Origin of the sequence: Streptomyces sp. NPDC101151 (assembly GCF_044768335.1) — a bacterium.
GTDB lineage: Bacteria > Actinomycetota > Actinomycetes > Streptomycetales > Streptomycetaceae > Streptomyces.
Genome location: NZ_JBIWPP010000015.1, coordinates 170,064 through 213,743 on the forward strand (window position 1 = coordinate 170,064; position 43,680 = coordinate 213,743).

General features: G+C 71.5%; 28 protein-coding genes (1 of these 28 cut by a window edge). 17 read left to right on the forward strand and 11 right to left on the reverse strand.

Annotated elements, in window-relative coordinates:
* The 8 genes from ACIRU3_RS26280 to ACIRU3_RS26315 form a co-directional block, all read left to right on the forward strand.
* Positions 1–12,474 carry the 3' portion of an amino acid adenylation domain-containing protein gene (locus ACIRU3_RS26280; RefSeq protein ID WP_404060734.1) on the forward strand. Its footprint begins 9,054 nt before the window's first position, so the window shows 12,474 of its 21,528 coding nt (coding positions 9,055–21,528); its start codon lies off the left edge, out of view; it ends in the stop codon at positions 12,472–12,474.
* Positions 12,471–15,749, forward strand: a complete 3,279-nt coding sequence (gene fabD / locus ACIRU3_RS26285) for an ACP S-malonyltransferase (RefSeq protein WP_404060736.1) — start codon at positions 12,471–12,473, stop codon at positions 15,747–15,749. Before ACIRU3_RS26280 ends, fabD begins: the two co-directional genes overlap by 4 nt.
* Positions 15,750–15,769: 20 nt before the next feature.
* Entirely contained in the window at positions 15,770–17,005 is a 1,236-nt protein-coding gene (locus ACIRU3_RS26290; RefSeq protein ID WP_404060739.1) for a cytochrome P450, read from the forward strand.
* 197 nt (positions 17,006–17,202) lie between these two features.
* The gene (locus ACIRU3_RS26295) at positions 17,203–18,444 is read left to right on the forward strand and encodes a cytochrome P450, cyclodipeptide synthase-associated (RefSeq protein ID WP_404060741.1); all 1,242 of its coding nucleotides are present in this window, start codon (positions 17,203–17,205) and stop codon (positions 18,442–18,444) included.
* Positions 18,445–18,643: 199 nt separating this feature from the next.
* Positions 18,644–20,644, forward strand: a complete 2,001-nt coding sequence (locus ACIRU3_RS26300; RefSeq protein WP_404060744.1) for an ATP-binding protein — start codon at positions 18,644–18,646, stop codon at positions 20,642–20,644.
* A gap of 116 nt (positions 20,645–20,760) precedes the next feature.
* On the forward strand, positions 20,761–22,242 hold the full coding sequence (locus ACIRU3_RS26305; protein WP_404060746.1) for an MFS transporter: 1,482 nt from the start codon (positions 20,761–20,763) through the stop codon (positions 22,240–22,242).
* 81 nt (positions 22,243–22,323) lie between these two features.
* Entirely contained in the window at positions 22,324–22,764 is a 441-nt protein-coding gene (locus tag ACIRU3_RS26310) for an SRPBCC family protein (protein ID WP_404060749.1), read from the forward strand.
* Positions 22,765–22,798: 34 nt separating this feature from the next.
* The gene (locus ACIRU3_RS26315) at positions 22,799–24,163 is read left to right on the forward strand and encodes a carotenoid oxygenase family protein (protein WP_404060752.1); all 1,365 of its coding nucleotides are present in this window, start codon (positions 22,799–22,801) and stop codon (positions 24,161–24,163) included.
* 163 nt (positions 24,164–24,326) lie between these two features.
* Here ACIRU3_RS26315 and ACIRU3_RS26320 read toward each other — a convergent pair whose 3' ends face one another.
* Positions 24,327–25,622: a ThuA domain-containing protein gene (locus tag ACIRU3_RS26320; protein ID WP_404060755.1), complete on the reverse strand. Its 1,296-nt coding sequence runs from the start codon at positions 25,620–25,622 to the stop codon at positions 24,327–24,329.
* 298 nt (positions 25,623–25,920) lie between these two features.
* On the opposite strand from ACIRU3_RS26320, the gene ACIRU3_RS26325 reads away from it, so the two are divergent.
* Complete coding sequence (locus tag ACIRU3_RS26325; protein ID WP_404060758.1) at positions 25,921–26,307, forward strand: hypothetical protein; 387 nt, start codon at positions 25,921–25,923, stop codon at positions 26,305–26,307.
* A 109-nt stretch (positions 26,308–26,416) separates the two neighbouring features.
* Here the strand turns inward: ACIRU3_RS26325 and ACIRU3_RS26330 are convergent, their stop codons facing one another.
* Positions 26,417–27,175 carry a polysaccharide deacetylase family protein gene (locus ACIRU3_RS26330; RefSeq protein WP_404060761.1) on the reverse strand — a complete coding sequence of 253 codons (759 nt, stop codon included), beginning with the start codon at positions 27,173–27,175 and terminating at the stop codon, positions 26,417–26,419.
* Between the two features lie 279 nt (positions 27,176–27,454).
* On the opposite strand from ACIRU3_RS26330, the gene ACIRU3_RS26335 reads away from it, so the two are divergent.
* Together ACIRU3_RS26335 and ACIRU3_RS26340 are read left to right on the forward strand one after the other, a co-directional pair.
* Entirely contained in the window at positions 27,455–30,283 is a 2,829-nt protein-coding gene (locus tag ACIRU3_RS26335; RefSeq protein ID WP_404060763.1) for a M4 family metallopeptidase, read from the forward strand.
* Positions 30,284–30,415: 132 nt separating this feature from the next.
* Complete coding sequence (locus ACIRU3_RS26340; protein WP_404060765.1) at positions 30,416–31,642, forward strand: glucuronyl hydrolase; 1,227 nt, start codon at positions 30,416–30,418, stop codon at positions 31,640–31,642.
* A 22-nt stretch (positions 31,643–31,664) separates the two neighbouring features.
* Here ACIRU3_RS26340 and ACIRU3_RS26345 read toward each other — a convergent pair whose 3' ends face one another.
* Positions 31,665–31,853 (reverse strand): hypothetical protein, encoded by a 189-nt coding sequence (locus tag ACIRU3_RS26345; protein ID WP_404060768.1) that lies wholly within the window; start codon positions 31,851–31,853, stop codon positions 31,665–31,667.
* A 278-nt stretch (positions 31,854–32,131) separates the two neighbouring features.
* On the opposite strand from ACIRU3_RS26345, the gene ACIRU3_RS26350 reads away from it, so the two are divergent.
* Positions 32,132–32,308 (forward strand): hypothetical protein, encoded by a 177-nt coding sequence (locus ACIRU3_RS26350; protein WP_404060771.1) that lies wholly within the window; start codon positions 32,132–32,134, stop codon positions 32,306–32,308.
* 90 nt (positions 32,309–32,398) lie between these two features.
* On the opposite strand, the gene ACIRU3_RS26355 is transcribed toward ACIRU3_RS26350, so the two are convergent.
* The gene (locus tag ACIRU3_RS26355; protein WP_404060805.1) at positions 32,399–33,169 is read right to left on the reverse strand and encodes an isoprenyl transferase; all 771 of its coding nucleotides are present in this window, start codon (positions 33,167–33,169) and stop codon (positions 32,399–32,401) included.
* An 83-nt stretch (positions 33,170–33,252) separates the two neighbouring features.
* Between ACIRU3_RS26355 and ACIRU3_RS26360 the strand changes: the two genes are divergently transcribed.
* The gene (locus ACIRU3_RS26360; protein ID WP_404060774.1) at positions 33,253–34,221 is read left to right on the forward strand and encodes a TAXI family TRAP transporter solute-binding subunit; all 969 of its coding nucleotides are present in this window, start codon (positions 33,253–33,255) and stop codon (positions 34,219–34,221) included.
* 4 nt (positions 34,222–34,225) lie between these two features.
* On the opposite strand, the gene ACIRU3_RS26365 is transcribed toward ACIRU3_RS26360, so the two are convergent.
* From ACIRU3_RS26365 to ACIRU3_RS26385, 5 genes are all read right to left on the reverse strand, one after another.
* On the reverse strand, positions 34,226–35,593 hold the full coding sequence (locus ACIRU3_RS26365) for an ATP-binding protein (RefSeq protein ID WP_404060775.1): 1,368 nt from the start codon (positions 35,591–35,593) through the stop codon (positions 34,226–34,228).
* Entirely contained in the window at positions 35,590–36,294 is a 705-nt protein-coding gene (locus tag ACIRU3_RS26370) for a response regulator transcription factor (RefSeq protein WP_404060777.1), read from the reverse strand. Before ACIRU3_RS26370 ends, ACIRU3_RS26365 begins: the two co-directional genes overlap by 4 nt.
* A 70-nt stretch (positions 36,295–36,364) precedes the next feature.
* The gene (locus ACIRU3_RS26375) at positions 36,365–37,747 is read right to left on the reverse strand and encodes an MFS transporter (RefSeq protein ID WP_404060779.1); all 1,383 of its coding nucleotides are present in this window, start codon (positions 37,745–37,747) and stop codon (positions 36,365–36,367) included.
* Positions 37,748–37,911: 164 nt separating this feature from the next.
* Positions 37,912–38,688, reverse strand: a complete 777-nt coding sequence (locus tag ACIRU3_RS26380) for a class I SAM-dependent methyltransferase (RefSeq protein ID WP_404060780.1) — start codon at positions 38,686–38,688, stop codon at positions 37,912–37,914.
* A complete protein-coding gene (locus ACIRU3_RS26385) occupies positions 38,681–38,926 on the reverse strand; it encodes a hypothetical protein (RefSeq protein WP_404060781.1) in 246 nt (81 codons plus the stop codon). Before ACIRU3_RS26385 ends, ACIRU3_RS26380 begins: the two co-directional genes overlap by 8 nt.
* A 332-nt stretch (positions 38,927–39,258) precedes the next feature.
* Here ACIRU3_RS26385 and ACIRU3_RS26390 point away from each other — a divergent pair, with 332 nt between their 5' ends.
* Positions 39,259–39,672 carry a hypothetical protein gene (locus tag ACIRU3_RS26390; protein ID WP_404060783.1) on the forward strand — a complete coding sequence of 138 codons (414 nt, stop codon included), beginning with the start codon at positions 39,259–39,261 and terminating at the stop codon, positions 39,670–39,672.
* Positions 39,673–39,795: 123 nt separating this feature from the next.
* On the opposite strand, the gene ACIRU3_RS26395 is transcribed toward ACIRU3_RS26390, so the two are convergent.
* Positions 39,796–40,248, reverse strand: a complete 453-nt coding sequence (locus tag ACIRU3_RS26395; RefSeq protein ID WP_404060786.1) for a winged helix-turn-helix transcriptional regulator — start codon at positions 40,246–40,248, stop codon at positions 39,796–39,798.
* A gap of 92 nt (positions 40,249–40,340) precedes the next feature.
* Between ACIRU3_RS26395 and ACIRU3_RS26400 the strand changes: the two genes are divergently transcribed.
* Together ACIRU3_RS26400 and ACIRU3_RS26405 are read left to right on the forward strand one after the other, a co-directional pair.
* Positions 40,341–41,180: an SDR family oxidoreductase gene (locus tag ACIRU3_RS26400; protein ID WP_404060788.1), complete on the forward strand. Its 840-nt coding sequence runs from the start codon at positions 40,341–40,343 to the stop codon at positions 41,178–41,180.
* 695 nt (positions 41,181–41,875) lie between these two features.
* On the forward strand, positions 41,876–42,616 hold the full coding sequence (locus ACIRU3_RS26405; protein WP_404060790.1) for a Type 1 glutamine amidotransferase-like domain-containing protein: 741 nt from the start codon (positions 41,876–41,878) through the stop codon (positions 42,614–42,616).
* A 57-nt stretch (positions 42,617–42,673) separates the two neighbouring features.
* Here ACIRU3_RS26405 and ACIRU3_RS26410 read toward each other — a convergent pair whose 3' ends face one another.
* The gene (locus tag ACIRU3_RS26410) at positions 42,674–42,934 is read right to left on the reverse strand and encodes a hypothetical protein (protein WP_404060793.1); all 261 of its coding nucleotides are present in this window, start codon (positions 42,932–42,934) and stop codon (positions 42,674–42,676) included.
* 73 nt (positions 42,935–43,007) lie between these two features.
* Between ACIRU3_RS26410 and ACIRU3_RS26415 the strand changes: the two genes are divergently transcribed.
* Positions 43,008–43,403, forward strand: coding sequence for a ribosomal protein L7/L12 (locus ACIRU3_RS26415; RefSeq protein WP_404060795.1), 396 nt, complete (start codon positions 43,008–43,010; stop codon positions 43,401–43,403).
* Positions 43,404–43,680: the final 277 nt, after the last annotated feature.

Genomic DNA, 43,680 nt, shown 5'->3' on the forward strand with positions numbered 1-43,680 from the left:
GTGCTCGACCGGCACGAAGAACTGCGCGCGGTGGTGCGCACAGGGGAGCAGGGCCCCTACGTCGGCATCGCGGCGGAGCCGGAACTGCCCTTCCAGCAGGTGTTCCTGACCTCCCGGGCGGACGAGGACCTGCGCGAGCGGATGCGTACGGCCGCGCGGGAGCCGTTCGACCTGGCCGCGGGTCCGCCGGCACGCGCCACGCTGTACACGCTCGGGGACGGCAGGCAGGCGCTGCTGCTGACGGTGCACCACCTGGTGCTCGACGGGCTGTCCATACCCCTGTTGCTGCGGGAGGTGGACCGCGGCTACCGGGCCCTCGGCGAGGGCGCCCCGCTGCCGGCCACCAGGCCCGAGCGCACCTTCGCCGACTTCGGCGCCTGGCAGCGTGACCTGCTCGCCGGTCCGGAGGGGGAGCGGCTGCGCGCGTACTGGGTGGAACGGCTGCGGGACCGGCCGACGAACGTGGCCCTGCCGCTGGACCGGCCCCGGCCGCCCGTGCCCGGGTACCGGGGAGCGACCGTGTCCGGAGACCTCTCCGCCCGGCTGTCGGACCGGGCCCGCGCCCTGGCCGCCGGTGAACAGGCCTCCCTGTCCAGCGTCCTGCTGGCCGGGTTCTTCGTGCTGCTGCACCGCTACAGCGACCAGGACGACATCGCGGTCGGCACGCCGACCGCGGGTCGCCCGCCCTCCGGCTACGACGACGTGCTCGGCTCCTTCATGAACATGGTGGTACTGGCCGAACGGGTCGACGGGAACGAGCCGTTCCGGGCGCTGGTCCGGCGGCTGCACCGCACGGTGCTGCGCGCGCTGGAACACAGCGCGTACCCGCTGATCCGGCTGTCCGAGGAACTGCGCAGGGAGAACCCCGCCGCCGCCTCCACGCCGTTCGACGTGGCCTTCTACTTCCACAACTGGGCCCGCGACCTACGCGAGGACGGCGTGGTGCGGGGCCGGGTGCCGGGCGTGTACCAGGAGGGCGAGTTCGCCCTCGTCCTCGACGTGGTCGACGCGGCCGAGGGCTGCCGCTACACGCTGAAGTACGACCCCGACCTGTTCGACGCGGCGACGGTGGAGCGCTTCGGCGAGCACTTCGTCACGCTGCTGGAATCCGCACTCGGGGCCCCCGGCACCGCGGTCGGCGAACTGGAGCTGCTCACCCGGGAGGAGCGGGCGGCGCTCACCCCGAACACGGCTGCCGACCAGCCCGCGGACACCCTGACGTGGGAGCTGGTGCGGCGCCAGACCGAGGCACGCCCGCAGGCGGTCGCCGTGCGGTGCGGCACCACCGAACTGACCTACCGTGAGCTGCGTGAACAGGTCGAGACGCTGGCGACCCGGCTCGGCGCGGCCGGTGTCGGACGCGGCCGCACGGTGGGCGTGCTGCTGCCCCGGGACGCCGGCCTGCCCGTGGCCCTGCTGGCCGTGCAGGCCGCGGGCGGCGCCTACGTGCCGCTCGACCCGGCCTACCCGCACGAGCGGCTCGCCTACATGGCACAGGACGCCGGACTGCACCTGCTGCTCACTCACTCGTCGGTCGCGGCCGAGGCCGTCGGCCCGGTGCCGCGGCTGCTGGTGGACGGCGCCGAGGCCCCGCCCGCGCTGCCCTCGCCCGGCCCCGCCGGGCCGTCGGACCCCGCCTACGTCATGTACACCTCGGGCTCGACCGGACGTCCCAAGGGCGTACGGGTCCCGCACCGGGCGCTGACCAACCTCCTGTGGGCGATGGCGCGGGAACCCGGCTTCGGACCGCAGGACACACTGCTGGCCGTGACCACGGTCTGCTTCGACATCTCCGGACTGGAGCTGTATCTGCCGCTGATCTGCGGCGGAACGGTGGACGTGGTGCCGGCGGAGGTCGCCCGCGACGGGCTCAGGCTGCGCGAGGCGGTCGACGGGCGCGGCGCCACCGTGATGCAGGCGACGCCCGCGACCTGGAGCATGCTGCTGGCTGCCGGCTGGCGGGGCAACCCTGCTCTGAAGGTGCTGTGCGGGGGAGAGGCGCTGCCCGAGGACACCGCACGGCAGCTCCTGGCCCGCGGCCGTGAACTGTGGAACCTCTACGGGCCGACCGAGACCACCATCTGGTCGGCGGCGAGCCGGGTCGAGGCGGGTGAGCGGGTGACCATCGGCGCGCCGATCGCCAACACCGGCCTGTACGTGCTGGACGGCGCCCGCCGTCCGGTGCCGACCGGCGCGGCGGGCGAACTGTACATCGGCGGTCACGGAGTCGCCGACGGCTATCTGAACCGTCCGGAGCTGACCGCCGAACGGTTCCTGCCCGACCCGTTCGCCGGGGGGCCGGAGGCCCGTATGTACCGGACGGGCGACCTGGTGCGCCCTCTGGCCGACGGCCGTATCGAGTACCTGGGCCGGATCGACTCCCAGGTGAAGGTGCGCGGCTTCCGGGTGGAACTGGAGGAGATCGAGGCCACCCTGCACAGGCAGGAAGGGGTGCGGGAGGCCGTCGTGGTGGCCCGCGGCCAGGGCTCCGGCCGTTCACTGCTGGCCTGTTACGTGCCGGCCGCCCAGGCTCCCGCCCCGACGCGGGGGCAACTGGCGGCCTGGCTGCCGGCGTACATGGTTCCCGATGTGCTGATGCGGGTGACGGGCTTCCCGCACACGCTCAACGAGAAGATCGACCGCACCGCGCTGGCCACCCTGCCGCTCGCCGAACTGCGCGCCCGCCACGGCGCCGAGGAGGACGGCGGGCCGCCCGCGCCCGCGCGACGCACGCGGCCCGTGGACGCACTGATCAGCGACCTGGCCGACATCGTCGGACGGCTCGCCGGGGTCGGCCCCGAGGCGATCGGGACGGACGTACCGCTCGGCGAAGTCGGTATGAACTCGGTGACCTTCACCGCGCTGAGCGTGGAGCTGCGCAAGGCGTACGGCATAGAGGTCCCGCCCGTCCTCTTCTACCGCCGGGGCACCCTGGCCGCGCTGGCCGGACACCTGTGGGAGCACCACGCGGCCGACCTGGCCGCCCGTTTCGAGCCCGTCGCCGGCGAAGCCGCCGAAGAAGCCGGCAGGGAAGCCACCGTGGAAGCCGGCAGGGATGCCGCCGAGACGGAGGCAGCGGAGGCCGGTCCGGGCGAGTCGCACCGCGGCGCCGATGTCGCCGTCATCGGTATGGCCGGACGCCTGCCCGGTTCGGCCGACCTGCGGGAGTTCTGGGACCACCTGGTCGCCGGGGACGACCTGGTGGGCGAGGTGCCCGTCGAACGCTGGGACTGGCGGGAGCGGCCGAACGCCCGCTGGGGTGCGTTCCTGCCGGACGTGGACTGCTTCGACGCGGCCTTCTTCGGGATCTCGCCGCGCGAGGCCGAACTGATGGACCCGCAGCAGCGGTTGCTGCTCGAAGTGGTCTGGTCCGCCGTCGAGGACTCGGGCTACCGCCCCTCCGAACTCGCCGGAAAGCGGGTCGGGGTGTTCATCGGCGTCGCGGGCGGCGAGTACCTGGAGGCGCAGCGGGCCGCCGGGTGCCCGCCCCAGGGCCACACCGCCACCGGCGCCGCGCTGTCCGTCATTCCGAACCGGGTGTCGTACCTGCTCGACCTGCGGGGGCCCAGCGTGGCCGTGGACACGGCCTGTTCCGGCTCGCTCACCGCCGTGCAACTGGCGTGCGCCGCACTGCGCGACGGCAGCTGCGACCTCGCCGTCGCGGGCGGCGTCAACCTGATCCTCTCGCCGTCCGTGCACGACATCCTCGACCAGGGCGGCATGCTGAGCGCCGACGGGCGCTGCAAGGCCTTCGACCATCGGGCCGACGGCTACGTCCGGGGCGAGGGCGTCGGCGTGGTGCTGCTCAAGCCCGGGGACCGGGCACGCCGTGACGACGACGCCGTACACGCCGTGATCAGGGCCGCGGTCGCCGGCCACGGCGGCCGGACCACGTCGCTGACTGCCCCCAGCCCGGACGCCCAGGCGGACGTGCTGGTGGCGGCCTACCGGGCCGCCGGTGTGCCGCCGGAGACCGTCGGGTACATCGAGGCGCACGGCACCGGCACCGCCCTGGGCGATCCGATCGAGACCGCGGGCCTGAGCACCGCCTTCCGGCGCCTGCGCGGGGAGACCGCACCACAGCCGGGCCCCGGATGCGTCATCGGGTCGGTCAAGACCTCCATCGGCCACCTGGAAGCGGCAGCCGGTGTCGCGGGCCTGCTGAAGACGGTGCTCGCCCTGCGGCACGGCCTGGTCCCGGCCAACCTGCACCTCGAAGAGCCCAACCCCCACCTGGAGCTGGACGGCGGACCGTTCCACCTCGCCGCCACCGCCCGCCCCTGGCCCCGCCCGCGAGACGCCTCCGGCCGCGAGCTGCCGCGCCGCGCCGGGGTCAGCTCCTTCGGCTTCGGCGGGGCCAACGCGCATGTCGTGCTGGAGGAGTCGCACATGCCCGACACCCGTGACGAGGAGACCGCGGAGCAGCTCTTCGTGCTCTCCGCCCGTACCCCCGAGGCGCTGCACGACGTCGCCCGGCGCCTTTCGGACCACCTGGCGCGCCACGACGTCCCGGCCGGCGACCTCGCCCACACCCTGCAGGTGGGCCGCGAGGCGATGACCCACCGGCTGGCCGTGGTCGCCCACGACGCCGCCGAGCTCCGCGCCGAGCTGGACCAGCACCTTGCCGGGCACGCCTCCCGTGTCCTCACCGGGCAGGCGGAGCGTCGTACCGCGACGGCCTCCACCGCAGGTGAACCGATCGCCCTCGCCCGCGACTGGGTGGCGGGTGCCGAGGTCGACTGGGCGGCCGTGCACCGCGGAGTCCGCCGGCGCCGGGTGCACCTGCCCGCCTACCCGTTCGCCCGCACCCCGTACTGGTTCTCCGGTGCCCGGACGGCCGAACGGCCCTCGTCCCCGCTCCACCCGACGCTGCTGGACACCGAGGTCCCTGCCGACAAGGGGCACGCGTACGCGAAGACGCTCACCGGAGCGGAGTTCTTCCTCCGCGAACACGTCGTCGGCGGTGAACCGGTGCTGGCCGGCGTGGCCTGTCTGGAGATGGCCCGGCTGGCCGGCGAACGCGCCGGGGGCCGGGCGGTGCGCGGGATCGACGACGTGGTCTGGGCCTCTCCGGTGCGGCCCGGCGCCCCGGGCGCTACGCGCCTGCTGCTCCGGCTCGACGGGACCTCGTTCGAGGTGCGGATCGACGGGGACGACCCACGGGTGCACGCCCGCGGCACCCTGGTGTTCGGCGAGGCCGAGCGGCCCGAGCGGCGGATCGACCCGCAGCAGGTGCGGGCACGGTGCGGCACCTTCCGCACCGGAGCGCAGTGCTACGAGACCTTCGCCGCCCTCGGATTCGACTACGGCCCGGCCTTCCAGGTGATCGAGGAGGTGGCCGTGGGGGCCGACGAGGCGCTGGCCACCCTGCGGCTTCCCGCGGCCCGGCGCACGGACGCCGGCGCGTACCTGTTCGACCCGTCGTTGCTGGACGCGGCGCTGCAGACGGCCGGTCAGCTCGTACCGGGCGCCGACGACCCGGCCGGCGCGCCGCCCTACCTGCCCTACTCCCTCGGATCGGTGCGGATGTACGGCGCGCTGCCCGAGGAGGTGTACGCCCATGCCACCCGGTCGGCGCGTCCGGCCGCGGCCGGAACGCTCTCCTTCGACGTGGCGCTGTCCGACCGCTCGGGCACGGTGGTCGCGAAGATCGACACCTTCACGCTCCGGGCACGGCCCCGGCCCGAGGCGGACCGCGGACGCGACACCGTGACCGCGTTCGCCCCGGGGCGGCAGCCCGCACCGGCGGTGCCGGGCCGGCCGTCCGGCACCGTGGTGGTGCTCGACGCCGGCACGGAGGGCCCGGCGGTGCGCACGGCCCTGACGGCGGCCGGCCTGACCGTGCGCCAGGTCACCCTGGACAGCGGCGTCGCGCCCGAGTCGGTGGTCCGGGACCTTCCCGACGGGCCCGTCCACGTCGTACACCTGGCGGGCGAGGACACTGCAGCCGACCGTGCGGTGGAGCACGGCTTCCAGACGGCGCTGGCCTTCCTGCAGGCATGGCAGCGGAACCGGCCCGGCCCGCTGCGCTACCTCTACGTGCACCGCGATCCGGCCGCCTCCCCGGCCCACCCGGCGATGGCCGGATTCGCCCGGTCGGTGCGCCAGGAGCATCCCGCACTAGACATCGGCGTGCTGGCCGTCGCGGACGGCGTGCTCGCCGAGGCGGTCACCGCCGAACTCGCCGCCGAGGGCGACCCCGAGGTACGTACCGGCACCGCCGGCCGCACCCGGCGCGTCTGGCACCGGGTGAGCCTGCCCCCGGCGGGTGCCATCGCCAAGTCGGCGTTTCTCGGCACCGGCGCTCACATCGTCACGGGCGGCACCGGCGCCCTGGGCCTGCTGCTTGCCGAGCACATCGCCGGGGTCCGGCGCACCGCCTGCGTCCGGGCCGGCGGGATCGTGCTCGCCGCCCGCACCGAACCGGGACCCGAGGCCCGGGCCCGCGCGCAGGCCGCCGGGGCCCATGTGGTCCTGGCCGATGTGACCTCCCCGGCGGCGGTGCGCGAACTGGTCGCCGAGGCACGGCGACTGCACGGCTCGGTCAGCGGGGTGCTGCACGCCGCCGGGGTGCTGCGGGACGCCTTGCTGCACGGGAAGGACCGCGCAGACGCGGCGGAGGTACTGGCCGCCAAGGTGCACGGCACGGAGCTGCTGGACGAGGCCACGCGACAGGAGCAACTGGACTATTTCGTCGCCTTCTCCTCCGCCGCCGCGGTCTTCGGCAACGCCGGACAGACCGACTACGCCTTCGCCAACGCCTACCTCGACCACTTCGCCGAGCGACGCGAACACCAGCGGCGTCTCGGGACACGGCAGGGCCGTACCCTGGCCGCGGCCTGGCCGCTGTGGGCGGACGGCGGCATGCGGATCGACTCGGCCACCGAGGGGCACATGACCCGCCGGCTCGGCATCCGCCCACTGCACACCGCACCGGCCCTGGACGCGCTGGAGCGGGCCCTGGCCGGGGACTTTCCCCGGCTGCTGCTCGCTCCGGGCGACCCCGACCGGATCCTTGCCGCGCTCAACGCGCAGCCTCCCCGCTCGCGTTCCGCAGCGGCCGAATCCGGCGCGGCGGCACCGGCCCGGGCCGAGCAACTGGTGCTCACGATCATCGCGGAGGAACTGAAGCTCCCCGAGACGGACATCGACGTCACCGAGCCCTTCGACCACTACGGCGTGGACTCGCTGATCACTCTGTCGGTGACCCGGCGGCTCGAAGAGCACTTCGGTCCGCTGTCCAAGACCCTGTTGTTCGAGTACGTGACGGTGCGTGAACTCGCGGACCATCTGGCCGCGGAGCACCCCGACGCCCTCGCCCCGACAGCGGAGGCCATGCCCGTCGCCGCCCCGCCGTCGACCGCGGTCCCGGAGGCCGCCGGCTCACCGCGGCCCGCCGCGCACGACGACGACATCGCGATCATCGGGGTCGCCGGCCGGTATCCGCAGGCCGACGACCTGGACGAGTTCTGGCGCAACCTGCGCGCCGGCCGGGACAGCATCGAGGAGATACCGGCCGAACGCTGGAACCACGACCGGTTCTACGACGCCGACAAGTCGGCGACCGGCAAGACCTACGGACGCTGGGGCGGCTTCGTCCGCGGTGCCGACCGCTTCGACCCGCTGTTCTTCCGCATGTCGCAGATCGAGGCCGAACACACCGACCCCCAGGAACGGGTCTTCCTGGAAACGGTGTGGCACCTGCTGGAGGACGCGGGCTACACCCGCGAGCAACTGCGGGACACCCGCATCGGCGTCTTCGTCGGCATGATGTACGGGCAGTACCAGCTGTACGGCGTCCAGGACGCACTGCGCGGCGAGGGCCTGCCGCCCCACTCGTCGTATGCCTCGGTGGCCAACCGGGTGTCGTACTTCTTCGACTTCACCGGTCCCAGTGTCGCCGTGGACACCATGTGCTCCTCCTCGCTGGTCACCATCCACCAGGCCTGCCAGGCGATCCGCGACGGCGACTGCCAGGTCGCCGTCGCGGGCGGCGTCAACATCTCCAGCCACCCGGCCAAGTACCTGCAACTGGCCTGGCGGGGCTTCCTCTCCGAGGACGGCAGGTGCCGCAGCTTCGGAGCGGGAGGCACCGGATACGTACCGGCGGAGGGCTCCGGCGCCGTCCTGCTCAAACGGCTCGACGCGGCGCTGGCCGACGGCGACCGCATCCTCGCCGTGGTCAAGGCGTCCGCCGTCAACCACGGCGGCACGGGCCGGGGGTTCAACGTGCCCAGCCCCAAGGCCCAGGGCGACCTCGTGCGGACCGCGCTCGACCGGGCCGGCCTGAGCGCCGCCGACCTGGACTACGTCGAGGCCCACGGCACCGGCACCGCGCTCGGCGACCCGGTGGAGATCACCGGGCTCATGCGGGCCCTGCGGCACGACGACGTCCCCGCACCGCTGGCCATCGGCTCGGTGAAGTCGAACATCGGCCACGCCGAGTCGGCCGCGGGCGTCGCCGCCGTCACCAAGGTGCTGCTGCAGATGCGCCACGGCGAACTCGTCCCCACCCTGCACACCGACGACCTGAACCCCAACATCGACTTCGGGACGACCCCGCTGCGCGTACAGCGCGAACTGGCCCCATGGCCCCGACGCACAGCGGCCGACGGGACGCCACGCCCGCGCACGGCGGGCGTGAGCTCCTTCGGCGCCGGCGGCACCAACGCCCATGTCATCCTCCAGGAGTTCCTCGGCACACCACAGCGCCCGACCGGGGCGGCCGGACCGCACCTGGCCGTCCTGTCCGCCCGGGACGCGGATGGGCTGACCGAGCAGGCCCGCCGGCTCGCGGCGCACCTACGGGCCGAAGGCGGCGCCCTGTCCGCGCCGGAGGTCGCCTGGACGCTCCAGACCGGACGCGAGGCCATGGCACACCGGCTGGCGATCCGCTTCGACGACCTCGACGAACTGGCGGCCCGCCTGGAGGAGTTCGGATCCGCCGGCACACCGGCCGGCAGCTGGACGGGAGTGGTGGATCCGCGCAGGCCCGGCGCCGGTGCCCCACCGCCGGCCGATCCCGCCGCCTTCGCCGTGGCCTGGACGTCCGGCCGACCGGTCGACTGGACCCTCCTGCACCCGACGACGCGTCCCGGCCGTGTGGCACTTCCCGGGTACCCGTTCGCCGGTGAACGGGTCTGGCTGGCGGCGGCGGACGCCGAGCTGTCCGCACTCGCCGCGGAACAGCCCACGGGTGCCCCGGACTCCGACACCCCCGGGACCGGCGTCCTGCTGACCAGGCGATGGGTAGCGGCCGATGCGGCGCGGCGCCGCGCGCTGCCCGGACGCACCGCCGTACTGGCCGTGCCCGGCACCGAGGCACTGGCCCTGCGGCTCGCCGACACGCTGCCGGCCGCCGAGGTGCTGACCACCGCACGGCTCGGTGCCGAGCTCGCCTCGGCCGACACCCGGTGGGACCGCTTCGACGCGGTGGTCGACCTGGCAGGCTGCGCCGACCCCGGCCCGGCCGTCGACCGGTCCGTGCTGCACACCTGGCTGAACTGGCTCCAGCACACGGTCGACCGGGGCAGGCGCGACCTGCGCGCCCTGCTGGTCTCCCGCGCCACGGACTCGGGTCTCGGCGGTGCGGCACGTGCGGGCCTGTACCGCATGCTCCAGAGCGAGTACCGCCATGTCCTCTCCCGGCACGCGGAGATGGGCCGGTGCTCCGACGAGCAACTGTGCGCATGGGTGCTGGCCGAACTGGCCACCGACGCCGAATGGGCCGAGGTCGCCTACCGGGACGGCGCTCGCCACCGGCCCGTGCTGCGCGAACTGCCGCACACCCCCCGCCGGCAGCCGCGCTTCCCCGACGGACACGTGCTCTGGGTGACCGGCGGCACACGCGGGATCGGCCTGCTGACCGCTCGGCACTTCGTGGCACGGCACGGTGTGCGCAGACTCGTCCTCACCGGCCGTGAGCAGGTGCCGCCCCGCGCCGAATGGGCCGGCCACATCGCCGCCGGCACGGCACTGGGCGAAAAGCTGCGGCCACTGGCCGAACTCGCCGCGCAGGGAGTGGAACTGGAGGCTCTGGCCCTGCCGCTGGACGACCGGCAGGCGGTGGCCGCGGCACTGGCGGACGTCCGGCGCCGTATGGGCCCGGCAGGGGGAGTGATCCACAGCGCCGGCGCCGTCGACACCGGCACTCCCGCCTTCGTCCGCAAGACGCCGGAGGGCATCGACCGGGTGATCAGCCCGAAGGTGTTCGGCCTCGACACGCTGGTGGAGTGCTTCCGCGACGAGCCGCTGGGCTTCTTCGCCCTGTACTCGTCGGTCGCCGCCGTGGCCCCCGCTCTGGCCGTCGGCCAGAGCGACTACGCCCTGGCCAACGCCTATCTAGACGCGGTAGCGGAGGCCCGCCCGTACGGTCTGCCGCTGGTCAGCGTGGCGTGGCCGAGCTGGCGCGACTCCGGCATGGGCGAGGCACGCAGCGCCGCCTACCAGGCGTCCGGGCTGGCCGCCCTCTCGGACGACGAGGGACTCGCCCTGCTGGACCGGGCCCTGGGGAGCGGCGAGCGCGTGGTCGTGCCCGTGGTCGTACGCCCGGGAGCACGGTGGAGCCCGGAGCGCCTGACGGCCGCTCGCCTGGACGGACAGGCGGACCAGGACCGGACACCGACCCGAACCACTCGGACCCAGCCGTCCGAACCATCCGAACCATCCGAACCGTCCGAATCATCTGAACCATCCGAACCGTCTGAGCCGTCTGAGCGGGTCGACCCGGCATCCCCGGCATCCCCGGTGTCCGAGGAGATTCTGCGGGCCAGGGACGCGGCGGCTGCCTGGGTGCTCGATCAGCTGGCGCTCGAGCTGCGGTTCGACCGGGCCAGGCTGACCGCCGACGTACCCGTGCAGGACTACGGGATCGACTCCATCCTCGTCACACAGCTGGTGCAGACCCTCGCCAAGCAGCTCGACGTGAACCTCGACCCCTCCGCTCTGCTGGAGTACCCGACGGCGACCGAGTTCGCGGCCCACCTCGCCGAGGCCCACCCCGCAGAACTCGTCCGGGTCTTCGGCACGCCACCGGCCGGCACGCCGCGCTCCGCGACACCGCACGAGACCCGGACCGACGGCGCGGCCCGGCCGGCCCCGATGCCCGCCGAGGGCGTACGCCCGGTGTCCGGTACCGGCGACATCGCGGTGATCGGTCTTTCCTGCCGCTTCGCCGGCGCGGACTCGGCCGAGGAGTACTGGGAGCTGCTGCGGAACGGCCGTACGGCGCTGCGCCCCGTGCCCGAGCGGTTCTTCGGCCGGCCGAACGATCACCACGCCGGGCTCCTGCCCGACGTACTGCGGTTCGATCCGGACGCGTTCCTGCTGTCCGACGAGGACGTCGCCGCGATGGACCCGCAGGCGCTGCTGCTCCTGGAGGAGGCCGACAGGGCCGTGCACCACGCCGGTTACCGGCCGGCCGACCTCAAGGGGCGTCGCATCGGCGTATACGTCGGCGGCCGGGCCACGCGCACACCGGACGACACACTGGTGGACGGGGCGAGGAACCCCGTCATGGTCACCGGCCAGAACTACCTGTCCGCCAACCTCTCGCAGTTCTTCGACTTCCGTGGCCCCAGCATCGTCGTCGACACCGCGTGCTCCTCCGCGCTGGTGGCCCTGGACACCGCCGCGCAGGCGCTGCGGGCGGGGGAGCTGGAGGCGGCGGTGGTGGCCGGCGTGAGCCTGCTCGCCGACGACCGGGCGCACCAGGTCTTCGCCCGGCGCTCCCTCCTCAACCCCGGTGCGGAGTTCCACCTGTTCGACCGCCGGGCCGCCGGGCTCGTCCTCGGCGAGGGCGTGGGCGTCGTGGTCCTCAAACCACTGGCCAGGGCCCAGGCCGACGGCGACCGGGTGCTCGCCGTCCTCAAGGGCCTCGCGATCAACAACGACGGCAGGACCGCCGGCCCCGCCGCGCCCAACCCGCAGGCGCAGAAGGAGGTGATGGCCGAGGCGCTGGCGCGCAGCGGCCACGACACCGCGGACGTCGGCTGGGTGGAGGCCAACGGCTCCGGGTCCGCCGTCACCGACCTGCTGGAGCTGAAGGCCGTACAGGCCGTCTACGGCGGCGGCACGGACCGACGGGTGGCGCTCGGCTCGGTCAAGCCGAACATCGGTCATCCGCTGGCCGCGGAGGGGATCGCCGCGTTCATCAAGGTCGTCCTGATGCTGCACCACGGGGAGCAGGTGCCGTTCGTCTCGGGGCAGGAGCCGCTGGATCACTTCGACCCGGCCGCCTCCTCGCTGTACTTCCCGCGCGAGCCCCGGCCATGGCCCAGGCAGGCCCTCGCCGCCCTCAACTGCTTCGCGGACGGCGGCACCAACGCACACGCGCTGATCGCCCCGGCACCGGACGCTCCCCGGCCGGCGAGACGGCCGCTGCCGCAGCCGCCGCTGAACCGCAGGACCGTCATCAGAGGAATCGCCGAACCCGCGTCCGTGACGACCGGCCTGTTCTGGGACGACTACCGATGAACGAACCGCTGCCCGTCGTCTTCCTGTTCTCCGGACAGGGCTCCCAGTACTACGGCATGGGCAAACAGCTCTACGACACCAACGAGATGTTCCGCAGCACGCTGCTCCGCTACGACGCCGCCGTGACCGAGATGCTCGGGGAGTCGGTGCTCGCCCGGATCTTCGACCCGTCGAAGCAGCGCAACCACCCGTTCGTGGACACCCGGATCACCCACCCGGGCATCGTCATGATCGAACTGGCGCTGGCGCAGACACTGCGGGCCGAGGGCATCGAGCCGGACCACGTCCTCGGGTCGAGCCTGGGCGAGTACGCGGCAGCCGTCGTCGCAGGCAGCCTCGACCCGTTCGACTGCCTGCGGATCCTCGTCCGGCAGGCCGACCTGATGCGGGCCGTCCCGCCCGGCGGCATGCTCGCCGTGCTCACCGGGGTCGGCGTCCTCGACCGGCTCCCCGCCCTGCGGGCCTGCGAGGTCGCCGCCCGCAACTACCCGGGCAGCTTCGTGGTCGCGGGTCCGGAGGACGAGCTGGCCAGGGCCGAGGCGGAACTGGCCGCCGCCGGCGTACTGCACCTGCGCCTCCCGGTGGAGTACGGCTTCCACTCGCGTCTGATCGACGAGGTGGCCGACGCCTGCCGCGGCGCCTTCGACCATGTGCCGCTGTCCCCGCCACGCGTCCCGTGGGTGTCCTGCGTGGACGGCGCTCTCGTGGACCGGGTGAGCGTGGAGCACTTCTGGCACGTCGCACGGCAGCCGATCGACTTCGAACGCGCCATGGCCACCCTGCGCGCGCGAGGCGACTTCCGTTACCTCGACCTCGGCCCCTCGGGCAGCCTTCACAACTTCGTACGGCAACTGCTGCCCCCGGCGACACGCTCGGAGTCCCTGCCCCTGCTCAGCCAGTTCGGCAAGGACACCGACCTGTTCGACGCGGTCCGCGGGCGCGCCGTCCGGAAGACCCCACGAAAGGAACCGCGGATGCGCACGGCACGCGGCATGAAGGTGTACGGCTTTCCGGGCCAGGGCTCCCAGCGACGGGGCATGGGCAACGGGCTGTTCGAACGGTTCCCGGACGAGACGGCCCTCGCGGACCGGGTCCTCGGCTACTCGATCCAGGAGCTGTGCGTCACGGACCCCGAGCGTCGCCTCGCCCGCACCGAGTACACGCAGCCCGCCCTCTTCGCGGTGAGCGCACTGACGTACCTCGACCGGACCGCGCACGACCCGGTGCCACCGGACTACCTCGTCGGCCACAGCCTGGGCGAGTACGCGGCGCTGTTCGCGGCCGGGGCCTTCGACTTCGAGACCGGGCTGCGGCTGGTCAAGCGGCGAGGCGAGCTGATGGCCGGCGCGGACGACGGCGCCATGGCGGCCGTGGTCGGTGTCGACGAACGAACCGTCATCCGGCTGCTCGCCGACCCGGCGCTCAGTACCCTGGACCTGGCCAACCACAACGCCCCGGACCAGTTCGTCGTCTCCGGCCCGGCCGACGGCGTCGACGCGGCCTGCACCGCCTTCGAGGAAGCCGGGGCCCGCACGGTCCGGCTCCGGGTGAGCGCGCCGCTGCACTCGCGCCACATGAAAGGCGTCGCGGAGGAGTTCGCCCGCTACCTCGACGGGTTCACGCTGCTTCCCCCACGGATCCCGGTACTGGCGAACGTGGACGCACAGCCGTACACACCCGACACGCTCAAGGAGCGCCTGACCGCGCAGATCGCCTCCCCGGTGCGGTGGACCCAGACCGTGCGCGCCCTGATGGACGAAGGAGACTTCGAGTTCGTCGAGCTGGGCCCCGGCAGGGTGCTCAGCAAGCTGGTCACCCGTATCCGGTCGGCCGCCGAACCCATTTCCCTTTCCGCGACGGCCGCCGAACCCACTTCCCTCTCCGCGACGGCCGCCGAACCCACTTCCCCTTCCGCGACGTCCGCCACGGACGCAGCGCAGCCGGCCGTCGAGCCTGCGCCACCGCGTGCGCGGCCCGTGGCACACGATGCGGCGCCCGGGATCGGCCCCGACGACCTGGGGGCGCGCGGCTTCCGGGACCGCTACGGACTGCGGCGGTCCTACGTGCTGGGCTCGATGTACGGGGGTGTCTCGGGTCCTGAGCTGGTGCGCGCGGCGGCCCGGGCGGGGCTCCTCGGCTTCCTCGGAACCGGCGGGCTCACGCTCGCCGAGGTCGAGCAGCAGCTGCGGAAGCTCGCGCCGGGCAGCGCGGCCGGCGCCAACCTCCTGTACCGGCACACCGCGCCCGAGCAGGAGGGCGCACTGGTCGACCTGCTGCTGCGGCACGGAGTGGACCTGGTGGAGGCGTCCGGCTATCCGCTGATCACCGAGGACCTGGTGCGCTTCCGGCTCAAGGGCGGCCGCATCCTGGCCAAGGTGTCCCGCACCGACGTCGCCGCGGCGTTCCTGTCCCCGCCACCGCGGAAACTCGTCGAGCGACTGTTGGCAAGCGGCGCGGTGACTGCGGCCGAGGCCGCCGCGGCCGCTTCCCGGCCCATGGCGGACGATCTGTGCGTGGAGGCACAGGGCGGCTGGCTGAGCGGCACCGCCGATCCGCTCACCCTGCTGCCTGCGGTCCTGCGGCTGCGCGACCGGCATGCCGGCAGCGGTCCACGGGTCCATGTCGGGTGCGCGGGCGGAATCGGCACCCCGCAGGCCGCCGCCGCGGCCTTCCTCCTCGGTGCCGACTTCGTTCTGACGGGCTCGGTCAACCAGTGCTCCGTGGAGGCGGCCACCAGTGATCAAGTCAAGGAACTGCTGCAGGAGGCACGTGAGCACGACGTGGACACGGCACCCTGGGGCGAGCTGTTCGAACTCGGGGTGCAGGCCCGCTATCTGAAGCGGGGCCTGTTCTTCCCGGCCAGGGCGGCCAGACTCCACGAACTGTGGCGGCGGCACACCTCGTTCACCGAGCTGGACCCCGCCACCCGGGCACAGGTCCTCGAACGCTTCCTCGGCGGCGAGCTGCCCGCCCCGCCGAGCGCACCCGAGGCGGCCGGAAGGACCCACCTGGCGGCCCTGTTCCGCGGCTACTTCACGCGTGCCTTCCGGCTGGCGGTGACGGGGGACCAGCAGGCGAAGGTCGACTACCTGGTCCACTGCGGGCCGGCGATGGGGGCCTTCAACCAGGCGGTCGCCGAGACGTCCCTGCACCCCTGGCGGGCCCGAACCGTCGAGGGTGTCTCCGACTTCCTCATGGCAGGCGCGGCCGCGCACATCACCGCACGGTTGCGGAGTTTTCAAGAGATGCGGAACAGCGAGGCGATCCGACCGTGAAAGCAGGAGGCCGTCACACCGTGAGCACCGTGCCGCAGACCGATCCCATGATCTTCTATCCGTTCACGCCTGAGTTCATGGCCGACCCGTATCCCCACTACGCCGAGTTGCGCACCCGCGTGCCGGTGCACGAGCACCCGGGCGGATTCTGGATGCTCTCGCGCTACGACGACGTGGCCGAGCTGCTGCGCTCAGGGCTCTCCGTCGAGCAGAGCCGGGTCGCCCCCGGGCCGTTCCGCGACGCCTACGCGAAGGCGGGTGTCACGGACAAGCCGCGCCTGAAGGGGCTCGCCCTCCTGGACCGGGACCCGCCGGACCACACTCGCCTGCGCAGGCTGGTCACCCAGGCCTTCACCGTACGTGCCATCAACGCCCTGGAGCCGATGATCCGCGCTCTCGTCGACGAGGCGCTCGACGGCATCGCCGAGGCCGGCGGCGGAGATCTGGTCGAGTCGCTGGCGTTTCCCCTGCCCTTCACCGTGATCTCACGGATGCTCGGGATGCCCCCGATCGACACGCAGCACATGCGGATGCTCACCACCCTGCTGATGCGTTCCGTCGAACTGACCATGGACCCCGAGGTGATGAGGGTCATCGAGGCAGCCGACGCGGAGATCTTCGGGCTGGTCGACGAGGCCGTCTCCCAGAAGCGGCGGGAGCCCGGCGACGACCTGCTCACCGCGCTCATCGCCGCCGAGCACGACGGGGACAAGCTGACCCACGACGAGCTGGTCGCCCAGGTCACCATGCTCTACGTCGCCGGCTACGAGACGAGTGTGAACCTGATATCCGGCGGCGCCCTCGCCCTGCTGCGCCATCCCGAGCAGCTCGAACTGCTGCGGTCCAGGCCGGAACTGGAGCACAACGCCGTCGAGGAGGTGCTCCGCTACTACCCTCCCGTCCACTACAGCAGGCGCGTGACGCTGGAGCCGTACCGTGTCGGCGGCCACGACATCCCGGCCGGGGCGTTCATCCTCGCCAACCTCGCCGGGGCCAACCGTGACGAGTCGTTCTGGGGACCCGACGCGGAGGAACTGAGACTGGACCGGGACAACGCCCGCCGTCACCTCTCCTTCGGCGGCGGTATGCACCACTGTCTCGGCGCGACGCTGGCCCGTGTGGAAGGCAGGGTGGCGCTGGGAGAGTTGGCCCGCCGTTTCCCCGGCCTGACCATCGACGGCAAGGTCGAGTGGAACGGCCTGGTGAGCCTGCGCGGTGTGTCCCGACTGCCGGTCAGGGCCTGCATTCAGGCCTGAATGCAGGCCTGAATGCAGGGTGTGCCCCCGGTTGCAGGCCGGGGGCGGACCGGGGTCACGGCAGTAGATCGTCGCCGGCCCGGCTCGCCGCGCAGTCCGTCCCGGGGCCGACCCACGCTCCCCGAGACCTCTGATGTTCCGCGGCGGCCCCGGCTCCTGCTCTCTCCGCGCGCTCTGAGAAGCTTTCGGCCGTGCGCATGGCCGATCCCCCCTTCAGCGTCCTGTCCGAGGACTTCGCCGCCGACCCCTACCGCTCCTTCGCGGGGCTGAGGGAGCAGGCACCGGTGCATCACGAGCCGGCGATCGACAGCTATTTCCTTTCCCGCCACCGGGACGTGAAGCGGGTGCTGACCGACCATGAGGCGTTCACCACCGAAACACTGCAGGTACGCGCCGAGCCGGTGATGCGCGGGCCTGTCCTCGCCCAGATGACCGGGGCCGAGCACACCGCCAAGCGAAAGATCGTCGTCCGGGCCTTCACCGGGCAAGCGCTGCAAGACCAGATTCGCGCCATCCACGCCAACGCCGCCGAACTCATCGCACCCTTCCTTCCCCGGGGCCGGGTGGACCTCGTGAACGACTTCGGCAGACCCCTCGCCGTCCATGTCACGCTCGACGTCCTCGGCCTGGACAGGAAGGACTGGCAGCAGGTCGCCGCCTGGCACAGCGGGGTCGCCGAGTTCATCACCAGCATCCTCCTCACCCCCGAACGCCGACGGCACTGCATGGACTGCGCCGAGCAACTGGAGGCCTACCTCGTCCCCGTCATCGAACAGCGCCGCCGCCACCCCGGCGAAGACCTGATATCGAAGCTCTGCACCGCCGAGTTCGACGGCATCGCCATGAGCAACCGCGACGTGACCGCGCTCATCATCAACGTCCTGGCCGCCGCCACCGAGCCCGCCGACAAGACTCTCGCCCTCCTCTTCAAGCACCTGATCGACCACCCCGACCAGATGGCGCAGGTCCGTCAGGACCCGGCCCTGCTGCCTGCCGCGATCGCCGAGACACTGCGCTACACCCCACCTGTCCAGCTCATCCCCCGCCAGGCGGAGCGGGACACCGTGTTCGCCGGCACCACCGTCCCGGCAGGTGCCACCGTCTTCTGCATGATCGCCGCGGCCAACCGCGACCCCGACGCCTTCACCGCCCCGGACACCTTCGACATCCATCGCCCGGACCTCGGCACCGCCCGCTCCTTCACGGCCGCCGCCCAGCACCTGGCCTTCGGGACCGGACTCCACCAGTGCGTCGGGGCAGCCTTCGCACGCGCCGAGATCGAGACGGTCGCCGCGATGCTTCTGTCCCTGCTCGACCAGGTCCGCCGCACCCCAGGCTTCCGCTACCGGGAGACCGGCCTGTACACCCGAGGCCCCGCAGCCCTCTCCGTGGACTTCACCCCCGCCCAAGGCTCCCCGTCGAAGAAGCCACCCTCCTGATCATCGGGCACCCCGACGGCGGGAAGCTGGGGCTCATCACATGAGACACGGACGGAACCTCCGGAGAGCTCCGGCCTTCTGAAGGAAGGGGGCCTGACCGCCGCCGCACGCACTGTGCGCCGGTGCCTGCCTCCACGAGGACCGGTGGGTACCTTCGGACATGGCTGTCCGGTACTGGGACATGGGAAGGGGAGCCGCCATGGCGTCCGTGGGGGAGAGACTGAGCCGCGCGCGCGAGCGGGCTTTCCTGGGCCGGGAGGAGGAACTCGGGTGCTTCGGGGAGGCGTTGGCCGGCGATCCGCAGGCGCCGTTCGCGTTCTACGTGTTCGGGCCGGGCGGCATAGGGAAGTCGACGCTGCTGCGGTCCATGGTGGACCAGGCTCGTGCGGCGGGCCGGCCGCTCGTCGAACTCGACGGCCGCTTCGTCAGCCGGGACCCGGCAGATTTCGAGCGCGTGGCCGGTGCCTTCCTGGACGTTCCCGGTACGGTCCTGGTCCTGGACTCCTTCGAGCACTGTCAGTGGCTGGAGAGCTGGTTGTGGCAGCGTTTCCTGCCTCGCGCCGGAGACGGCGCGTTGGTGGTCCTGGCGGGCCGGCTCGCGCCGCAGCCGCAGTGGACCGCTGATCCGGCCTGGGCCGGGGTCCTGTACGTCCGTGAACTGCGGCCGTTCTCGACGGAGCAGGCCAGAAGTCTGCTGGCCACGGCGCAGGTCCGGCCCGAGCTGCGGGAGCGGGTGCTCGACTTCGCCGGCGGCAACCCGCTGGCTCTGTCCCTCGCGGCAGCCGCCGGATCGACGGGCTGCGGCAGGGAGGAGATCTGGGCCCCTTCGGCCGATGTCCTGCGAACCCTGCTGGCGGGGCTGATAGGTGAGGTGCCCACGGCGGCCCACCGCCGCGCCCTGGAGGTGGCGGCACAGGCGCACTCGACGTCCGAGGAACTGCTCACCGCGGTGCTGCCCGAGGAGGACGCCCACCTTCTCTTCTCCTGGCTGAGGGACCTGCCCTTCATGGAGTCCACTTCCCGGGGCCTCCACCCGCACGACGCCGCACGCGAGACGCTGGCAGCCGACCTGCGCTGGCGGGCTCCCCATGCCTTCGTGACGATGCGCCGGCGGTTGGCGGAGGAGTATCTGCGCCTGCTGCGGGAGGCACCGGAGGAGCGGGTCTGGACCGTCACCGACGAGCTCTTCTACCTCTTCCGAGAGGGGAAATTCCTGGCCCGGCTCCGCACCTGGTCCCGCGAGGACGAGGTGCACGACCGCTCGCTGCACCCGGACGACATGGACGTGGTGCTGCGGATGGCGGAGGAGACCGAGGGACCTGCCTCGGCGGAACTGGTCCGCTACTGGGCGCAGCGTCAGCCGCAGGCCTTCAGCGTCTACCGTCTGGTGAGCACGGGCCGGACGGTGGCGTTCACGGCCCGGCTCGCTCTGCCGGCCCCTCCCGACCCCCAGGACCTGGCCACCGATCCTGTCGTCGCCGCAGCGTGGGAGCACACCGACGCCACCGCGCCGGTGAGCCCCGGCGAACACATCGGCATCAGCCGCTTCTCGATCTATCCCGAGCGCTACCAGATCCCCTCGCGTGTCATCGACTTGAGCAGTTCCCGCGCCCAGGCGGAGTCCGCACGTGCGCACGGGCGCGCCTACGGCTTCGCCGTCTGGCGGGACGCCGAGACCTGGGCCGAGCGCGTCAAGGGAACCCTCGGCGACACCGGAGCGCGACCGCGGGTCGGCGAGCACACCTACGGGCTGTTCAGCGTCGACTGGCGCCAGGTGCCCGTCGAGACCTGGCTTCGCCATTTCATATCTGCCACCGACGTACCGACCCAGTCCGGGCCGGCGGGCGTCTCGCGCGGCACGTTCGACCAGGCCGTACGCGAAGCCCTGCCGCTCTGGCGCGACCCGGCCGCCTTCGCCGTCTGCGCCCTGACCCGCACCCGCCTGGCCGCCGACTTCTCCGACCCCGTCGAAGAGCTGCGCGTCCTGCTGCGCCAGGCCGTCGACGACCTCGCGCGCGACCCGCGCGGCGTTCGCGCCCGCGAGGCCCTGACGACGGGCTACTTCTCCGGCGCGCCCACCCAGGAGGCCGCCGCCCGCCGCCTCGGCCTTCCGTACGGCACCTACCGGCGCCACCTGCGCCAGGGCCTCGACCTGCTCTGCGAGGCCCTGTGGCAGCAGGAGCTGCACGGCCCCGGATAGGAACGGCAGGCGCACGCCCTCGGCAGGACCGGGTGGACAGGTGCGGACAGGAGTGGACAGTCAACGCCTCTGCCGGGCCTGGATAGTGGACACCGCCCCGCACGAGTCTGTGCGCCATGAACCTCCAACGGACACAGCCGGAGCGGACGCCGCCCGCCGCCCCTCGGCAGGCAGCCCTGCTCGCGCTGCTCGCCGCAGCCCAGTTCACCGTCATGCTCGCCACCTCGATCGTGAACGTCGCGCTGCCGCAGATCCGCGCGGGGGCCGGCCTGTCGGACACTGGCACCACCTGGGTGGTCAACGCCTACGGTCTGGCGTTCGGAGCGCTGCTGCTGGCAGGAGGGCGGGCGGCCGACCTGCTCGGTCGCCGCCGGGTGCTGGTCGTCGGCCTCGCTCTGTTCGCGGCTGCCTCGCTGGCAGCGGGAGCGGCCGCCTCCCCGGGCATGCTGATCGCGGCCCGTGTCGTTCAGGGCCTCGGTGCCGCAGCCATCGCCCCGGCCGCGCTCGCCCTGGCCATGGACCTGTTCCCGTCCGGCCCCGGCCGCGGCAGGGCACTGGGCGTGTGGGGCGCGGTCTCCGGGGCGGGAGGAGCGGGCGGCGTCCTGCTGGGCGGTGTTCTCACACAGGCGTGGGGCTGGCCATGGATCTTCTACTCCGTCGCGCTCGGGGCGGCGCTCGTCCTGACCGCCGTCGCGGCCCTCGTCCCACGGACGGTCGGCCGCAGGGCCGGGCGGTTCGACCTGCTGGGCACCGCCACCGTCAGCCTCGCCCTGACCTGCCTGGTCTGGGGACTGACCACCGCACGCGGCGCGGGCTGGACGGACGGCCGGGTGCTGGGCGCCCTCGGCGCCGCCGCCACCCTGCTCGCGGCCTTCGCCGTGATCGAGCTCCGCCGGCCGAACGCGCTCATACCGCCGAGGCTGTTCACCACGGGCCGGGTGGCTGCGGGCAACCTGCTGATGGCCCTGCTGGGGTCCGTGTGGATCGCCCTGTTCTTCTTCCTGCCGCTCTACCAGCAACAGGTCCTCGGATCCAGTCCCCTGGCGACCGGAGCGGGCCAACTCCCCCTCGCCGCCGCCAACATGCTCGGATCCACCCTCGCCCCGCGCATCTCCCGGCGCATCGGCGCCACCGCGACCGTGACTGCGGCCCTGTTCACCGAGGCCGCAGGCCTGCTGTGGCTGTCCCGGATCAGCGCTGACGGGAGCTATCTCGCCGACGTCCTCGGTCCGAGCATCCTCGTCGGCCTCGGCCTGAGCATCGCCTTCGTCCAGCTCACCGCACTCGCCGTGGACGGCGTCCCGCCCCAGGACGCGGGCCTGGCCGGCGGCCTGGTGAACACCACCCGACAGGTCGGCGGCGCGATCGGCCTCGCGGCCCTGGCCACCCTCGCCGGCTCCGTCACCGCCCACGCGTCCACGCATCAGCCTCATCTGGAGTCCCTCACCGCCGGCTACCGGACCGCCTTCACGGTCTCCGCCGCCGTGCTGGCCGCAACAGCTCTCCTCGCGATGCTGCTCACCCGGCGCACCGGACCGCAGACCGCAACCACCTCCACTCGCCCGGCTTTCGACCCGCAGACCTCCCGGATCAGCTGAACCGAAAGACCGGTCGCACCACCGGCACAAGCACACGCACGCCACACCTCCACGCACGCCATCGAGACAGGAAGTACAGCCATGGTCACCATCGACGAGACCGCCCCCGTCATCGTCCGCCTGAGCACCGTGATCGACGCCCCGCTCGCGACGGTGTGGGCCCTGCACACCGACATCGCGGCCTGGCCCACCTGGAACACGGACGTCGACCGGGCCGTGCTCGACGGTCCGCTGCTGCCCGGCAACTCCTTCAGCTGGCGAACCCACGGCCTGGACATCACCTCCACCGTGCGCGAACTCGTCCCCGGCGAGCGGATCGTGTGGGGCGGACCGGCCGACGGCATCACCGGCGTTCATGTGTGGACGTTCGAACAGAACGACGGCCACGTCACCGTCCACACCGAGGAGTCCTGGAGCGGCGCCCCGGTCGAGGCCGCGGCCGACCACCTCGGCAAGGCCCTCCACGACTCCCTGGAGAACTGGCTCTGCCGCCTCAAGGCCCAGGCCGAAAAGACCGCCTGACAAAGCAAGACAACCACCGAAAGAGGTTTCTGCCATGACTGCTGACAAGCCCTATCTGACCGGCCACTACACCCCCGTCGCCGACGAGATCACCGTCACCGGACTCACCGTCGAGGGCACCCTGCCCACCGAGCTGAGCGGCCGGCTGCTCCGCAACGGCCACAACCCCAAGCCCGGCGTCACCCCCACCCACTGGTTCAAGGGCAGTGGCATGGTCCACGGCATCCGGCTGAGGGAGGGGCGCGCCGAGTGGTACCGCAACCGCTGGGTGCACACCCCCGCCCTCGACGGCGCCCCCTACATGACCGAGCGCGGCCCCGACCTGACCGTCAGCACCGCGGGAACCCATGTCATCGAGCACGCCGGACGCCTGCTGGCGCTCTGCGAGGCGAACCTCCCCTTCGAGCTCACCCGGGACCTGGACACCGTCGGCGCCCATGACTTCGACGGCAAGCTGCGCACCGCGATGACCGCGCACCCCAAGGAGGACCCGGTGACGGGCGAACTCCACTTCTTCGGGTCCGCGCCGTTCCCGCCGTTCCTGATGTACTACGTCGCCGACGCCAAGGGCGAGATCATCCACAGCGCCGAGATCCCGGGAGCGACCGCCTCCCTCAAGCACGACTTCGCCATCACCCGCCGCCACGTGGTCTTCATCGAGGGCAACGTCACCTTCGATCCCACCGAACACTCCGGCATCCCCTACGGCTGGAGCGACCAGCACCCTGCCCGCATCGGTGTCATGCCGCGTGAGGAGGACGGCACCCGGCACATCCGCTGGTTCTCCATCGAACCGGGCAACATGCTGCACGTCTCCAACGCCTACGAAGACGGCCAGGGCCGCATCGTCCTGGAGGGCCCCACCGTGGACCGTGAGGGCTTCCACCTCTCCTGGAACTGGTGGACCGGCGCTCCCGGACGCGGCGCCGAGCCCAACGCCCGCTCCTACACCCGCCGCTGGGTCATCGACATGGCCGCGGGTACTGTGGACGAGCAGATCATCGACGACCTCGCGGTGGAGTTCCCGACCCTCAACGAGGACTACCTGGGCACCGAGAACCGCTACCAGTACGCCATCTCCTTCCCCGACGAGAAGGGCTTCGGCGGCTACGGCATCGTCAAGTACGACCGCACCACCGGTGCCCGCCGCATCCACCAGGCCGGCGACGCACGGCTGCCCAGCGAGGCCGTGTTCGTCCCCGCCGCCGGAGCCATCCGTGAGGACGACGGCTACCTGCTCACCGTCGTGTCCGACCTCAAGCAGGACGCCTCGCAGCTACTGGTCCTCGACGCGTCCGGCCTCGACCCGGTCGCCACCGTCCACCTGCCCCGACGGGTGACCGCCGGAATCCACGGCTCGTGGATCCCCGACAGCGCCCTGGACGACACCAGGCGCTGACCTACAGCGAGGAGGCACACCCGCGCACCCACCGGGCCCGCCCTGCCGCTCCGGCAGGGCGGGCCGGCCGTTCCGGGCCGACGACCGGGCGCGCGGCCCTCCACGGTGGACGGGCCGGCTGCGCGCCCGGACGAACCGGCCGCCCTCTCCTGAGCCGTTCCTGTCAGGGCTGCTCGGCGAGGCGGAAGCTCTGGGCGGGGGAACTGTCGCAGGTGCGCTGGGTCAGCTGGACGCTGTCGGCGGCCGAGGACGCGGCACTGAGGCACTTGCCGCTGTGCCGGGCCACGAAGCTGAAGCTGCCGTCGGTCTGCTGCACCGGGCGCCACTGCTGGTTCTGACCGCCGGAGTAGGACCACAGCTGGAGCGGGGCGCCTTCGGCGGTGGACCGGTCGGTGACGTCGACGACCTGCTGGGGGTTGGCCCGATCGGTGATACGCAGATACCCGCTGTCGGTGGACCGGAACTGGTACTGCTGGGCGGCGGTGCCGTTGCAGGCGTACTGCTGGATCACCGTGCCGTTGGCGGTGGCCGCGCCCCGGGCGTCCACGCAGGTGCCGTTGCCGGCGTTGCGCAGCGTGTACCACGAGGTCTCGGAGATGGGGCCGGCCGGCGGCTGGGTGTCGGACGCCCCGCCGAGCCACTTCAGGCCGTCGAGGACGAACCGGTTCTGCGTCTCACTGGCGAAGGTCGAGGACAGCGGGGTGTCGGTGTCGTAGTTCATCGCGTTGTGGCCGAAGTTCGCGTACAGCATCCGGTACTTGGTGTTCGTCCACAGGATCGGGTAGTAGCCGCTGTACCAGGTCTGGTTCGGGTCCGTGCCGAGCGGGAAGCTGCTCGGGTCTATGGACGCGAGGATTCTGATGTCGGGGTTCTGGCGCAGGTCGTTGGACCAGCTGTACCACTCGCTGACCGACGAGGTGAACGTGGCCGGCAGGTTCTTCGTCGCGGCGTGGGTACGGTCCTCCACGCGCAGCACGGCCGTGGTCGGGCCCCAGGTGTTGGACTTGAAATTGCCCGAGCCAAGGAACTGGTTGTGGTACCAGGACCAGCCCGAGGCGTTCGTGGTGAACGCCGAGACGTGGAAGCCCATCCAGGCGCCGCCGGAGCGCATGTACTGCTCGAATCCCGCGCGTTGGGCCGCCGTCTGCGGCAGGTCGTCGAGGAAGAGGACCACCTGGTACGTGTTCACCCCGCCGTTGGTCAGCAGGTCCCAGTTGTTGCTGGCGGTGTAGGTGAACCCGTTGGCCGCGGCCTGTCTCGGAAACCACTCGTTCGCTTCTTTGACGAAGCTGATGTGCGCCGCGTCCCAGGTGCCGTTGTACAGGGCCAGCACCTTGAAGGGCGCTGCCGTGGCCCGTGGCGCGGCCTGCGCGGGCGCGCCGGCCATGCCGAGGAGCACGGCCAGGAGAAGCAGCAGCCGCAGCAGAAGAGAGGATGACGACGCTCTGGCACCGTGCATGTGTGGCTCCTGTCGTGTGGGGGTTGCAGGACGGAGAAAGGGAGGGGTGGTTCATGCACGTGAACGCTGGGCGGAGGGCGAAACGTCGACGCCCGGTGCAACGTAAAGGTCTGCACCAAAGGCGTCAAGAGGTGAAGTAACCAGGGAATCGGATGCGTTGGAGCATCCACTGCTTGAAACGTGTGACCGTCGGCGTATCCGCCATTCGGATGTAATCCGCGCTCTCGATGCGGAAGGTGCGAGCCCGGACTGCCAAGGTCGTCTCGTTGTTGATCAATGCCTGATGGAGGCGTGACTCATGAGCGTGACGACAGGGTGGATGCTGCGGGCGGGGCTGGGGCTGGTGAGCCTGGTGGCGCTCGTGTTGACCGGAACGCCTTCGGCCGAGGCGGGGGCGGCGGGCTGCAACGGCCGGACCTGCATCAGTGTCGAGGGGTCGGGGCTCCGGGTCGAGCGGGTGTCGGCGTCGACCACCTGGAACGGCGACTTCACCGGGCACTTCCACATCTGGGGCGGCGGCATCGACCGGAACAGCGCCACGGGCTTCTGGGGCTACCACCAGAAGTACACCGTGCCGGTGGGCCGGGATCTGCCGAACGGGGCGGTGCTCTGCGCCGAGGGCTGGGAGCACGTCGACGGCCACATGGAATCCCGGGGGCGCGCGTGCGAAGAGGTCCGCTTCTAGAACTGGAAGGGGCGCGAGTCCCGCCCGGCGGTGCTGTCCGCCACTGCCGGGTGGGTGACGGCGGCCGGCCGGTCATGTCGACCGGCCGCCATCCCCGCGCCTGTTCGGCTCAGTGCATGGGAAAGCCGAAGGAGTATCCCTGCTGCTTCAGCCAGGGGAGAAGCGTGCGCAGGGCGGCCACGGTCTGGGAGCGGTCGCCGCCGGCGTCGTGGAAGAGCAGGGTCGGGCCGTTGGTCAGCTCGGTCTTGACGGTGTTGACGATGGCGTCCGTGCCGGGCCGCTCGAAGTCCTTGGAGTCGACGTTCCAGCCCAGCGGCCGCATGCCGTGCGAGGCGGCGAGGTGCCGGCTGTATGGGGTGAACGCACCGCCCGGGGCCCGGTAGTACATCGGCCGTACGCCCCCGGACGCCGTGGTGATCTGGCGTTCGGCGTCCAGGATCTGCTGCGACTGATAGGCCTCGGACTTCTTGTCCATGGTGGTGTCGTGCGACACGGTGTGGTCGCACAGCCGGTGCCCGGCCGCCACGACCCGCTTGACCATGTCGGGGTGGGCCTGCGCCTGGGTGCCGACCATGCAGAACGTCGCCTTCACGCCGTTGTCCTTGAGCACCTGCAGCACCTGCGGGGTCCACGACGGGTCCGGGCCGTCGTCGATGGTGATGTTGACCGCGCGGTCGCCGCCGTCGGACGCGTGGACGATGGTGGCGGCGACGGGCACCGGTTTCCGGGCGGCCGGGCGCGCCGCCGGCTGCTCCCCGGTCTGGCCGGCCTGCGCGGTCCACACGGATGTGGCGGCGGCCACCGCCGTCACCCCGACCGCCGCCGCGACCACTCTGCCGTACCAGCCCCGCCCACCGTGCCGCGCCATGTCCGCCCCGCTTCTCGCCCTGTTGCTGGATCCCCGTGCACCTGTCAGGACGGGCCGGAACGGCCGCGGGATCCGTCTGTTACCGATCACGGACAATTCCGGGGTGCTTCTGCGACAGGTGGGCGAAGCCACACCCGGAACCCCTGCCTCCCCCCGGGCCGGATTTCACCTCTCGTCCCCAATGCCCTGTTGATGTGCCGCCGCATCGCGGCTTGCATGGCCCTGCCCGGCGGCGACCCGCCGCCGGAACACGGTAGATCTCTGTGGGGGGTTGGACGCGTGCGCCACTCCAGAACGCGCTCGAAGCGGTCGACGGCGTCATCGAGAGTACGAAGAAGCGGCTTATCCGGTGCGGCGGCGCTCCTGGGCGTCGCCGCACTCGTCATTTCGGCGGTCCCCGCCGGCGCGGCGACCGCGGGTACGGCACCGCCGGACCCGGGCGGGCTGATCGCGGGACAGCAAACGGCCACGCCGGCCCTGGTGGACGGCATCCGCGAACAGGCCCCGTCGGCGGCGACCCCGGCGGGCGCCGCGCGTGCCTACCTCGCCACGCGCACGGACCGCTACCGCATCGCACACCCGGACCGGGACCTGATACCCGCCGGGACCGACACCTCGGGCGGTCAGGAGACCGTCCGGCTGCGGCAGACGCACCACGGAGTCCCTGTGCTCGGCGGCGAGTACGTCGTCCGCATGGAGAAGAAGGACGGCCGGCGGATCGTCACCGGCACCTCAGGCAAGTACTTCACCGGGCTGCGGACCGGTACGTCCGCCGCGGTCGACGACGCGCTCGCCGTCGAGCGCGCGGTGGACGCCGTACGCAACGAGCTCGGCGCCAGGGCGTTCAGCGGCGCGGGCGAGGAGGACGAGTCCGCCCTCACCGGCACCTCCCGCGGCCTGGTCGTGCTGCCCACCGGAACCGGCGTCCTCACCCGGCACATCACCGTGCGCGGCAAGGACCCGGCGCACGGCGAGCCGGTGCTGCGCGAGGTGTACATCGACGCTCAGGCCGGCTACCCGGTCCTCCAGTACAGCGGTGTCCAGACGTTCGGCACAGCCGGCACGACCGTGCGGGGTAGCACGGCACGCCGCCTCACCGACGAACCCGCGCCCGGCACGGCATCGGGCTCCGGCGTCAAACTGGACGGCACGACCGTCGAGTTGAACATCGTCCACGACGACACCCGCGACGCCTATGTGCTGCGCGACCACGCCCGGATCCAGAGCAAACCGGACAACGTCCTCGCGACCTGGGACGCGCGCGGCCGCTGGGCAAGTGAGCTGAGCGGCACCTGGCCGGAGGATCTGAAGGAGTTCTCCTCGCCGACCCCCGGCTTCGGCACGGAGGCGACCGAGTCCGGCGCCGTGGACGCCCACTGGGCCGCCGGGCAGGTCTACGACTACTACCGGACCAAGCACGGCCGCGACAGCCTGGACGGCCACGGCATGACGGTCAACTCCCTGGTCGGCGCGACCGATTACGGGCAGCCGTACGTCAACGCCTTCTGGGACGGCCGGAAGATGGTGTACGGCTCGGGTGACGACGAGTACCGGCCGCTCTCCGCGGCGCTGGACGTCGTCGGCCACGAGATGACCCACGGAGTGATCGAGCACTCGGCCGGGCTCGTCTACGCCGGCCAGTCCGGCGCCATGAACGAGGCGATCGCCGACTACTTCGGCAACGCCATCGAGGCGGACGCGTACAGGCTCCCCATGGCCGACCCGGACTCCGGGCTCATGGGCCAGACGCTCTGCCGGACGAGGTCCCCGCGCGAGTGCGCGATCCGTGACCTGAACGACGGGCGGACCACGGCCGGATCCTTCCTCGGTGTCGGCTTCGGTACCGACAACGGCGGCGTCCACCTCAACTCCACCATTTTCGCCGGCGCGCTGTGGGACATCCGCGAGGATCTCGGCCCCGACCTCGCCGACAAGGTCGTCTACTCGGCGCTCACCCAGTACCTCACCCCGCTCGACGGTTTCACGCAGGGACGGGACGCGGTGATCGCGGCAGCCAAGGCGCTGAAGGTCGGCGGAAAGAACCTCACGGCCGTCCAGCGAGCCTTCAACGCCCATGGCATCGTGCCTCACTGGGAACTGGCCCTGGGCGTCGACTCCGACCTGCTGCTGGAGCGCGTCAACACCTCCAACTCGCATCTGGGCGCGGGCGGCGGCTGGTGGGCGGCCGCCAAGTCCGACGAGGCGGGCGCGGAGCCGTACTCGGTGTGGGCCGGACGTACCGACGGCAAGGGGCAGTTGAAGCTGATGAGCCCCAACGACGGCCGCTACCACGTGAACCCGGCCACGGACGGCAGGACGGTGGTGTGGCAGGCGTACGGGACCACCGGCGTGGACATCCTCGCGCGGCCCCTCGCGGGCGGGCCGGTGAAGACCCTGTGGCACGGCCGCAGCGTGGGCAGCTCACTGGGCGTCGACGGTGATGTCGTGGCCTTCGCGTACAACAACTACGGCGGACGGGCGGGCGTGGGCTACCTGAGCCTGAAGGACCCGACGGACGTGGTCACGACGGGCGGTGGCACCTACCACCGGGCGACCTTCCCGTCGGTGAGCAACGGCAAGGTGGTCTATCAGGACAGGCGGCGAGTCAGCGCCGTGTACGAGACCACCACCCGGATCGTCGATGTGGCGACCGGCGAGGACAGGGTGATCCAGCAGGCCGCGCCGGGGACCGGCCTGGGACCGACGGCCGTCACCGGCGATCACGTCTACTGGCTGCTCGACGAGGTCGCCCAGAACGGCACGACGGCCCTGCGCCGTGCCGGACTCGACGGCTCGGGCATCGCGGACCTCAGCCCGGAGTCCGGCCCGGAGGCGCTGAACGTCTCCGACCTGACCGTCTCCGGGCAGGCGGTGACGATGGTCGCCCGCAAGCCGCTCCCGCAGCTGAGCAACGACTCGCTGTCCAAGCTCTGGCAGTTCGCGCCGGCGGACAAGGGTGACGGCCCGCGCAGGAGCCGGGTCTCCTGCAACCGGGGCGAACAGCTCTCCGCCGCCGCGGCCGACGGCACCCAGGTGATCTGGCTCGACGCGACCACCGGGGTCAGCGACGTGGTCACCCGCACCCGCCCGGCCGGCACCTGCGGCTGACGCACTCCGCCGGCCCGCCCCCGTCATGTTCACCTACATGAACCTCGCACACATGGGTGTACATGGCGGGGCGGGCTGTGCAAGGCTCGATCAACTTCCCCTCTTCGATGCCGAGTTGGAGGATGCGGGCCGATGGAGCTATCCCGACGTACCGTGCTGACCACGGCGGCCGGAGCCGCCGCGCTGTACGCGGCGCCGACGACGGCCGCCCGGGCGGCCGAACAGACCCCGGCGAGCGTCGACCGCACGCTCCGGGCCGCCGCCGACTACGCGATCGGGAAACTCCGTGCCGTCGCCCCGCGAGTGACCGCCTTTCCGGTCGGCACGAAGTTCGAGAAGTGGGTGTATGCGCAGAACGGCGACTGGGTCGGCGGGTTCTGGCCCGGCACGCTCTGGATGGCCTGGCTGTACAGCCGCGACGACACCTTCCGCACCCTGGCACTCGACTCCGCGAGGAAGCTCGCTCCCCGCCAGAACGACACCGGCACCCACGACCTCGGCTTCCTCTTCTACCCGTCCTGGGTCACCGCATGGCGTCTGACAGGTGACACCATCTGGCGGGACGGCGCCGTGCGGGCGGCCGACTCACTGAGCCGGCGCTACAACCCCAACGGCCGCTTCATCCGGGCCTGGGGCGCACTGAACGATCCGAACAACGCGGGCCGCGTCATCATGGACACGATGATGAACCTCGACCTCCTGGCCTTCGCGAGCGAGCAGACCGGCGAGGCGAAGTACCTCGACATCGCCACGGAACACGCGAAGACCGCCCAGCGGGTGTTCCCGCGCCCGGACGGATCGACCCCCCACGTGTACGACTTCGACCCCGCCACCGGCGCGCCGATCGGCCCCGGCACCGTGCAGGGCTACAGCCCCGCGTCCTGCTGGGCCCGTGGACAGGCCTGGGGAATCTACGGGTTCACCACGATCCACCGCCGCACCGGCGACGAGCAGTTCCTGACGACCGCACGCAGACTCGCCGACTACGCGCTGGGAGCCCTGACACCCGACTACGTCCCCGTGTGGGACTACCGGGCGCCCCAGCAGCCGTACGACGTCAAGGACGCCTCCGCCGGCGCGATCATGGCCTGCGGACTGCTGGACCTGTCCGCCGCGACGGGCGGGCCCGAGTACCGGGAAGCCGCCCTGCGGCTGCTCACCGCGCTGGCCAGGACCTGCCTGACCCGGAACTCGGCGCGCGCCGAGGCCGTCGTGGCCCGCTGCACCCGGAACCGGCCGGCCGAGGACGGGATCGAGATCTCCCTCCCGTACGCCGACTACTACCTCCTCGAAGGCATCCTGCGTGTGCTGCAGCCGCGGGACGTCGACCGGGCGATCGACCTCTCCGGCGCGACATGAGGACGACCGGGTACCGGGGAGTTCAGGGGCTCCGTTGCCGGGTGCGGGTCCGTCGTGGCTTGTCGCGCAGTACCCCGCGCCCCTTGGGCAGGCTGCGGACCAGCCGACTCAGCGGTGCGGGGAACTGCGCGATCAGCCCCCACGCACCGCACCCGGCACGCACCTCGACCAGCGCGGCCGCGGCCGCTCCACACCGCACGCGAGCGACCACGACACCGACCTGGGTGAACGACGCCGGCCACGACGCGGGAGCACCCGGCGTGGCAGAGGCACTGGTGGCGGCAACGGACAGGTACCGGAAGCGACGGGCCCCGGTCGGCGTCGGCGGTGCCGCGGTGTCCGGAATTCCGCAGATGACGGACGTCCGCTGACTTCCGGTCAAACCGTGGCCGACGCGCCGGTGCGCCCTTCCTCCGCCGGGCACGCCGGGTGATGCTCTGCTCACCGGGGGAGATCAGCAGCTCACGACCAACCCACGGAGGAATGACGATGCCTCTCGGAAGAATTGCCGTGTACAACAAGGTGGACGGCCTGGGCGTCATCGCCGACGAGGACGGCGAACGGCGCCCGTTCTCCGGCATGGAGACGCAGACCACCCGCGAGGGGCAGCGCGTCCTCTTCGATGTCGTCGGCGAGAAGGCCACGAACGTGGTTCCCGTTCGGTGATCCGCCCCGCTCGGCAGCGCTCCGACCCCCAGGACCGCTCCCTCCCACGCTGACCGTGCGCAGGCCGGGCGGCCGGTGAGCGACCGGCCGTCAGCGGCCGTAACGGCGTTCGCGTGCGGCGTACGAGCGCAGGGCCCGCAGCAGGTCGATCTCGCGGAACGCCGGCCACAGGACGTCGACGAAGTGCACCTCGGCGTAGGCGGACTGCCACAGCAGGAACCCGGACAGCCGCTGCTCGCCGGACGTGCGGATGATGAAGTCGGTGTCGTGCCCGGCCGGCGAGTACAGGTTGTCGGTGATGTGCTCCAGGTCGAAGTCCGAGGCCAGCTCGCGGGGGTCCCCGCCGGCACTGATGTGCTTGTCGAAGGCCGCCTTGACCGCGTCGACGATCTCCCGCCGCCCGCCGTAGCCGACGGCGACGTCGACCTTGAGTCCGCCACGGCCGTTCGTGCGGGCGGCAGCCTCCTTGAGGACACGGGCGGTGTTCCCGGGCAGCAGGTCGAGGGCGCCGATGATCTCGATCTCCCAGGGCTCCCCGGGAGCGCAGATGCGTCGGACGGTCTCCTCGATTATGTCGAGCAGGGGGCCGAGTTCGTCCGCCGGCCGGTGGAGGTTGTCGTCGGACAGCATCCACAGCGTGACGTGCTTGATCCCGGCGTCGCTGCACCAGTGCAGGAAGTCCGTGACCTTGGCGCCGCCGACGCGGTAGCCCTCGCGGACGTCCTGATGTCCCGCACCCCTGGCCCAGCGCCGGTTCCCGTCCAGCATGATCGCCACGTGCCGCGGCCGGGGCAGGCCGTCCAGCTTGCGGTTCAGGCGCCGTACGTAGATCGCTTCCAACGCCGAACGCAGGGCCTTCATCGCCACACCGACATCCCTTCTCCTACCCGGGTTTGAGGGCGCAACGATAGTGCCACGGCTTCCGCGGCGACTACGCTGCGGGCGTGACCGGTCGACCGATGAGCCGCCGCGGCCTGCTGGAGGCCGCGCTCCTCGGCGCCCCGGCACTCGCCGTGGCCGGCTGCTCCGGGGACGGCGGAACGGCGTGGCAGCTCAGACTCGCGACGGGCGCACCCGGTGGGCCGTACAACGCCTTCGGGAAGGCACTGGCCGTACAGGCCGCACGCACCGCCCCCCGGCTGCACATCGCTCCGCTCAGCACCTCGGCGAGCGTGGACAACCTGCGCCGCCTCGGCGGCGGATCGGCGGACCTGGGCCTTGCCATGGCCGACGCCGCCGAGGACGCCGTGCGGGGGCGCCAGTCGTTCTCGGACCGGCCCGCCGTGACGGCCCTCGCCCGCGTCTACGTCAACTACACCCACCTGGTCGTGCCGGCGCACGGGCCCGTCCGGTCCCTCCGGGATCTCGCCGGGCGGTCGGTCGCCACCGGCGCGACGGGCTCCGGCGGACAGGTGCTGGCGGGCCGGCTGCTGCGGGTGGCGGGGCTCACCGGTGAGCGCGCGGTGCGGCAGCGACAGTTCGGGCTCGCCGAGTCGGTGGAGGCGCTGCGCACGGGCACGGTCGACGCCCTGATCTGGGCCGGGGGAGTACCGACACCCGCTCTGTCCACCCTCGCCCGCGACCTCCCGCTGCGTTTCCTGCCGCTGGAGACCGAGGCCGACACCCTGCGCGACACCTACGGCCCCGTCTACTCGGCGGTCACACTCCCGGCCGGCGTGTACGGGCTCACCGAGCCGGTCGGCACCATCGGCGTGGGCAACTATCTGCTGGCCCGCTCCCAGGTGCCGCAGCAGGCCGTGCAGGCGGTGCTCCGGGTAGTCTTCGACCGGTGGCGCGAGCTGCTCAGAGAGGTGACGGCGGGCGCCCGGCTGGAACCCGGATTCGCCGTGGCCACGGGGAACGTGCCCCTGCACCCCGGCGCGGTGGCCTACTACCGGTCGGTCTACGGCTGACTCCTCAGGGAGCCGGCAGCCGCAGTTCCACGACCAGGCCGTGGGGATGGTTCCCGGCTGTGCCGAGCCGGCCGCCGCTGAGGCGCGCGATCTCGTCGGCGATGGCCAGCCCGAGGCCGCTGCCGGGCACGTTCTGATGCTCGGGGGCTCGCGCGAAACGCCGGGTGAGGAGGGCCAGCTGGTCGTCCGGCACGCCCGGCCCGTCGTCCTCGACACGCACCACTGCCTCACCGTCCGCGACCGACGCCGCAACCGAGACCCGGCCACCGGACGGCACGAACTTGACCGCGTTGTCCAGGACCGCGTCGAGGATCCGGCCGACGGCATCCGGCACCGCCCGCGCCCCCAGCCCCTCCTGTACGGCATTGGCGGTCAGCGCAACCCCTGAGGCCTCGAACACCGGCTGCCAAGCGGCCACCCGCTCGGTCACCGCACGCGACACATCCTGCTCGGTCCGCTCGGCCGTACCCGACTCCACGCGCGCCAACGCCAGCAGACCGTCGAGCAGTTCCTCCAGACGCTCCGCCTCGTCCAGGGCGCGGGCGTGCTCCTTCCTGCCGGCGCCGGGTGCGAGATGCGGCTCGACGTTCTCCAGCTGGAGCACCAGCGTGGCCAGCGGATTGCGCAGCTGGTGCGAGGCGTCGGCGACGAAGGCGCGCTGGCGGCCGAGGGATTCGGCGACCGCCTCGGCCATGCCGTTGAAGTGCCGGCGCAGGCTGCGCAGTTCGGGCGGACCGGTGGCCGAGACGGCCCGCGTCTCCAGGCTGCCGGACGCCAGCCCCGCGACGGCCCGGTCGAGGTCACGCACCGGACGCATCAGCCAGCGTGTGATGCCCACGGCGACCAGGGCCGCGGCCACGAACGCGGTGAGTGCCCCGCAGGCGATGAGGACCCAGCGTACGGTCACGTCCCCCCGGGCGGCCGTGGTCGGAACGGCCAGCAGGACCGCCCCGCTGACCCGCTCGTCCCGGCCGACCGGCTCGGCGAGCACCACCCGGTCGGGCCCCCACGGCCGGACGGTCGGCAGCCGCTCGGTGGACCGCCCGGTCAGCGCCCGGCCCAGGACGTCGTCGGCGGACGACGCGGAAATGCCGGCCCCCGACTCCGCGAGGGTCCGCCCCGCGGAGTCCACCACCGTCACCGAGGCGCCGTACAGCTCGGCGTACCGGCGGATCTCGGTGGACAGCTCCGCGCGGTCGGCGGCGGTCCGCCCCCGGTCGGCGAGGTCGGCGAACCGTACCGCGTCGGCGCGCCGCTGCAGCAGCAGGTGCTCCGTCCGCCCGCTCGCGTACGAACCGGCCAGCGGCACGGACAGCAAAAGGGTCGCGGCGCCCATGAGCACCATCAGCACGGCGAGCAGCCTGCGCCTCATCGGTGGCCCCGGCCCTCGGTCCCCCCGGCCGGCGAGCCCAGCTGATATCCGAAGCCCCGTACCGTGCGGATCAGTTCGGCACGGCCCGTCTTCGCGCGGACACCCGCCACGTGCACGTCCAGGGACCGGGACGCGGCGAGGAAGGCGTCGCCCCAGATCCGGTCCAGGATCTCCTCCCGTGAGTGGACCTCGTCCGGTCGCGCCGCCAGGAACGCGAGGACGTCGAACTCGCGCCGGGTGAGCCGTACGTCCGCGCCGGCGACCGTGACCGTACGGCCCCCGATGTCGATCTCCACGTCGCCGGTGCGCACGAACTGCGCGCCGGCGTCGGCGCTGCGGGCGGACGCTGCCCCGGCACGGCGGCGCACGGTGTCGATCCGGGCCATCAGCTCGTTCATCCGGAACGGCTTGACCACGTAGTCGTCGGCGCCGGCCCGCAGCCCCTGCACGATGTCCCGTTCCTCGCAGCGAGCCGTCACGACGATCAGAGGCGCGTCGCACACCGTGCGCAGCCGCCGCAGCAGCTCCAGCCCGTCCAGGTCGGGCAGGCCGAGGTCGAGCAGCACGAACTCGGCCGCGTGGACGTAGCGCAGGGCGTCCAGGGCCCGGGCGGCCCTGCGCACCGTGTGCCCGCGCTGAGCGAGTGCCGTGGTCAGTGCCTGGGCCATACGGTCGTCGTCCTCGACGAGCAGCGCCTGCATGAAATGTCCTCGTGCCGTGGTGACCTGGGCCGCAGCTTACGTAAGCGACACGGCCCGGGTCACCATCGCGTCAGCGGACCGCTTCGGCGGAGCTGGCCGGCGCACCGGCACGGGTACCGGCTTCCGCCTCCGCCTCGGCGCGGCTGAGCGCCGTGTTGCGGGTGTCCGGCATCAGCACGTAGGTGACCAGCGAGACCAGCGCGCACCCCGACACGTACCAGAAGAACACCTTCTCGTGACCGCTGTCCTTGAACCACAGGGCCACGTACTCCGCCGTTCCGCCGAACAGCGCGTTGGCCACCGCGTACGGCAGGGCCACGCCGAGGGCGCGGACCCGGGTGGGGAACAGTTCGGCCTTCACCGCGGCGTTGATCGAGGTGTAGCCGGTGACGATGACCAGGGCCAGCAGGGACAGCCCCAGCGCCGACCAGTAGGAGGACGCCGAGCCGAGCGCGGTCATGATGGGGTACGTGCCCACCGTGCAGCCGACCGCGAAGGTGATCAGCAGCGGCCGGCGGCCGATCCGGTCGGAGAGCAGCCCGGCGAACGGCTGGATCAGCGCGAAGACGGCGAGCGCGGTGAAACTGACCAGGGTTGCCGTGGACTTGGCCATGCCCGCGCTGCCGATCAGATACTTGGTGAGGTACGTGGTGTACGTGTAGTAGGCCACGGTGCCGCCCAGGGTGAGCGCCATGACCAGCCCGGCCTCACGGCGGTGCTGCCACAGCGTCCTGAGCGTGCCGCGCGCGCTGTCGCCGCGGTCGTCCGCGCCGGACTCCTCGGTGAACGCCTCCGTCTCGGTCAGCCGGCGCCGCAGCCAGAACACCACCAGGGCGAAGAGCGCACCGAGCACGAACGGGATCCGCCAGCCCCAGCCCTCCAACTGGTCCGTGGTCAGCGTGTGCTGCAGCGTGATCAGGATCGCGAGGCCGAGCAGCTGCCCGCAGGTCATCGACACGTACTGGAAAGAGGATCCGAGGCCGCGCCGGTCGCGGGCGGACGCCTCGGTCAGATAGGTGGCGCTGGCCGCGTACTCGCCACCGATGCTCAGGCCCTGCAGCAGCCGTGCCAGGAGCAGTACCAGGGCGCCGAAGTACCCGGCCTGGCCGTAGGTGGGCGCGACGGCGATGAGCAGGGCGGCCACCGACATCAGGGTGACGGTGAGGGTGAGCGCGCTCTTGCGCCCGTGCCGGTCCGCCGCCCGCCCGAGGATCCACCCGCCGACCGGGCGCATCAGGAAGCCGACCGCGAAGATGCCGGCCGTGTTCAGCAGCTTGGTGGTCGGGTTGTCGCCGGGGAAGAACGAGTCGGCGAAGTAGATCGCGAAACTGGCGTAGACGAACCAGTCGTACCATTCGACGAGGTTGCCCAGGGACCCGCCGACGAGGGCGAGACGGCGGCTGCCGGGGGAGACCGCTGGCGGCTTCCCGGGCACGGCGGCGGAGGATGACATGGCGGCTCCAGGTGGGGAATTCCGGTGGGAACAGGGAGCGGGGAGTGCCCCCGGGACCTGAGTGCGCCTGAGCATGCGGGCATCCGCCGCACCCGGACAAGGCCGGCCGCGCAGATCTAACATGCCGCTAAGAAAGCCGCCGCTCGCATCGGGCGCGGTGGGGTTCAGGGCACCGCGCGGACGAGGACGAGCGAGCCGTCGAGCGAGGGCTGCCGACGCAGCGTCCCATGGCGCTCGTCCCAGGCACCCGAAGCGAGGTCGCGCCGGAGGCCGTCGACGTACCGCTCCTGCAGCGCCGGCTCGACGAAACTCCAGGCCGAGCACGCCTGGCGGGCCCCGGGTTCGAGCAGTCGTTCGGGGCGGCCGTAGTACGCCTCGTTGAAGCCGTCGGTGCAGTCGACGGGGATCGGCACGCGTTCCGCCGTCACGGTGCCTCCGAGCCCCTCGGTGATCTCGCCGATCGACGGGTGGCGCCGGGCCTCGGTGTCCAGGACCAGCGGTGCGTACTCGTACAGCCAGAAGTCGCGTACCAGGTCGGGGTCGCAGGTCAGGATGACGACGGGGCCGCGTGCCACACGGCGCATCTCCCGCAGACCTGCCCGCAGATCGCTCCACTGGTGCACGCTGAAGGTGGTCATCGCGGCATCGAAGGCGCCGTCGGCGAACGGCAGGCTCTCGGCCACGGCATCGACGGCGCGCGGCAGATGGGCGGGCCGCTGAGCCCGCATCGTCTCCGAGGGCTCCACCGCGGTGACCTTCAGGACGTCGGACTCGTATGATCCGGCCCCCGCGCCCACATTGACCACGGTTTCGGACTCGCCGAGCGCTCTGGTGATGGCCGCCGCGATACGCCGGTCCGGCTGCCGGTGATCGGTGTAACTGGCGCCTATCGCGCTGTAGTCCGCGTCACCCGCACTGCCGTCCGCTCCTCGTTCACTCATGATCCGAGGCTATAGCGGCGTCGTTGTCACCGCCGAGGGCGAGGGCGGCGTAGGTGACCAGGCCGCCCATGGAGTGGGCGATGAAGACCAGGCGGGCGGGTACTTGGTCGACAGCTTGCTGTCGGGCCGCAGCGTGGCCGGGGTGTGCGAGCCAGCGCTGCAGGTGGGCGCGTGCTTCTTGGGCGAGCCGTTGTCCGTTGATCGAGACGGGCAGGCGCCAGTCGTAGGGGAACGTCATCAACGCATCGGGGTGGGCGGCGGTGTTCTCGATGGTGCGGATGAGTTTGTGGTAAGGCTCAATGCCGCGCAGGAAATGGGCTCCATGCGGGGGTCTGCAACAGGCGGCGTGCCTGGATGCGGCCGTAGTCGCCGGCGAGTTCGTCGGGAGTGAGCTGCAGCGGGGTGAGGCCGCTTCGGGTCAGCCAGGCTTTGGTGAGCCAGCGGCTGTTCGCTAACCGGCACCCTCACCGACGCCGGCACCCATCAAACGCTGATGGACCGCTGCTCTCCCTACCGGGACCTGGTCAACAGTCAGCGGATGCAGGCCGCCTGACGGTGTCCGCAGACCGCTTGCGCGGCGCGATCCGACGACCCGACCCGCAGCGTCCGCCTGCGGATCCTCGGGACAAGACGGAAGGCAGCTTCGGATACGGCGGCATCATCATCCTCGAACAGAGTGATAGCGGCGACGACCCCGCCAGCCGGGTTCGCCTCATCCAGCAGAACCCGCCCGAGTACGAGCACCGGCGCGTGGTGAGCCTGACGGCCACCATCGACTGTCCCGAGCAGGACAAAGTGACCCTGGTCTCGAAGCAGCCGCCGGTCCTGCTCGGCCGACCCACCCGATTCCCGCCCCAGGGCGACTACTACAAGCTGGAGAACCCCGTCGACTTCGTCCACCCCGACCACCGTCATCGCCCGCCTGGTCACCTACCCCGTCAAGACCGGCGCCCTCCCGCGGCACCGGCCGGCGCGGCAAGGTAGGAGGGAGCGGCCCGGTGCGCGCCGAACGAAATGGCACCGGACCAGATGGTTCGGGGCATGGCAGACCTCCGAGAAAGCCCCGAGCAGGACCAGCTGTGGGATCTCAGATCGGCTGGTCGAATCTCACGGCCGGTGGCCATTCCGTGGCCGATCGGCCACGGAACTGAGACTGTCCAGGCGGCCTGTTGCGCTCAGCCGCTCCGTGGCGGACGCCTCGCCGGCTGCCAGCCGCCGTGTGATCCGGTTGAACAAGTCCGTCAGCGGCTCGCCGACGTCCCGACCGAACTCGGTCAGCCCGTAGGTGACTTGGGGTGGCGTCGTCGGCGCGACCTCCCGCCGGACCAGCCCGTCCTGGACCAGCGCGCGCAGGGTCTGAGCGAGCATCTTCTCGCTGATGCCCTGGATGCTGTCGCGCAACTCGTAGAACCGAAGGTCGTTGCTCCGCAACGAGATCAGCACCCAGATGCCCCACCTGCTGGTCACGTGGTCGACCACGTCGCGCGCGGGGCAGTCGGTGTGAAACACGTCATACCGATTGCTCGTTCCGGCCTGCGTCAGCTGCGCGCCTTCCCTCATGTCCGGAGCTTACCTCTGGGTATGTTCTTACGAAAAGTAAGCCCTACTCCTAGCGTCAATTGCCGCAGCGCACAACGGACTAGGAGCTGAACATGATCGTGGTGACCGGGGCTACCGGAAATGTGGGCCGGCCTCTGACGCGAGCCCTGGCCGAGGCGGGCGAGCGGGTGACAGCGGTGTCGCGGCACGCGGTGGAGGTGTCGGACGGCGTCCGGCACGTGGCGGCCGATTTGGCCGAACCGGTGGGCCTCGCGCCCGCGTTGGACGGGGCGAAGACGTTGTTCCTCCTGCTCTCCGGCGACCTGCACGCCCCCCAAGCAAGGCCGGCCGACATCATCGGCCTGGCCGCGGCCAGTGGGGTCCGCCGGGTCGTCCTATTGTCTTCGCAGGGCGTGGCGACCAGACCGCTCGGCCCGTCACGGGTCGCGATGCGCGCGGTGGAAGACGCGCTGAGAGAGTCCGGCCTGGACTGGGCCGTCCTGCGACCGGGCGGCTTCGCCTCCAATGCCTTGGCCTGGGCGGAGTCCGTCCGCACGCACGGGACGGTCGCCGCACCCTTCGGCGACACAGGGGTGCCGGTCATCGACCCGGTCGACATTGCGGAGGTCGCGGCGGCCTGCCTGCTGGAGGACCGGCACACCGGCGGAATCTTCGAGCTGACCGGGCCGGAGGTGATCACGCCCCGTCAGCAGGCGTTGGCCATCGCAGCCGCACTCCACTCGCCGGTACGGTTCCACGAACTCACCCGCGACGAGGCCAAGGCCACGATGACCCAGTTCGTGCCGGCGGAACTCGCCGACGACACCCTGGACATCATCGCTGCCCCGAACCCGGCCGAACTGCGGATCAGCCCGGACGTGGAACGAGTCCTCGGCCGCGCCCCACGCCCCTTCAATGACTGGGTCGGCCGCAACATCGCGGCATTCCGCTGAGGTCCAACTCCACTGAAACGCCCGGGCAGCCTCGTGCGACTACGGCCGCACGGGGCGGCCCCGGCACCGCCCGCCACCAACCAGAGCTCAAGAGCTGGAGCGATCTGACAGGGTCCTACTGGTGTGCTGCGACGGAGATCCGTTGGCAGGAGCGGGCGACGGAGTCGAGGAACTCTCCGGCTGTTCCGGTCCCGGTGAACGGGTCGAGTTCTCGTTCCACTGGCTTGACTCACGTATTTCTCCCCGTGTTGGTCGATGCCGAGTGACTCTTGTGACTGGTCTGTCACTCGGGGTGATCACATCGCGGGTCAAATTGACAGGACAGGCAGCTCTGGGGCGAACTGGAGTTCTATGTCGGCCAGTTCTGGAAGCAGGGCATGCGGCCCGTTCTGACGCGCCGACTCCACGGAGGGATCGCGCGCATCAGATCAGGGCGTGGGACCGTGGTGCCCGGCCGGGCCCGTCACCTTCCACCGTGGTGACGGACCCGGCCGCTCGTTCAGCGGGCGAGGGTGACGGTGAAGGAGTGGATCAACGGCTTGCCGTCGTTCTCGGTCCGCGTTGGGCCCTGCCTTGTCCTGGGTGGAGCGGACTTCGCTTTGGCGGAGGGCCTATTCGATTGCGGGCGGAGCCGATGGCTTGCCACCGTTCGGGACATCGTCCTCGTCTGGATCGTGAACTGAGGAGGCACCCTCGTGGCTGTCATTCCGGAACGTCGTTTGACTCTCCTTGGAGGCGGCTTCTCCACCGACGAGGATGGTCTGCTGGATGACTGGGTGCTTGATCAGGTGCGTGCGCCTCGGCCCGAGGTGTGTTTCGTTCCGACAGCCAGTGGCGACGCCCCCGCCTACGTTGAGCAATTCCTCGCGGCATACCCGTCACGTTCCTGCGTGCCCAGTATCTTGCAGCTGTTTCGGCGGGACCTCGATGACGACGACTTGCGAACGTTCCTGCTCTCTCAGGACGTCGTCTATGTGGGCGGGAGCAACACCACGAACCTGCTGGCGGTCTGGCGTGCGCACGGCGTGGACCGCCTACTGCGCGAGGCCTTCGACCGCGGGACCTTGCTGTGCGGCATCAGTGCCGGCGCCAACTGCTGGGCCGAGGGCTCACATACCGACTCCTTCGGGCCGCTGACTCACCTCTCGGATGGGCTGGGTGTGCTGTCCGGCTCGGTCTGTCCCCACTACGACAGTGGGCCGGGACGTCGTTCGTCCTATCAGACGGCCGTGGCAAACCACGCGCTTCCGGCAGGCTGGGCAGTGGAGGACGGGGTCGGTGCCCTTTTCACCGACGGTCAGTTGACGGACACGGTGACTCGCACGCCTCAGGCCCAGCTGTATCGGGTAGAGCCAGACGGGGACAACGGAGTCAAGGAACAAGCTCTGCCTTGTCGTCTGCTCGGCCCAGCACATCAGCCCACTCCGCCCGCGTGAACTGGTGATGCGAGCGGTCCCGCTGCGGGGCCGGTAGCTGCGTTGGTGCAAGACGAGTCAGCCTTCGGGCTCGCGTTCTACCGCTTCTGGCGGTGGTGACAGTGCGACGTCGGTGAAGACAGGCATGCCGAGATGGACCAGCTGTGGTCGGCCATCTGCGGGGGCTCGCTTGAGGCTATTCAGCTTGGCCAAGGCAGCTTCGAACCGGACCTGGCGTCCTTCGACCTCGCCGAGCCAGCCGTTTCCGCGGGCCTCGGTGATGCGCTCGCGGAGGTTCTGGATGAGCTCCAGAAGGCGTGGCCGCTGGCGAGGATCCATCTGGAGGACGGGGCAGCGAATGCATGCTCCTCTGAACTATTGAGGTCGATGCCCGAAAGTGGATCCAGGCAGCATGAATCGATGCGCCGTGATAGCGATCGGTCCGCCAGTGGATCTGGCTGCATCCGATGGGGGGATTGTGGAAGATCCAGAGTTCGACGTGCGGTTGACCTCAAGCGGGAGCAAGGGACTCAGCCTTGTGCTGGCGGTTCGATCAGTGACGGGGCTGAGTGCGTGGCGAAGCAAGCAGCTGCCTGAAGCCGCCCCGACGACGGTTGTGGATCGGACATGGTTCGCGGCCGCAGCGGACGCGGCGAGGCGACTCAACGCTGCCGGCGCGCGAGCTGACTTGGTCTGCCGGTGGTGTGAGCGGGTGATGTCTCCGGAGGACTGTCCGGTGGACCCGGGGCCGTGCTCATCGCCCTTCCTGTCCTCGACGGGCTGCCCCGCGAGCCGATCATGGGCTTGATCAGACCGCGGCAGACCTGACCCTAGTACGAGGCCGAAGCTGTCCATGCCGTGGCGACGCACCCTTCCTCCCAATGCCACCATCGCCGGTTTCCTCGTTGGCGAGGGTGACCTGCGGCTCGGGCATGTTGCCGACTGCGCCGACCCAGCGCCGGAACTTGTCGAGTGCCACGTCCTCGCTGCTGTCCTTTGACAGCCAAGTTAGTCTGGTGCGATGCCCTGACCTGGGGCGACTAGGTTGGATGTCAAACGATCAGACCTGGTCTGCCGCCTCCGCG

Bases quoted from the DNA above. Each gene is read 5' to 3' on its own strand.
- ACIRU3_RS26315 (WP_404060752.1), top strand. From the start codon at position 22,799: ATGACTGCTGACAAGCCCTATCTGACCGGCCACTACACCCCCGTCGCC.
- ACIRU3_RS26385 (WP_404060781.1), bottom strand. From the start codon at position 38,926: ATGACGTTCCCCTACGACTGGCGCCTGCCCGTCTCGATCAACGGACAA.
- ACIRU3_RS26415 (WP_404060795.1), top strand. From the start codon at position 43,008: ATGAATCGATGCGCCGTGATAGCGATCGGTCCGCCAGTGGATCTGGCT.
- ACIRU3_RS26410 (WP_404060793.1), bottom strand. From the start codon at position 42,934: ATGGATCCTCGCCAGCGGCCACGCCTTCTGGAGCTCATCCAGAACCTC.
- ACIRU3_RS26370 (WP_404060777.1), bottom strand. From the start codon at position 36,294: ATGCAGGCGCTGCTCGTCGAGGACGACGACCGTATGGCCCAGGCACTG.
- ACIRU3_RS26375 (WP_404060779.1), bottom strand. From the start codon at position 37,747: ATGTCATCCTCCGCCGCCGTGCCCGGGAAGCCGCCAGCGGTCTCCCCC.
- ACIRU3_RS26300 (WP_404060744.1), top strand. From the start codon at position 18,644: ATGGCGTCCGTGGGGGAGAGACTGAGCCGCGCGCGCGAGCGGGCTTTC.
- ACIRU3_RS26350 (WP_404060771.1), top strand. From the start codon at position 32,132: ATGCCTCTCGGAAGAATTGCCGTGTACAACAAGGTGGACGGCCTGGGC.
- ACIRU3_RS26395 (WP_404060786.1), bottom strand. From the start codon at position 40,248: ATGAGGGAAGGCGCGCAGCTGACGCAGGCCGGAACGAGCAATCGGTAT.
- ACIRU3_RS26310 (WP_404060749.1), top strand. From the start codon at position 22,324: ATGGTCACCATCGACGAGACCGCCCCCGTCATCGTCCGCCTGAGCACC.
- ACIRU3_RS26325 (WP_404060758.1), top strand. From the start codon at position 25,921: ATGAGCGTGACGACAGGGTGGATGCTGCGGGCGGGGCTGGGGCTGGTG.
- ACIRU3_RS26330 (WP_404060761.1), bottom strand. From the start codon at position 27,175: ATGGCGCGGCACGGTGGGCGGGGCTGGTACGGCAGAGTGGTCGCGGCG.
- ACIRU3_RS26305 (WP_404060746.1), top strand. From the start codon at position 20,761: ATGAACCTCCAACGGACACAGCCGGAGCGGACGCCGCCCGCCGCCCCT.
- ACIRU3_RS26400 (WP_404060788.1), top strand. From the start codon at position 40,341: ATGATCGTGGTGACCGGGGCTACCGGAAATGTGGGCCGGCCTCTGACG.
- ACIRU3_RS26380 (WP_404060780.1), bottom strand. From the start codon at position 38,688: ATGAGTGAACGAGGAGCGGACGGCAGTGCGGGTGACGCGGACTACAGC.
- fabD (WP_404060736.1), top strand. From the start codon at position 12,471: ATGAACGAACCGCTGCCCGTCGTCTTCCTGTTCTCCGGACAGGGCTCC.
- ACIRU3_RS26295 (WP_404060741.1), top strand. From the start codon at position 17,203: ATGGCCGATCCCCCCTTCAGCGTCCTGTCCGAGGACTTCGCCGCCGAC.
- ACIRU3_RS26355 (WP_404060805.1), bottom strand. From the start codon at position 33,169: ATGAAGGCCCTGCGTTCGGCGTTGGAAGCGATCTACGTACGGCGCCTG.
- ACIRU3_RS26320 (WP_404060755.1), bottom strand. From the start codon at position 25,622: ATGCACGGTGCCAGAGCGTCGTCATCCTCTCTTCTGCTGCGGCTGCTG.
- ACIRU3_RS26340 (WP_404060765.1), top strand. From the start codon at position 30,416: ATGGAGCTATCCCGACGTACCGTGCTGACCACGGCGGCCGGAGCCGCC.
- ACIRU3_RS26365 (WP_404060775.1), bottom strand. From the start codon at position 35,593: ATGAGGCGCAGGCTGCTCGCCGTGCTGATGGTGCTCATGGGCGCCGCG.